This window comes from Rhizobium altiplani, assembly GCF_001542405.1.
In the GTDB taxonomy this organism is placed as follows: Bacteria; Pseudomonadota; Alphaproteobacteria; order Rhizobiales; family Rhizobiaceae; genus Rhizobium; species Rhizobium altiplani.
The window spans coordinates 57,672-113,979 of the sequence record NZ_LNCD01000082.1 but is presented as its reverse complement, the minus strand read 5'-3'; the positions used below and the strand labels follow the sequence as shown (position 1 = coordinate 113,979).

Genomic DNA, 56,308 nt, shown 5'->3' with positions numbered 1-56,308 from the left:
AGGACACCCGATGTGTCCCTGTCCAAGCGATGTACCAGGCGCGGCTTCTCGCCTTTCGGACTGGTCCAGGCTTCGAGCATCTTGTCGATATGGCGTGTCACGCCTGAGCCGCCCTGCACCGCAAGGCCCGCGGGCTTGTTAAGGACGATGACCTTGTCGTCTTCGTGCAGCACCATCCGCGACAACAGTTCGAAATCGCCGGAGTGCTTGAGATCGCGGCCAGCGATCGGTCCGGTTTTCGCCTTGGCATCGACATCAAGCGGTGGCACGCGCACCATCTGTCCGGGCTGCACACGCGTGTCGCTTTTCACTCGCCCACCGTCGACGCGAACCTGTCCGGAGCGAAGCAGCTTCTGGAGCGGGCCGAAACCGAGGCCCGGGAAGTGCACCTTGAACCAGCGGTCGAGCCGCATGCCCGCCTCATCCGGCTCCACCTTTTTGTGTTCAATACCCGCCATACGTCATCTTTCGGAAAATGGTTTCCGCGCACGGCGCGGCCTTTGCGGCTGGCTTTAGAGCATTTTTGCCGAAAACGGAAACCGTAATCTCACAAGATCGCGCGCATGAGTGCCAGTCCGCCGATCACGGCGGCCAAGGAGAGGCCGACGCTGGCAGCGATATAGATCGCGCTGGCGACAGTTGCGCCACGCTCGCAGAGCGAAATTGCATCGAGCGAGAACGAGGAGAAGGTTGTAAGACCGCCGAGGAAGCCGGTGATCAGTAGCAGGCGCAATTCCGGCGAGGCATCGAAGCGCCGGACGATCATCTCCGCGAATACGCCGATGATGAAGCAGCCAACAACGTTGACGGTCAGTGTCCCCCACGGAAATGCCGGCCCTGCAATCCTGAGAGCCAACTGGCCGACATAGTATCTAAGCACGGAACCGATCGCACCGCCGACGGCGACAAGGAAGGCCTGAATCATGGATCTACTCTGTTTTGACGCGCGGGACATTCCAATCATCTGCGGGGAAGATCAAGATGCATAAAATGCTAGCGGTTGATTTAGCCAGTTAAGAACCCCCGCGCCTTATCGTGTCACCATGACAGTCTTGGTTGGCAGCATATCCGCAAGCACCGCCGCCGCAGCGTTTGAAACGCTTCGGATTCCACAGCGTGTGTCCGCAAGCACCTCTGCCAAAGAGTCTCGCCGCGCCGCCGATCGTCAAACCAAGGCAGCCAGCGGCCAGGACGTCGAAGAGCCCGCCAATATCATTCAATCGACGGAAGTTGCGCTGGATCTCATGACAATGGGGCAAAGGCAGCCGCAGGCCGGGTTGAAACAGGCCCTGGAATTCTACAGCGAGAGCTGAGCGTCGCCGGATTTTCTCACCCGCAGCGACCTATCATTAGGAGCGCGCGACAAAAATTTGTTCGGCGGCGACATTCCCCCTTGCCAACTACAGCCCTGGCCAGATAATTGCCCTCGACCTTGTTGGGAGAAGCTGGTCGTCTACGACCGGTGCCGAAGGAGCAACCGCCCCGGAAACTCTCAGGCCAAAGGACCAGCAAGGGGCAGACGGAACTCTGGAGAGAAGCGTTCTCGAAACGCTCGCCGAAGGGATAACAATCTCAGGCACAGGGACAGAGGGGGCTCGAAGTACAAGGCGCAACTGCGTCTGAAGATTTGAGCCCGCGCATGGAATTCCAGGCGCAAACCCCGGAGGCGTCGTTGGACGATACTGCTGCCCTCAAGAAAACCCCGCTGCATCAGCTGCATTTGTCACTTGGCGCCCGTATGGTGCCGTTTGCGGGCTATGACATGCCGGTGCAATATCCGGCCGGTGTGATGAAGGAGCACATCCAGACCCGCACGTCCGCCGGTGTTTTCGACGTGTCCCATATGGGCCAGGTCGTCATCAAGGCAAAGTCCGGAAAGTATGAGGACGCCGCGCTGGCGCTGGAAAGCCTCGTTCCGGTCGATATCCTCGGCCTCGCGGAAGGTCGCCAACGCTACGGTTTCTTCACCGATGAGAACGGCGGAATTCTCGACGACCTTATGATCACCCATCTCGACGATCACTTGTTCGTCGTCGTCAATGCGGCCTGCAAGGATGACGACCTTGCCCATCTCCAGAAGCATATCGGCGATAGCTGCGACATCACGCTCCTTGATCGCGCGCTGATCACCCTCCAGGGACCGCGCTCCGTCGAGGTGCTCGCGGAACTGTGGGCAGATGTCGCCGCGATGAAATTCATGGACGTGCGCCACTGCCGGCTGCACGACGTTTCCTGTCTGGTCTCCCGCTCCGGCTACAGCGGCGAGGACGGCTTCGAAATCTCCATTCCCAAAGACAAGGCGGAGGATGTCGCCAAGCGGTTGCTTGAACATCCGGACGTCGCGCCGATCGGGCTTGGCGCTCGTGACAGCCTGCGCCTTGAGGCCGGCCTCTGCCTGTATGGCAACGACATCGACACGACCACCACGCCCGTGGAAGCCGCGCTTGAATGGGGAATGCAGAGGGCCCGCAAGTCCGGCGGCACTCGCGCCGGCGGTTTCCCCGGCGCTGATCGCATTCTGCGCGAGTTGGAAAGCGGCGCGACCCGCCGGCGTGTCGGCCTGAAGCCCGAGGGCAAGGCCCCGGTTCGCGGCCACGCCAAGCTCTTTGCGGATTCCGAAGGCAAGACGGAAATCGGCGAAGTGACCTCGGGTGGCTTCGGCCCCTCGGTCGAGGGGCCCGTTGCGATGGGTTATGTGCAGCTTCCCCACGCAGCCGTTGGAACGCAAGTTTACGCCGAAGTGCGCGGCAAATACCTGCCTGTCACGGTCAGCGCCCTTCCCTTCATCACACCGACCTACAAACGCTGAAACATTTTCCGGAGAGAACAATCATGCTGAAATTTACCGAAGAACACGAGTGGTTGAAAATCGAAGGCGCTGTCGCAACGGTCGGTATTACCAATTATGCCGTCGATCAGCTTGGCGACCTCGTTTTCGTCGAACTGCCTGAAGTTGGCGCCACCTTCTCCAAGAACGACAACGCGGCCACCGTCGAGTCCGTCAAGGCTGCTTCCGACGTCTATTGTCCGCTCGATGGTGAGATCACCGAAGTCAATCCTGCGATCGTCGCCGATCCGTCGCTGGTCAATTCCGATCCCCAGGGCGCCGGCTGGTTCTTCAAGCTGAAGCTGGCAAACGCCACCGATGCCGATGGCCTGCTCGATGAAGCGGCCTACAAGGAGCTCACCGCCTAATGACGACGCCGACCGAATTCCAGTTTACAGACTACCAGCCGTATGACTTCGCCAACCGTCGCCATATTGGCCCCTCGCCGGCTGAAATGGCTGACATGCTTGGTGTCATCGGCTACAGCAGCCTCGACGGGCTGATCGACGCCACCGTGCCGCCCTCCATCCGTCAGAAGGCGCCGCTTGTCTGGGGCGCGCCGATGACGGAACGCGAGGCGCTCGACAAGCTGCGCGAGACGGCCAACATGAACAAGGTGCTCGTCTCGCTGATTGGCCAAGGCTATTACGGCACGATCACGCCGCCGGTTATCCAGCGCACCATCCTGGAAAACCCCGCCTGGTATACGGCCTATACGCCCTACCAGCCGGAAATCAGTCAGGGCCGCCTCGAGGCGCTGCTCAATTACCAGACCATGATCTGCGACCTCACCGGTCTCGATGTCGCCAACGCCTCGCTGCTCGATGAAGCGACTGCTGCTGCCGAGGGCATGGCAATGGCGGAGCGCGTCTCCAAGTCGAAGGCGAAGGCCTTCTTCGTAGATGCCGCCTGCCATCCGCAGACGATCGAGCTGATCAAGACCCGCGCAGAACCGCTCGGCTGGAGCGTCATCGTCGGCAATCCGTTCACCGATCTGGACCCGGTCGACGTCTTCGGCGCCATCTTTCAGTATCCGGGCACGCATGGCCATGTTCATGATTTCACCGGCCTGATTTCGCGCCTGCATCAGACCGGTGCCATCGCGATCGTCGCAGCCGACATCCTGGCTCTGACGCTTCTGAAGTCACCCGGGGAAATGGGCGCCGACATCGCCATCGGCAATTCTCAGCGCTTCGGCGTTCCTGTTGGATATGGCGGCCCGCATGCGGCCTACATGTCGGTCAAGGACGCACACAAGCGCTCCATGCCCGGCCGTCTCGTCGGTGTTTCCGTCGATGCTCGCGGTAACCGCGCCTATCGCCTGTCGCTGCAGACCCGCGAACAGCATATTCGTCGCGAAAAGGCGACGTCGAACATTTGCACAGCGCAGGTGCTGCTTGCCGTCATGGCCTCGATGTACGCCGTCTTCCATGGCCCGAAGGGCATCAAGGCGATCGCACAGCAGGTTCATCAGAAGGCCGTGCTGATGGCCAAAGGCCTGGAAAAGCTCGGCTACACCATCGAGCCCGAAACTTTCTTCGACACCATTACCGTCGATGTCGGCCATATGCAGGGCCTCATCATGCGGGCAGCCGTCGCCGAAGGTGTGAACCTGCGCAAGGTCGGCGCGACGAAGATCGGCATGAGCCTTGACGAGCGTACGCGCCCGGCAACGCTGGAAGCCGTCTGGCGCGCCTTCGGCGGCAATTTTGCTGTCGGCGACTTCGAGCCGAGCTATCGCCTGCCGAAGGGCCTCGCCCGCACCAGCGAGTACCTGACGCATCCGATCTTCCACATGAACCGCGCCGAAAGCGAGATGACCCGTTACATCCGCCGGCTGTCGGACCGCGATCTGGCGCTCGATCGCGCGATGATCCCGCTCGGCTCCTGCACGATGAAGCTGAACGCTACAGCGGAAATGCTGCCGATCACCTGGCCTGAGTTCTCGGATATTCATCCGTATGTTCCAGCCGATCAGGCGCGCGGTTATCGCGAGATGATCGACGATCTGACGGAAAAGCTCTGCGCCGTAACCGGCTATGATGCCTTCTCCATGCAGCCGAACTCCGGCGCGCAGGGCGAATATGCTGGGCTGCTGACGATCCGCAACTACCATATCGCCAACGGCAACGGCCATCGCGACGTTTGCCTCATCCCGACGTCGGCGCACGGCACCAATCCTGCCTCGGCACAGATGGTCGGCATGAAGGTCGTGGTCGTCAAGGTTCGTGAGAACGGCGACATCGACATGGATGATTTCCGCGCCAAGGCGGAGCAGTATTCGGTGAACCTCTCCTGCTGCATGATCACCTACCCGTCGACACACGGCGTCTTCGAGGAAACCGTCAAGGAAATCTGCGACCTCGTGCACACGCATGGTGGCCAGGTTTATCTCGACGGTGCCAACATGAACGCCATGGTCGGCTTGTCCCGCCCTGGTGACATCGGTTCCGACGTCAGCCACCTCAACTTGCACAAGACGTTCTGTATCCCGCATGGCGGCGGCGGCCCGGGCATGGGTCCGATCGGCGTCAAGGCGCATCTGGCACCCTACCTTCCGGGTCATCTGGAAACCGACGGTCGTAAGGGCGCGGTATCGGCTGCGGCTTTCGGCTCGGCATCGATCCTGCCGATCTCCTGGAGCTACTGCCTGATGATGGGCGGCGAAGGCCTGACGCAGGCAACGAAGGTGGCGATCCTCAACGCCAACTACATCGCCGCACGGCTGAAGGGCGCCTACGACGTGCTCTACAAGTCCGAGGCCGGGCGCGTGGCGCATGAGTGCATCATTGACACGCGCCCGCTGGTCGATAGCGCCGGCGTGACGGTCGACGACGTCGCAAAGCGCCTGATCGACTGCGGCTTCCACGCCCCGACCATGAGCTGGCCGGTCGCCGGCACGCTCATGATCGAGCCAACGGAGTCGGAAACCAAAGCCGAACTCGACCGCTTTTGCGAGGCGATGCTGGCGATCCGCCAGGAGGCCCGCGACATCGAGGAAGGTCGCTCGGACAAGGTCAATAACCCGCTGAAGAACGCCCCGCACACAGTCGAGGATCTCGTCGGCGAATGGGATCGTCCTTATTCGCGCGAACAGGCCTGCTTCCCACCCGGCGCCTTCCGCGTCGACAAGTACTGGTCACCGGTCAACCGCGTCGACAACGTCTTCGGCGACCGCAACCTGATTTGTACCTGCCCGCCGGTTGAGAGCTACGCGGAAGCTGCTGAGTAACATCCGAACGGCCTTCCCTTTTCAGGGAGGGCCGTTCCGCACTTACACTGGAAATGAAGGTCCGCGCGGAATGCCAAAAGACGACAGCGATTCTCTGACGCAGGCTCCCTGGCCAAAGCCGGTCCTGCTTGCCCTTGAAGAGCCGGGCAACTACGTGACGATCGCAACGACGCAGGCGGCCTCCTGGACGATGATCGAGGATTGGCCGACCGAAGACGGTCCGGCGCTCGACCGCGCCTTGTTGATCTGCGCCGACGTCGTCAAGGGCAAGCGCACGAACGAGGATGCACGACGTGCCTTCATAGAAGCTGCCGTCGAAGCGGGCATCGACATCAAGAGCTGACAACCGGTCCAACCTCCCTTGGACCAAGCCTTCGTTCGGTACCGGCTTGCGCGCTGCATGCGCACACACGCGATCTGTTCTTTGGCCCCAATCCACCATATTGATTGCCGCGCGTCAGCGATCGTTTGACGATTGTCGCGTAAGCTCAGGAATATGATGACGTATTCTTCCACCCTCAACCCGCTTCGCCTCTACAGCACGCGACGGGTTGCACCCTATTTCAGGCGCGAGTTCAAACGGGTCGGCGCCAAGCCGCCAAAGGTACGCATTGGTTACACCGATGCCGGGAATCCGCCTCGAGATGTTCGGATCGAGCGGCATGGGCAGCAGTTCATCCTCGTTCTCGAGAGCGCCGCGACACGGTGGTTTTCCGGATACATGCGGTACAAGGTCTGCAGCTATGCCTATTGGCTGAGCCTGTGTCCGCCAGAGGTGAGGTACATCACCGTGAACGCCTCGGATGGAGAGGCGGTCTCCAACGCACGATTTGCGGCGTCCGTGCGGTTGCCTCAGCATGTGGGGCTGCCAGATCCGCACTTCTTCCAGAACGACGGCTTTGCCGCCGAGTTGGAGCGCGGCCAGACAGCGCCGCGCTGGGAGGAGCGCTCGAACGACATCGTCTGGCGCGGCGGCATGAATGGCTGCGGCTGGGCGAGCTTTTCGCCGGAAGACATCAACAATCCCGCCGTCCTTCAGAGGATCCGGATGGTCTTGAAACTCAGGGACATGGCGGGACTGGACGTCAAGTTCGTCGATCTCCATCCGACTGCGGACGACTACGGCACGCTGGCGGACCGGCAAAAGCTTCTGGGGCAGCCGATTGCGGCCCAAAGTTGGCTCGGGCGCAAGTTCGCGATTGATATCGATGGCTATACCAACACCTGGTCGAACCTCCTGGTGCGCATGCTCTACGGATGCTGCGTGCTGAAGGTCGAGTCACAATTCGGCTTTCGCCAGTGGTATTATGACGAACTCAAGCCGTTCGAACACTATGTACCGGTCGCTGCCGACATGTCGGACTTTCGCGAGAAGATCGATTGGGTGCGCAGCCACCAAATCGAAGCCAAGGCCATTGCGGAACGTGGTCAGGCGCTGGCACGTAAGCTTACTTTCGCAACCCAGGCGCGGCGCGCCGCCAACCTCATCGAAGAACACTGGGATCGGGACTAACTGGCTTAAACGGCTGCCAGTACCGGTGCCTCACGAACGGTCTTGAAGTAGGCAATGGTGCGCGTCAGGCCGTCGCGGAGCGGAACGCTCGGCGTCCAGTCCAAAAGCCGCCTCGCCTTTTCGATATCCGGCAACCTCTGACGCGGATCGTCTACGGGTAGAGGGCGATGGACGATGCGTGAATTGGAGTTGGTCAATTCGAGGATGAGGTCCGCCAACTGTCGGATCGTAAACTCTTCCGGATTGCCAAGATTGATCGGACCCGTAACATCCGGACGACCGCTCATCATGGCCATCAGACCCGCGACCAGGTCATCCACGTAGCAAAACGACCGCGTCTGTGTTCCGTCGCCATAGACGGTGATGTCGTCGCCCGATAGCGCCTGCTTGATGAAATTTGCGACAACCCTTCCATCGGCGGGATGCATGTGCGGCCCGTAGGTGTTGAAGATGCGCACGACCTTGATCGGTAGTCCGAACTGGCGGCGATAGTCGAAAAACAATGTCTCGGCGCTCCGCTTCCCCTCGTCGTAGCAAGCACGCGGGCCAATCGGATTGACGTTGCCCCAGTAGTTTTCCGATTGCGGATGGACATGGGGATCGCCATAAACCTCCGATGTCGATGCCTGCAATACCGGAATACTCCTGTCTCGAGCCAGCTCGAGCATGTTGAGCGCGCCGACGACACTCGTCTTCAACGTGGCGATCGGGTCGGCCTGATAATGGACCGGTGAGGCTGGGCATGCGAGGTTATAGATCTCGTCAACCTCGAGGTTCACGGCCTCGTTCACGTCCTGAGTAAGCAAGCTGAAGGCGGGGTTATTGAGCAATTCCGCGACATTGTGCATGGAGCCCGTCGAGAAATTATCCATGCAGACAACCCGATGCCCTCCGTCGAGCAGCCTTCTGCAAAGATGTGTGCCGACGAAGCCGGCGCCGCCGGTAACAAGAATGCGTTTATTCATAGTGGCTTGCGCTTGTTTGTGACGTCGCAGGCCTATCGCGGATTCTGCCTGCCTTCAAGGGAGCCGGCCTGAAACTAGAGGAGCGAGTAGGCTGCTGAGGCGAGCGCTGCGAGGCCGAAGAGTATCAGCAGATAGCTTGTTCCGCGCACGACCTTTGCTGTGAAATTCATTGGCAATTTGCCCCTGGCGACACTGACCGTACCGCTCAGAAGAAACCACCAAGCAAGCGATCCGCTGAAGACGCCGCCCACGATCACGGCCGAGCTGAAACGCCGCGTTTCCTCCGTCAACCCGAAACCGGCGAACAGCGCGCCAAAGGAGAGAATGGTGGCCGGGTTGGAGATTGTCAGAAAAAACGTTGCAGCTGTTGTGCCCAGGAGGCCCGCCGCCCTGACATTTGCAGCCCTGACCGGATCGTGCGTCAGCCCTCGATAGCCCAGCGCCAGGAGCAATAAGCCTCCGCCAATCGCCAGAGGCAGCGTTGCTACCGACATGGCCTGCTCGAAGACCGCGATTCCGGTTACTGCGACCAGGGCATAACCGGCATCACCGAGTGCCGTTCCGAGGCCACAGGAGAAGCCAGCAGTAAAGCCGCGCTCCAATGTACGATTGATACACAGCATTCCAATCGGCCCCAGCGGGGCCGTGATGATGACGCCCAGCAGGGCGCCCTTCGCAAACAGCAATAGCATTGGTCAGTCGCTTCCCCTCCACAGGAGACAATCCCGCGGACTTTCGAAAGAGAGCCTTTAAGGCGCTATTGCGAAGAGGTAAAATCAAAAAGGCCGCCGAACCGGCGGCCTCATCGAGAATTCGAATGATTGTGACAATCAGTGCGCAGGCACGACAGCATTGCCCTGGGCAGCAAGCGCCGCAAGGTCTGCAGGCTTCAGTTCCACGGATTCGCCGCAGCCGCACGCAGACGTCTGGTTTGGATTGGTAAAGGTAAAACCGGAGCGCAACGTCGTGCTCTCGAAGCCCATTTCGGTGCCGAGGAGATAGAGCACTGCTGATGGTTCGACCCAGACCTTGGCGCCATCCCGCTCGATCAAATCGTCCTTGGCGTTCGGATCGGTCACGAGGTCGATGGTATACTCCATCCCTGCACAGCCGCCCTTCTTGATCCCGACGCGAATGCCTTTGGCCTCTGGTCCGGAGTTCTCGACGATCGCCTTCACGCGGTTCGCAGCGGTCTCCGTCATGCTCATGATTGCAAAGCCCATGGGCCTTTTCTCCTTCCGCGCACGGATTCAAGGTCCGGCGTTTCATGATTCAAATGTAGTGCCAGTAGCTTAACCGATCAATACCAGCCGACGGCGACCTGCGCCTCTTCCGACATTCTGTCCGGCGTCCACGGCGGATCGAAGGTCATCTCGACCTCGACGCCGGATACGCCCTCAACCGCGCCGACCGCGTTCTCCACCCAACCCGGCATCTCACCGGCAACGGGGCAGCCCGGCGCAGTCAGCGTCATCATGATCTTCACCATGCGATCGTCTTCGATGTCGATCTTGTAGACCAGCCCAAGCTCGAAAATGTCAGCCGGAATTTCAGGGTCATAGACCGTCTTGAGCGCCGAAATTACGTCGTCGCTCAGCCGCGCCAGTTCGTCGGCCGGAATGCTGGAATGCACGATGCCTTCGCGCACGTCGATCTTCTGTTCGCTTTCGTCCAAGCTCATATGGACACTCCTTAGGCAAAGAACTTGCGCGCATAATCAAGCGCATCTGCCAAGGCATCGACCTCGGCCCGTGTATTGTACATCCCGAAGGACGCGCGGCATGTGGAGGTGACGCCGAAGCGTTTCAAGAGCGGCATGGCGCAATGCGTGCCCGCGCGGACGGCAACACCCTGACGGTCGATTACCATCGACACGTCATGTGCATGCAGACCGGCAAGCTCGAAGGAGAAGATACCACCTTTGCCCGGCGCCGTGCCGAACACCCGCAACGAATTGACCGCCTGCAGCCGCTCCGCGGCGTAGGCCGCGAGATCAGCCTCATGGCGCGCGATCGCCTCGCGGCCAACCTTTTCCATGTAGTCGAGCGCATAGCCGAGCCCGATCGCCTGGACGATTGGCGGCGTGCCAGCTTCGAAGCGATGTGGCGGATCGTTGTAGGTCACGGCATCCTCTGTCACCTCGAAGATCATCTCGCCGCCGCCCTGGAAGGGCCGCATCTCGCGGAGCCGCTCCTTCTTGCCATACAGCACGCCGATGCCCGACGGCCCGTAAAGCTTATGGCCGGTCATCACGTACCAGTCGCAATCGATATCCTGCACGTCGACAGGCATATGGACGGCGCCCTGCGAACCATCGACCAGTACAGGAATGCCGCGCTCATGCGCGATCCGGCAGATTTCCTTGACCGGAACCACCGTGCCGAGCGCATTCGACATATGCGTGATCGCGACGAGCTTGGTCCGCTCCGTCAGGCTCTTTTCGAAATCCTCGACGTGGAAAGCACCCTCGTCGTCGACGGGTACCCAGACCAGCTTGGCACCCTGCCGCTCACGGATGAAATGCCACGGTACGATGTTGGAGTGATGCTCCATGATCGAGATGACGATCTCGTCGCCCTCGCCGAGCTTGGGCATGCCCCAGCCATAGGCGACGGTGTTGATCGCTTCCGTTGAAGACTTCGTGAACACGATGTCGTTGATATCAGGCGCGTTCAGGAAGCGCCGGATCTTCTCGCGAGCGCCCTCATAGGCGTCCGTAGCCGCATTCGACAGGAAATGCAGACCACGATGAACGTTCGCATACTCGTTCGAATAGGCGTGGGAAATCGCGTCGATGACGGCCTGCGGCTTCTGGGCGGAGGCGCCGTTGTCGAGATAGACCAGCGGCTTGCCATAGACTTCCTTCGCAAGGATCGGGAAATCCTTGCGAATGGCTTCGACGTCGTATGCGGTTGCCGGAACTATCTTGTCCATGACGCTATCCGATCAGGCGTGCTTTTCGAGCCAGGCCGAGATGACGCCTTCCAGCGCCTCGACCAGAGCTTCGTCTTCCAGTTCCTCGACGATTTCGGCAACGAAGGCATTGACGAGCATGGCGCGCGCCTTGTTCTCCGGAATGCCGCGCGCCATCATGTAGTAGAGATGGTTGTAGTCGATGTCGGCAACGGTTGCACCGTGACCGCACTGAACGTCGTCAGCGAAGATCTCGAGCTCCGGCTTCACCGAGAACTCGGCGTCGTCAGATATCAATAGCGTGTTGCACGCCATCTTCGCGTCGGTCTTCTGCGCATCGGGCGCAACGCGGATCATACCCTGGAATACACCCTTGGCGCGGTCGAAGACGACGTTACGGATTACTTCCGTGGAACCTGTATGCGGGACGTTATGGCCGAGAACCATGGTAACGTCCGTATGCGTTTCAGCGCCCAGCAGGTTGATCCCGCGAAGCGTCAGATCGGCGCCCTCGCCAGTCACCTTGATGTGCAGTTCCTGGCGAACCAGCTTGCCGCCGGCATTGATGACGAACAGCTTCAGCTTGGCATCGGCGCCGAGATCGACACGGATCTGGCCGAGGTGCGTATCATCAGCGCCCTGTTGCTGGGTGATGATCCAGGTGAGCTCGGTACCCTCGCCAACCGTGATGTCACTGATGTGGGACACGAAAGCCGAATCCGAAGTCACTGCAAGGTGACGTTCGATGACCGTCGCCTTTACGTTCGCGCCGAAGGTGACCGGCAGGCGCGTATGCGTCTGGCCGCCAGCGTGAACAAACTGGATCTCAAGCGGTTCGTCAAACGTCGTTTCCGAGGCAACGTCAATGACGTAGCCATCGCGAACGAAGCTGCCGTTGATCCGGCCGATCGCGTCGTCATTGCCGAGCGCGCCGAGGCTGGTGGCAGCCGTGCCGTTGGAGAGCTGAGCCGCATAGCCTGATATGTCCAGACCATCGACCGAAGCCTTAAGATCTGGAACACCCTGAATAACCGACAAAACGGAGGACTCTTCGACCAGCGGGTCGCGAGCTTCGGAGCCGGCGTCGCCAGCCTGATCCGGAATGGCGCGCAGCAGGGTCTTGAGGTCGGTATAGTGCCAGGCCTCGATGCGGCGCGTCGGCAAACCGGCCTTCTTCAGGTCGTCAAGCAGCCTGTCCCGGATGGCGATGACCGAACCGTCGCCCGGCAGTTCGCCGATCTGGTTGTTGAAAGCCTCGATGAGCGCCGCTTCCGCGGCGGTCTGGCGGCTCGTCGTCTGCATGTTCATGAGACTCGTCCTTTCCGCCTCAATCAGGCTGCCGCACCGATGATGTCGGCGTAGCCATTGGCTTCCAGCTCGTGTGCCAGCGTCTTGTCGCCCGACTTGATCACTTGCCCCTTGTAGAGAACGTGAACGGTATCAGGGACGATGTAGTCGAGCAGGCGCTGGTAGTGCGTGATGACGACGACAGCGCGATCCGGCGAACGCAGCGCGTTGACGCCGTCGGCAACGATTTTCAGCGCGTCGATGTCGAGACCGGAGTCGGTTTCGTCGAGAACGCAAAGCTGTGGCTGCAGGAGGGCCATCTGCAGGATTTCGGCGCGCTTCTTCTCACCGCCGGAGAAACCGACGTTCAGCGGGCGCTTCAGCATTTCAGTGTTGATCTGCAGCTTGCCGGCTGCGTCCTTGACGAGGCGCATGAAGTCCGGCGTCTTCAGCTCTTCTTCGCCGCGCGCCTTGCGCTGCTCGTTCATCGCAACCTTGAGAAACTGCATGGTGGCAACGCCCGGAATTTCGACCGGGTACTGGAAGGCCAGGAAGATGCCCTTGGCGGCACGCTCGGCAGCGTCGAGCTCCAGAATGCTCTCGCCGTTGTAGAGGATGTCGCCTTCGGTGACTTCGTAGTCTTCGCGGCCGGACAGGATGTAGGAGAGCGTCGACTTGCCGGAGCCGTTCGGGCCCATGATGGCGGCCACTTCGCCGGCCTTCACGGTGAGATTCAAGCCGCGGATGATCTCGGTGCCATCTTCGGCGATGCGGGCGTGCAGGTTCTTAATTTCAAGCATGGTGTTTTCCCATAAAAAGCAATCGGAGAAAGGCGCGATCCACGCGCCCTCGCGCATTCATGTCGTGTCGCGTCAGCCGACGCTGCCTTCAAGCGAGATGCTGATGAGCTTCTGCGCTTCGACAGCAAATTCCATCGGCAGTTCCTGCAGGACTTCCTTGACGAAGCCGTTGACGATCAGGGCGATCGCCGCTTCCTCCGGAATGCCGCGCTGCAGGCAATAGAAGAGCTGGTCTTCCGAGATCTTCGAGGTGGTCGCCTCGTGCTCGAACTGCGCCGTGGAGTTCTTCGCCTCGATATAGGGAACCGTGTGGGCGCCGCACTTGTCGCCAATCAGCAGCGAGTCGCACTGCGTGAAGTTGCGGGCGTTGGATGCCTTGCGGTGCGCCGAGACCTGGCCGCGATAGGTGTTCTGCGACACGCCCGCAGCGATGCCCTTGGAGATGATACGGCTCGACGTGTTCTTGCCGAGATGGATCATCTTCGTGCCGCTATCGACCTGCTGGTGGCCGTTGGAGACGGCGATCGAGTAGAACTCGCCTCTGGAGTCATCGCCGCGCAGGATGCAGGATGGGTACTTCCAGGTGATAGCCGAACCGGTCTCGACCTGCGTCCACGAAATCTTCGAGCGGTCGCCACGGCAATCGCCGCGCTTGGTGACGAAGTTGTAGATGCCGCCCTTGCCCTGCGCATCGCCCGGATACCAGTTCTGGACCGTCGAGTACTTGATCTCGGCATCATCGAGCGCAACGAGCTCAACGACAGCGGCATGCAGCTGGTTTTCGTCGCGCTGCGGCGCGGTGCAGCCTTCGAGGTATGAGACATATGCGCCTTCCTCGGCGATGATCAGCGTGCGTTCGAACTGGCCCGTATTCTTTTCGTTGATGCGGAAATAGGTGGACAGCTCCATCGGGCAGCGAACGCCCTTCGGAACGAACACGAACGAACCATCGGTGAAGACGGCCGAGTTCAGGGTCGCGTAGTAATTGTCGGAGGTCGGAACGACGGAGCCGAGGTACTTCTGCACCAGTTCCGGATGCTCGCGAATGGCTTCCGAGATCGACATGAAGATCACGCCGGCCTTCTTCAGCTCTTCCTTGAAGGTCGTGACAACGGAGACAGAGTCGAAGACGGCATCGACGGCGATCTTCGGCTTCTCGACGCCAGCCAGGATTTCCTGCTCCTTGAGCGGAATGCCAAGCTTTTCGTAGACCTTGAGGATTTCAGGATCGACTTCGTCAAGCGACTTCGGGCCGGGCGTGCTTTTCGGCGCGGCGTAGTAATAGATGTCGTTGAAATCGATCTTCGGATAATCGACGCGAGCCCAGGTGGGCTCCTCCAAGGTCAGCCAGCGCTTGTAGGCTTCCAGACGCCATTCGAGCATCCACTCCGGCTCCTGCTTCTTGGCGGAGATGAAACGGATGATGTCTTCGGACAAGCCCTTGGGCGCCTTGTCCATTTCGATAATGGTCTCGAAACCGTATTTGTATTGATCGACGTCAATCTGACGAACGCGATCAACCGTTTCCTGGACGGCGGGCATGTCATTCTCCAATCTTGCCGGAGAAAAGGTCCGGCAGCTTGTCGTTCGGGCAGTATCGTTTGCCCCGTATGTAGGTGGCCAAAAGGGACTTTTCAGCCCGAATGGCAAGCGGAAAATTGCGTTTCCGCAAATTTATGAAGCGGTCAAGCCGCCTCCCCGGCCGGCTTGCGCCGAGCGGCTATTTTCGCGAAGACCGAAATCGCCTTGTCGATCTCCTCTTCGGTGGTGGCAAAGCCCAACGAAATGCGCAAAGCGCCGAGCTTTGGGTCTCGCCCCATGGCAACCAGGACATGGCTCTCGCCGACCTTGCCGGACGAGCAGGCAGACCCGGCAGAAAGCGCCACACCTTCGAGATCGAAGGCGATCTGGCCCGTTTCGGCCTTCAGCCCCGGAAGGGTGAAGAAAGTCGTGTTCGAAACGCGCTGGCCCTCGGAGCCGTAGATGACGACATCAGGTGCCGCGCCTCGCATTCCGGTTTCCAGTCGGTCACGGAGCACCGAGATCGCTTCGTTGCGTGCCTCAAATTCCATCGCAGCTTCGGCGGCAGCACCAAACCCGATCACCGCAAGCGAGTTCTCAGTCCCCGAGCGGTGACCCTTCTCCTGGCCGCCGCCATGGATCAGCGGTCGCGGCATCAGCACTTCACCGCGCGTGACAAGCGCACCGGCGCCTTTCGGGCCGCCGATCTTGTGCGATGAGACGATTAGGAAATCGGCGCCGAGCGCGTTGATATCCAGCTTCAAGCGACCGGCTGCCTGTACGGCATCGACAACAAGAAGGCAGCCATGCGCCTGCACCAGCTTCGCAACCTCGGCAATCGGTTGGACGATGCCGGTCTCGTTGTTAACGAGCATGACCGCGACCATCGGCAACCCGGCCGACTTGTCATGAGCGGCAAGCGAAGCACCAAGCGCATCGAGATCGACGACGCCGGCCTCCGTCACCGGAATTTCCGCCGTCTGTTCCTTCGGGAAGCGACCGCCTTCCCGCACCGCAGGATGCTCGACGGCAGAATAGTAAAGCTGGCTGACTTTAAGCGGCGTGCGCCCCATCCTGAACTCGGGCGTCAGCACCATATTGGCTGCCTCTGTCGCGCCGCTCGTAAAGATTACATGGGCCGGATCAGCCCCTGCAAGTGCCGCCACCTGGCGTCGTGCATGCTCGATCGCAGCACGAACGGCTCGGCCTTCGCCGTGGACCGAGTTTGGATTGCCGAACAGGTCCAACGCGCGCAGGGCCGCGTCGCGCGCATTCGGATGCAGCGGCGAAGTCGCGTTCCAATCGAGATAAAGGCGTGGCGGCGCCATGATCTTTTGTCCTGCGCTAAATCCTTGCGAGGCGGCTCGGCTCATTTTCCTTGAAATTTCGGCCGGGCTTGCCTTATGACACATCCCACAATGCGTGGATCGTCATGCAAGTTTCGAATTGTTCTAAACTGCGTTTTAAAAAAGCTGACAACATTCGTCAAGTCTTACGCAGGGCCGAACGCGAAAAATAAAAGCCGGAGTACCGATGCCCGAAGTCATTTTCAACGGCCCTGCCGGCCGTCTTGAAGGCCGCTACCAGCCCTCCAAGGAAAAAAGCGCACCGATTGCCCTCATTCTGCACCCGCACCCCCAGTTCGGCGGCACGATGAACAACCAGATCGTCTACCAGCTCTTCTACATGTTCCAGAAGCGCGGGTTCACGACGTTGCGTTTCAATTTCCGGGGAATCGGTCGCAGCCAGGGTGAATTCGACCACGGCGCTGGCGAGCTTTCGGACGCCGCGTCCGCGCTCGACTGGGTACAGAGCTTGCATCCTGATTCGAAGACCTGCTGGGTCGCCGGTTATTCCTTCGGCTCCTGGATCGGCATGCAGCTTCTAATGCGCCGCCCCGAAATCGAAGGTTTCATGTCGATCGCGCCGCAACCGAACACGTATGATTTTTCGTTCCTCGCGCCCTGCCCGTCTTCCGGCCTCATCATCAACGGCGAAGCCGATAAGGTTGCGCCCGAGAAGGACGTAAACGGCCTCGTTGAGAAGCTGAAGACGCAGAAGGGTATCCTGATCACGCACCGCACGGTGCCTGGCGCCAACCACTTCTTCAACGGCCAGGTCGAGACGCTGATGAGCGAATGCGAGGATTACCTCGATCGCCGCCTGAACGGCGAACTCGTGCCGGAACCGGCTGCCAAGCGGATCCGCTAAGCGGTCCGCATCCCGGCGGTCAGTTCGAACGTCGGACAGGTCAATCCGTCAATGATCATCGGCATGCGGCTTCGCATGCCGATTTTCGTTAGGACATGCTGAGATGCGGCATTGTCCGGATGCGTGAATGCGATGAACTGCTGCGCGAAGTTCCGTTCGAAGAACCATTCCGCCAACTCGCCGGCAATCTCCGTCGCATAACCCTTGCCCCATTCCTGGAACCGAAGCGAATAGCCGAGTTCGAAATCCCGCCGCTCACCGTCAAGCAGGGAAAAGCCCGCGCGGCCAATGAAGCGGCCGTCGTCACGACTGAGGATCTTGTACTTGGTGGCTCCATCCCGCTCCTGCTCGCCGAACCAATTGCGCAGCCGTTCCTCGGCCTTCTCACGCGACCACGGCGCAGTGCCCGAAAGATACCGTGTCGTCTCAATCGTGGAGTGAAGCTCATGGATCAGGCCCGCGTCGTCAGGTCCCCACATGACCGCGACTAGGCGCGGCGTCTCCAGAATCGCCCGTTGCATCACGGCTTCACCACGACGCCGCCGCTGACCGGCGCACGCACGCCGGTCGTGCCGGGAAATGTCAATGGTAAGCGGTCCAACGACCTTACCGCGAGATAGCCCCAGGCTTCAGCCTCCATGGAATCGCCATTGAACCCCGCCTGCTCCGCCTTTATCACCTCGGCGCCCTTGCGATGGGCGATATCTTTCAAATCTTGCATCAGCACGCGATTGAGCCGACCACCACCGCTGATGACATAGAGGGTCGGAGTGACCGGCAAGTGACCGGCGGACTTGATGATCGAGGCGGCCGCGACATAGGCAAGTGTGCGGGCGCCGTCTACAAGCTCCGCATCTGCACCCGACGGCGGCGGAAAGTCGTTGCGGTCGAGCGAGCGCCGCTTCTCTGCGGTGAAGAACGGGCTATTCAAATAGCGATCGGCCAGTTCCCCCACGATCCGTCCCTCGGAGGCTATCATGCCGCCCTGATCGAACGGCACGCCCGCATGGGTTTCGACCCACTGGTCGATCAGCGTATTGCCCGGGCCACTGTCAAAACCGACTATGACGCCCTCCGCGCCAATATAAGTCAGGTTTGAGATCCCGCCGATATTGACGAAGCAGACCGGCAATGTGGCATGAGGGACGTTGGCGGCGAGCGCCGCATGATAGACCGGAACCAATGGCGCGCCCTGGCCGCCATGCATCATGTCGTTGGCACGAAGATCGTAGACAACAGGAATGCCGGTTTCCCGTGCCAAAAGCGCCCCATCCCCGATCTGGACCGTCAGCGCTTCGTCCGGGCGATGTAACACTGTTTGGCCGTGAAAGCCGATGACGTCGATCGACGAGGCATCGAGCGCATTCGTAGCCAGAAATTCCCTCACGGCAATTACATGACGTAACGTCAGTTCACGCTCGACAGACGCCAGATCGCCCGGCCGCTGCTCACGTTGCGCAATAGACTTCGCCTGCTCCAGCGCCAGCTTCAATCGGTCGCGGAAGGCTGGCTCATACGGAACACCGAGGAACGGCCCGCGCTCGACGAAGGCTCGGCCGTCGGTCCGCAGCAGCGCCACATCGATGCCGTCCATTGATGTTCCGCTCATCAAGCCGATCGCGGTCCTGATCTTCTCCATGACCCCTCGCTGGAAGATTCTCGCCAAATGGTGACTGTTCGGCAAAACAGTGCTAAACGCGCCGCGTCACTTCAACAATAGCCAATCCGAAAATCCGCACCCGAGAGCAAAAGGTCATGTCCGAGTTCAAATCCGATTTCCTCCGTACGCTGAAAGAGCGCGGCTTCATTCATCAGATTTCCGATGAAACGGGCCTCGACGAACTCTTCGCCAAGGAACCGGTAACGGCCTATATCGGCTTTGACCCCACCGCTCCCAGCCTGCATGCCGGCTCGCTGATCCAGATCATGATGCTGCACTGGATGCAGGCGACCGGCCATCGCGCCATTTCGCTGATGGGCGGCGGCACCGGCATGGTCGGTGATCCCTCCTTTAAGGAGGAAGCGCGGCAGCTGATGACCGTCGATACGATCGAGAGCAACATCGCTTCGATTAAGCGCGTCTTCTCGAACTACCTCTCCTACGGCGAAGGCCCGAAGGATGCGTTGATGATCAACAACGCAGAGTGGCTGAGATCGCTCAACTACCTCGAATTCCTACGCGATGTCGGCCGGCACTTCTCGGTCAATCGCATGCTGGCTTTCGACAGCGTCAAGACGCGCCTTGACCGCGAACAGTCGCTGTCGTTCCTCGAATTCAACTACATGATCCTGCAGGCCTACGACTTCGTCGAATTGGCCAAGCGCTACGACTGCCGTCTGCAGATGGGGGGGTCGGATCAGTGGGGCAACATCGTCAACGGCATCGACCTCGGTCACCGCATGGGGACGCAGCAGCTCTACGCCCTCACCTCGCCGCTGCTGACGACCGCTTCCGGCGCCAAGATGGGCAAGTCTGCGACCGGCGCTGTCTGGCTCAACGCGGACATGCTGTCGGCCTATGACTTCTGGCAATACTGGCGCAACACAGAGGACGATGACGTCTCGCGCTTCCTGAAGCTCTACACAACGCTGCCGATGGACGAAATCGCACGCCTCTCAGCGCTTGCCGGTTCCGAGATCAACGAGGTCAAGAAGATCCTGGCGACTGAGGTCACCGCGATCCTGCATGGTCGTGTTGCCGCCGAGCAGGCTGCCGAAACCGCCCGCAAGACATTCGAGGAAGGCGGCCTTGCCGAGAACCTTCCGGCTGTCGACGTCCCGGCTGCCGAACTCGACGGTGGCATCGGCCTTCTGTCGCTGATCGTCCGCGCCGGCCTTGCAGCCTCGAACGGCGAGGCCCGCCGCCACGTTCAGGGCGGTGCGGTGCGCATCAACGACCAGGCCGTCAGCGACGAGCGCAAGATCATCGGCAGCGAAGAGATCACCGCTGATGGCGTGATCAAGCTATCGCTCGGCAAGAAGAAGCACATCCTGATCCGCCGCGCTGCCTAGGCGCGGTCAACGTCTCAAACAGAAAGCCGGCCTCGCGCCGGCTTTTTTGTGCCTACTGGAATTCGAAGATGTTGCGGAAAACGCCCGGCGCGATGATCGACAACGGATTGATGATCAGATCCGGCGATTCCAACTTTCCTGTGAGCTTGAAGGTAATGCCGATCAGGCCGCGATCCGTGCCGTTCCCAAGGATGATGCCGATCAACGGCAATTCGGCAAACAGCCGGTTGAGGCCATATGCAGGCATGAAGGTACCCGTCATGTCCATCCTCCCGCGCTGGTCACGAACCATTCCCTGAAACACCGCGCCGACCTGGTCACCACGCACCACGCCGTTCTCGATACTGACGACGCCGTTCTGAGAAACAATGCGCGCAAAGCCGCGCTGGAAACGCTGCGCCGATGTATCGATGTTCCGTTTTACCGCTGAATTCAGGCTTCGTTGCTCCTCGCCGACCGGCGTCGAAACGATCGAGTGCAAGCGCTGTTCGTTGACAAGCGAGAAGCGCCTGATGTCGATGGAGCCATCCCAATTGTCGCCAGCCCCTAGGCGGATCTGCATATTGAGCAAGCCGCCCATCATGTGCTGATAGAGGTCGGCGAAGCGCGAAACAGAGCCGGCATCGCCGCTCGTGACATTGATAACGCCATTTCCCTTCGTCTGGGCTACGAACGCCTCGCCGCTGTCGGTGACGCCGGTGAAATTCAGTGTCTGCAGCCTCCCGCCTGACGACACATAGGTCATCTCGGCATTGCGCAACTTCTCGTCGTTGAAACCGACGACGCGGCCGAGCTTGGCTCGAACGGATATGCTGCCGCTGTGGTCGGAGTCACCGCCGCTGCTGGACTTCAATCTCGCGATGATCGGACGTGCATCTGCACTCTCGCCTGACACGGAGACATCAAACCCTCCCTTGCCGCGCTTCACAGAAACGGAGAAGTCGTCCAGCGACGACAGTTTGACACTGTCGAAATCCGCCTTCACGAGATTGCCCTTGCCGATAACAAGCGAGCCATTTGCCCCGAATCCGTCCCCCTTGAGGACGAAGTTCTTCAACTCGGTGTTGTCTGCAGGGCCGGAGGCCTCGAATGTGGCCGTCGCGCCGATCCCCCCGCCCTTGGACCAGCCGATCCATGGGAGAGACAGCCGCGCCCTTCCAAGGTCGACAGTGACCGCCTGTCGGTCCTGATCGATGCGATTGAGTTCCACGTCGACGCTACCATCGACGATGTCGTTGAGACCGGGCAGCACCTTTTCCCGCTGATCATTGTTCAAGGTGGCAGTAATGGTCTGCTGCGGCTGGACATTGGACGACTTGTCCGTCGGCTCGACAAGCTTGATCCCGGCGGGAATGCCATCGATCAGCCCTTTTCCGTCGAGGCTGACCTGCTTTGGATCCGCGTTCAACACGCCGTCGAGACCAGTGATCTTGCGGCCCGAAAACGGTTTGGCGACATCGAGATCCTGTAGCTGCAGGACCGCTTTCCATTCAGCAGGAGGAGGATTCTGCGACGAGATCAGCCCGATGCGAGCCTGCACTTTCGCCGACACCTTGCCCCTCAGGTCCTCGGGCACGAAGCCCGCGCGCTGTAACACCTGGATCGGCTTATAGGTGAGCAATTCGCCGACCGCGTCAGCCGCGCCGGAAATGGGAAGATTGAGTTCGGCCATGAGCGGCTTGTCGTAGGTCGATGGCAGGACAAACGTGCCCTCGCCGACGTTCACCGATCGTCCGGACGGAAAGAATGCCGTCCCGCTCTTGATCGAGATTGTCGCCCGCGGACCGCTCAGATCAAAGTGGGCATTCATATCGCGGATTGGCGGGATGTCGCCGGCCACGTTCATTCGGGTATCTGCGATGTCGAAAGCAATCCGGATCTGGTTCTTGTCGAGTTTCAGCCCTTTGCCGACCGCCTCGTCAAGGCGTCCGAACGGAATGAAGACGGAGATCGATGCGTCGGTGACGGTGCCCCCGAAGAGGTTGCGCTGAACCCATTCGCGGCCCTTCGACGCCATCCAGAATGGCCACAATTGCTTGACGGCCGTTGTCTGCAACTGCTGTGACTGCCCGGCAAAGCTGATCTCCGGCGACACGTCGCCCAGACGAACATGCAGCGAGCCAAAAAGACCGCCAGCAGGACTCGAAACCCGCATGTTCGGGAATTCGAGTTCGCGGTCTGTAACGAGGTAGCGACCGGTCGCCTGGATATCGAAGGCGAGCGGTTGCTCGCCTGACGCGGTGGGGGCCGCGGTGCCGCCACTGACCAGCAGATCTATCCCGAAGCCCTTTCCTGCAGCGGCATCGATCTTGTCCAGATCGATAAGAGCGCCGGTAAGCGGTACGGATGTCGCGCCGAACTGAACACGCGATTTCGCGATCTCAAGCTTCTGCTTGTCAAAGTCGTAGGCGAGGTTGATGCGCCCTCCGCTCAACTCCTGCTGGTCGCCATCCATATAGAACTGCCCAGGCTCCAGGTCGACTGAGGCGCCGAGCGCCGGCTCGGCTTGATCGCCGGTGCGAACTGCCGAGATCGTCACATCACCAGAGCCGTCGATGCCCTGCCGGATTTGACCCTGGACATTCCGCTTGAGTGTGAACGGTCCCAGGTCGACGCCCGCCAGTTGTCCCGTCAACTTCGAGGTACGTTCGCCGGTTCTTTCGGTGATGACGCTGAGCGTCGCTGCCTTGCCGTTGATCGCGACCTCACCATCCAGCGCCAGCGCGCCTTGGCGTGTCCTTGTGAAGTCCAGGCTATTGATGACGATCGACAGTGGACCATTCGCCGTATCGGCCAGCTTGATATCTATGCCCGAGAGTTTCACTGAGCGCGTCCCACCCCGCTCGACGAAACTGTCGATCATGTCGAGTTGAGCGAACGCAGCTTCCATCGCCGCCGGAATCTCGTCGATGCGAACGTCATCGAGCTTGAGCGGCTTTCCAGACGGCAGCAGCGCTGTGTCGAGTGCTATATCTTCCGCCTCGATCTGCGCAATCGCAATCCGACCGCGAAAGAGTTGTAGCGGGTCGAGCGCCATACGCATCGCATGTGTGGTCGACAGGTGCTGGCCGCTCTTCTCGTCAATCATGTTGACGTTGCGCGCTTCGAGCGCAAGGCGCAGGTTCGAGGTAAAGCGGATAGCAGTGGAGCCGACCTCCGCCCTATAGCGAGGCCCGATGGCCGAATTGAGTGCAGCCTGCGCCTGCCGCGTCAGCGGCCCGTCGAATATGCCGCTTTCTACCGTGAAGACAATTGCAGCGAGCACGAAGAGAATAACGGCGATGCAGCCACCCGTGGCGCCGGCGGTCTTGCGCATGCGCGAACGCGACGGCGGGCAACTGACGATCATGGGATCTTCGGCCTGCGCCGAAGGGAGCTCATGCAGTGCGACGATGTCTTTCTTGCGGAATGTAATTTTCTCGCCGCGGATCGCCGACATGCGTCTCGCCTAACTCCCTAATTTGCGGTTTGGACCAGACTGGCTGGACGACTGCCCGTCCAATATATATCTGGCAAATCACCTGTTATCCATAAACTCGGCAAAAGAAAGGTCTCTCCATGACGGATGTCAGCATCGGCACGACGGCGCCTGACTTCAATCTCCCGCGCGATGGCGGAGGCCGCGTCGCGCTTGCCGATTTCCGTGGTAAGCCGCTGGTGTTGTTCTTCTATCCCAAGGACGACACGACAGGATGCACGGCCGAATCGTTGGCTTTCACGGCGCTTGCAGACCAGTTCGAAAAGGCCGGTGCTGCCGTCATCGGCATGTCTCCCGATTCCGCAAAATGCCATGATCGCTTCATCAAGAAACATAGTCTTTCGGTTGTCCTGGCGTCCGATGAAGAGAAGACGACGCTGGCGGCCTACGGCGTGTGGAAACAAAAGAGCATGTATGGACGCAATTTCATGGGCGTGGAGCGCACAACCTTCCTCATTCGTGAGGATGGGACCATCGGAACGATCTGGCAGAAGGTGAAGGTGCCCGGCCACGCAGAAATCGTTCTTGCCGCCGTGCAGAACCTGTCGCGATGACCTCTCGCTCCAGCATCACGTCCCTGCGCGGCGGAGCGATCGACGCTATCCGAGCAACTGATCTCGATAAGAAGACGACGCTCGCCCAGGAAACTGCGACGCGTTGGTTTGCTCGCACACTGTCCCTGCGTTCGCCACTTGACGCGCCGCTGCCTGAGAGGCCGGGCCGTCCGGATAAGCCGGAGTTGATACCGCCGACGCAGGTGGAGAGGCGGTCCTTGCATACCGTCAAGGGGCGCATCGCGCTGCTGCATGCCATCGCCCACATCGAACTCAACGCCGTCGATCTGGCGCTTGATATCGTTGCGCGATTCGCGACCGAACCCGTCCCGAACTCCTTCTTCGACGGGTGGATGCAGGTTGCCTTCGAAGAAGCGAAACATTTCCGCATGGTGCGCGCCCGCCTGAATGACCTCGACGCCGACTACGGTGACCTCCCCGCCCATGACGGCCTTTGGCAGGCCGCGCACGCGACGAGGAATGACCTGACGGCGCGCCTCGCCGTTGTCCCGCTTATTCTCGAGGCTCGCGGGTTGGACGTCACACCGTCGCTGCAGGCCAAGATGCGCGAAACCGGGGATTTGGAGAGCGCTGCCGTGCTCGATGTCATCTACAACGACGAGAAAGGTCACGTTGCGATAGGCGCCAAATGGTTCCGCTTCCTTTGCGTCAGAGAAAAGCGGGATCCGGCACGGACATTCCACGAGTTGGTACGCGCCAATTTCCGCGGACCGTTGAAGCCTCCCTTCAACGACATCGCCCGGGCCGAAGCAGGACTGACGCCATCCTTCTACCGATCGCTGACATCGACGAGCAACGCCTGATCCGATCACGACAGCCATACTGACCTAAGTAAATATTAACCATAATCGTGCGTAATTGCGGCAATTGAGGCATCAGCCTTCGATCGGGAGATTCTCCGTGACGCATGCACAGCATAGCCGCGTATTCGGTCAGCGAAAACAAGAGCATATCCTGATCCTTGCGAGCGGTGACCGGGTCCGTCACCTCACCGTCAAGCCGTGGATGGCGGCGCTTGTCTTATGTTTTGTCGGGGTCTTTGCGATCGGCTATCTGTTGGCCACATCCTATCTCGTGCTGCGTGACGACCTGATCGGCGCGGCAATGGCCAGACAGGCGCGCATGCAGCACGACTATGAGGACCGGATCGCCGCTCTGCGAGCTCAGGTCGATCGCGTTACCTCCCGCCAGTTGCTCGATCAGCAGGTCGTCGAAGACAAGGTCGACAAATTGATGGAGCAACAACTGGCGCTCACCTCACGCCACGGCAAGTTGGGCTCCCTTCTTGACCGGGCCGAAAGTTCCGGGCTCGGAAACAAGGCGGCAACACCACTCCAGTCCTACGCGCCCGACGCAAACGAGAAGCATGCCTCGCTCTCCGGCGCAGTTCAGGCTATCGAGAATCAGCTTGCCGGCGCTGTAGAACCTGCTGAGGCGACGCCTGATAACGCGACGCTGGCTGATGTGCCGGCAAAGGAAACCGTCGGCGACCGAGCTGACCGGGTTTTTTCCAAGGTAACGCTGTCTCTGAAGGATATTGAGCAGAAGCAACGCACCCGCATCGCGCAACTGACGAGCGATGCCGGCGGCGCCGCCAATGCCATATCGAAGGTCTTGACGCGGTTCAGGATTTCGGTCCCGGCCGAGCGCTTGAAGCAGGATGACACCGCAGTCGGCGGCCCTTACGTAGAGCCTGAGAGGAACGATGATTTCGATACGTCGCTTGCGCAGTTGGACGATGCCCTCACCCGCCTGGAGACTGTACGGAGCATGGCCGAATCGCTGCCATTCCAGAATCCGGCCGCCGGCAAGGAGATCACCAGCTCGTTTGGGAACCGGCGTGATCCGTTCCTCGGCCGCCTCGCACTCCACTCGGGCATCGATTTCCGTTTTGCGCCTGGCGAAAAGGTTCGCCCGACGGCACCCGGCAAGGTCATAGCGGCCGGCTGGACTGGCGGCTACGGCAACATGGTCGAGGTGGATCACGGCAAGGGCATTTCCACGCGTTACGGCCACATGTCGGAAATTCTCGTGAAAATTGGCGACAAAGTCGACCGCACGGACGTGATTGGCCTTGCCGGCAGCACCGGCCGGTCCACCGGTACGCATTTACACTATGAAGTCCGTCAGGATGGTCGTGCCATTGATCCCATTTACTTCATGAATGCGGGCTTGAAGCTTGCGAGTTACATACAGTAACTACGCGCGCTAACCACGTCTTTACCTCTGCACTGGCTGCAAGGCCTGTATTCCTTGACTTAAGGACAGTTTCGGCTTATGTCGCGCTGCATTGCGCCACGCAATCACGCCGACTCAACCAGAGTACGGCCGAACCGGAACGGAAACAGTTTTCCCTTTGACGACATTTGCTGATCTTGGCTTGAGCCAAAAAGTGCTTTCCGCCGTGACCGACGCGGGTTACACGACGCCAACCCCAATTCAGGCTGGTGCCATCCCCTTTGCGCTTGAGCGCCGCGATATTTGCGGGATTGCGCAGACGGGAACGGGCAAGACTGCGTCTTTCGTTCTGCCGATGCTGTCGCTGCTGGAAAAGGGCCGTGCCCGTGCCCGCATGCCCCGGACTCTGATCCTCGAGCCGACCCGCGAACTAGCCGCCCAGGTTGCGGAGAACTTCGAAAAGTACGGCAAGAACCACCGCTTGAATGTCGCGTTGCTGATCGGCGGCGTTTCGTTTGAAGATCAGGATCGCAAGCTCGAGCGTGGCGCGGATGTTCTGATCTGCACGCCGGGCCGCCTGCTCGACCATTTCGAACGCGGCAAGCTCCTGATGAGTGCTGTCGAAATCTTCGTCATCGACGAAGCCGACCGCATGCTCGACATGGGCTTCATCCCGGATATCGAGCGCATCGCAAAGCTTATCCCGTTCACCCGTCAGACGCTTTTCTTCTCGGCAACCATGCCGCCCGAGATCCAGAAGCTTGCGGATCGCTTCCTGCAGAATCCGGAGCGGATCGAAGTTGCCAAGCCGGCATCCACCGCAAAGACGGTAACGCAGCGCTTCGTTGCCTCGCATGGCAAGGATTATGAGAAGCGTGCTGTTCTGCGCGATCTTATCAAGGCTCAAACCGATCTAAAGAACGCAATCATCTTCTGCAACCGCAAGAAGGACGTGTCCGATCTCTTCCGTTCGCTCGACCGCCACGGCTTTTCCGCCGGCGCTTTGCACGGCGACATGGATCAGCGTTCGCGCATGGCCATGCTGCAGAACTTCAAGGACGGTAATCTCCAGCTTCTCGTGGCTTCCGATGTCGCCGCTCGCGGTCTCGATATTCCCGACGTCAGCCATGTCTTCAACTTCGATGTTCCGATCCATTCCGAGGATTATGTGCATCGTATCGGCCGTACCGGCCGCGCAGGCCGTTCCGGCGCTGCATTCACCATCGTCACCCGCCACGACCAGAAACATGCCGACGCGATCGAAAAGTTGATCGGCGAGAAGGTCGAGTGGTTGAACGGCGACCTCTCCGCCTTGCCTCCGCCCGAACCCAGCCGCGACGACGATCGCTCGCGTCGCAAGGGCCGGGACAAGGACACCGGCCGCGGCAAGAGCCGTCGAGGTCATAAATCTGAAATCGCCGTCGCAGATAATGACGTCGAGACGATGGAAACAGCAGCACCAGCAAAGGTCGAAAGCGTGAAGCAAGAGCGCAAAGCAGAACAAAACAAGCCGCATCAGAGCTCGCGCGCCGCTCGTCCTTACCCGGCAAACGACGACAATCGCGACCGCCGCCGCTATCGCGACCACGACGACGGTCCGACGCCGGTTGGCTTCGGTGATGAAATTCCCGCCTTCATGCTAATCACGGCCAACGCCAAGATCTGACGAATATGGGCACGCCTGGCATCGATTTCCCGGGCCTTGGCGTTGGCCTGGTGATTTTGCGCGACCGCAAGATCCTGCTCTACAGGCGCATGCGCGCTCCTGAAGCCGGCCACTGGAGCATTGTGGGCGGCAAGGTCGATCATATGGAGCCGTCCGAGCAGGCGGCTCGACGCGAGGCGGAAGAAGAAACCGGCCTATCGATCGGCCGCGTCAACCTTCTCGGCGCCACGGAACTGATCAGCGACGCGGATGCCCAGCACTGGATTTCCTTGCTCTATGTAGCGTCCGAGTGCGATGGAGAACCGCAGCTCACGGAGCCGGATAAGCTGTCGGACTTCGGTTGGTTCAGCCGCGCCGATCTCCCGCAGCCGCTTTCCGCATTTGCGGCGGCCGCAATCGAAAAGCTCAAGTCGGGCGAACTCCTCTAAGGTTCATTCCGCTCGGACAGCCGCTTCGTAGGCAAGCCGAACCCATCGCGCCATGACATCGGGGTCGTCATAGGCATCGTCGGGGATGGACCAATACGGCATCTTCACCGGGCTTCCCTTCTTGCCTTCATAGGCCCATTGCGACGCTCCCGCCGCCTCGAATTCCGATGCGCTTTGCTCGTCGGCCTTCAACAGCATCTCGCCGCGCACTTCGACAGCAACAATCCGCCCCATATGGTAGATGCCCTTGCCGCCGAACATGCGCCTGATGGTGACGGGTCCAAGCCCCTGAAACATTTCTTCAATTGCCGCCGTGTCCATCCCTTAGCCCTTTAAAACCCCTCCTGCGCCAATGACCGCTTCCGGCGTATCCACATCCAGATGCGCCGCATCGCCAATATCGATGTCCACGACAGGCACGCCCGATGTTTCGATGATGTACCGCGCCCCGACATCACCCTCCAGCCGCAGCACTGCATCAAATAGAGATTTAGGCAATATCACGGGATTGCCACGCTTGCCGCGCGACACCGCGCGGGTGATCGACTGGCCGCCAGATTGCCGGAAAGCTGCCATTAGCTTATCGAGATCATCACTGGACACACCCGGCATATCGGCAAGCATAACGAGAATTCCATCCGCGTCACGGGCGTGCTCGACCGAGAATCCCGTTGCGAGCGACGAAGCCATGCCCGACGCGTAATCCGGATTGTGAGCAATTGTCACGTCAAGTCCGGACAGTGCTGATTCAATCTCGCTTTTACGATGTCCCGTCACGACGATTACCGACGCCGAGCGGCTGCCGATGGCGGTCATCACCGATCGCCGGATAAGCGGCACACCGCCAAACTCCGCCAGCAGCTTGTGCGGGCCGCCCTCTCCCATCCGTCTGGCCTGGCCTGCGGCAAGAATGACTGTAACAAGCTTGCCGGCGGGGCTAGTGCGCGCCTCGGCTTCGCGTAGGCTGGGCCGCGCCTGGATTTCCATCAGAAGACCTCCCACACCCATGCCGCTGATGTCGACTGCGCTCGGCTGTTCGCCAGCCAGAATGCGGTCGAGTACCCAATCGAAGCCATTCTCCTTCGGGCTGCGTGCACATCCCGGTGCGCCGATGACGGGAATATCACCGATCCGACCGAGGACAAGCAGGTTCCCTGGATCGACAGGCATGCCAACCTGCACGACTTCGCCGCCGGCCCTTCTTATGGCTTCGGGAATCACATCCTCCGCGTCGATCACGGCGGACGCGCCGAAAAGGATGACCAACTTCGGGGCGCTGTCGGGTAGCCGCAATGCGTCGAGAAGCGCCTGCGCTACCGGTTCGACGTGATGAGCAACCCGCGTCTCCCTCACGAGATGACTGCCTGATGCGACGAGCCGCCGGGAAAGCACGCGTGCCGTCTTGTCCATGACCGATGGCTTCAGCGACGGCAGTTCCGTCGCGATCAACGAGACCGAGCGGCCGGCAAAGGGCTTCACCTCGAAGGCGGATGTCGACCGCAGCACCTCGCACGCAAGGTCGAGTTTGGCGCCGGACACGGCGAGCGGGATGATCTTGAATGTCGCAACCATGTCGCCATTGCGAACGGGCACATGATCGTTGAGACAGGCAAGCGTGATAGCAGGGTCGATGCTGTTCAGCCGGTCGACGGCGCTGCGGCTTGCGACGAACAGGCCGTCAACAGTCGAATAGACGTTCACGCGTCCCGTGGAAGCCTCAGAGAGGCGCAAATGGTCGGGCGCGATTGCCTGCGCAAGTCGTCTCGCCGCCTCGTCCTCCCCGACGTCGCCCTCCTCCATTAGTGCAGCAATGACCTGCCCTATAGCCTCACCGCGCAGCCTTTCGATGTCGCCGGCACCGATCCTGTGTCCTTTGGACAGGCTGCCGCCGGCAAGCTTCACGGCATGGGCGAGGACCACGCCCTCGGCTGCCTCGATGGAGAATGATCCGAACTTCATTTGCTGTCACCAACCGGAGATAAGGTCCGCGTCCGCAGCGTTTGGACGATCTCCGCGAGAATGGCGACCGCGATTTCGGCTGGGCTCGACGCACCGATATTAAGCCCGATCGGCGCGCTGATTTTGGCAAGCGCGGCCTCGTCCGCACCGTCTGCGCGCAACCGTTCTAGCCGAGTCGCATGCGTCTTCCGGCTGCCGAGCGCTCCGACATAGAAACAGCCGGTCCGCAACGCCTCGGTAATGGGATAGTCGTCGATCTTCGGGTCATGCGTCACGGCGACGAGCGCCGTATAGGCGTCCAGCGGACGATCCTTGAGGACATCCACCGGCCAATCCGCCGTCAGATCGGTCCCGAGGAACCGTTCCGGCGTGGCGAAAGCCGTGCGCGGATCGATGATTCGCACATCGAAGCCAGCAAGCGATGCCATCTGCGCCAGGACCTGACTGATGTGAACGGCGCCGATAATCACGATATGGGCCGGCGGCAGATGCACGTTAAGAAAGTATCGACGCCCATCGACCTCGATTGCCGTCGATTTCCCTGAGCGAAAGGCAGCCTCGATATCCGCTCGCAAGGAGGGTTCCACTGGCTCCCCCTCAAGGACAACGGCATCTCCTCCCTTTTCGAGATCAGTCAGCAGCATGGCGGCGCGGCGCGCCCGGCGCGCGTCATTCAGCCGCGCAAGATTTGCCGCATCCATCAACTGAGCCTTTCGACATAGACACGAATCCGGCCGCCGCAAGAAAGGCCGACGCGCCACGCCGTTTCATCCGCAACACCAAACTCGAGCATCTTCCCCTTACCGTCGGCGATCACATCAAGCGCCTCGGCGATAACGGCGCCCTCGACGCAGCCCCCCGATACGGAGCCTTCGAAATTGCCGTCTCGGTCGATCACGAGATGGCTTCCGGCCGGTCGTGGCGACGATCCCCACGTCTCGATGACCGTGGCAATCGCCACGTCTCGCCCGCTTTTTCTCCAGGCTTCCGCCGTCATTAACGGATCAAGGTCAAAAGATGTACCTGTCATGCGATGCCTTTCAATCTTTCGAGGTACCGGCGCGGGTCACATTCCGTCGATCGCGTTGCGCCGAGTGCTTCCGCGAGGTCGCTCAAGGATGATAGATTGTGTACCGGTCGGAATTCGTCAACATACGGCAGCATTGCGCGCACGCCACGCGCGCGCGGCTCGAAGCCGTCGAAGCGCAGCAGCGGATTGAGCCAGATCAGTCGCCGACACGAGCGATGCAACCTGTCCATTTCTGCCGCGAGCAGATCCGTTCCCTCGCGCTCCAGCCCGTCGGTGATCAACAGCACGACCGCGCCCTGCCCCAGCACACGGCGAGCCCACAGGCGATTGAACTCCCTCAGCGTCTCACCGATCCGCGTCCCACCGGACCAATCCCTTACCGCTGCCGCGCATTCATCCATCGCTTCGTCGGGATCCTTGTGCCGCATCTGGCGAGTGACATTCGTGAGGCGCGTTCCGAACAGGAAGGTATGAACCCTCCGGCGCTTCTCCGTTAGCACATGGAGAAAGTGCAGAAAGATGCGCGTGTACTGGCTCATCGAGCCGGAGATATCGGCGAGAACGACCAAGGGTGGCTGAACCTCGCGGATCTCGCGGTATCGCGGAAGAATGAGGCCGGCCCCGCTGCGCAATGCAGCCCGCATCGTCGCGCGCGCATCCACATGCGCGTGAGCATGCGATGGGCGGAAGCGCCGGGTCCGCACCTTGTCCAGAGGCAGCTGCAGTTTCGCAAGTGCCTTCTTGGCCGCGGCAATCTCCAACGCAGACATTTGGGCGAAGTCCATCCGCCGGAAGACTTCGTTGCCCGACATCGTAAAGCGCGCATCGATCTCGATATCAGGCTCGTCGCGCGGCGGCTTGTTGTCCCTTCGGTCGCCGAGCAAGGCGTCCGCGGCGCGGCTTTCGCCGGGCTTTGCCTTCTCCTTCTGGAGGGTTTCCGACGCCCTTGGCGACAGCATTGCGATCATCTTCTCGACAAGGTCCCGCGAGCGCCAAAAAAGGCGAAACGCCTCGTCGAAGACCGGCTTGTCTTCGTGCCGTTTGACGAAGACGGATGAGAGCGCGGCGTGAAATTCCTCACGCGACCCGATACCGATCGTCTCGACCGCCTCGATCGCATCAACGATCGCGGCCGGCCCGATCTTCATGCCGGCCTTCCGCAGTACCCTGGCAAAGAAGACGATATTATCGGCAAAACGACCGTCACCGACCGGAAGAGGCGGAAAGACAATCCCATCCTGTCGGCTTGTCGGTTCCATCCGTTATCCTGCCGCCTGCAGCTCGCCCCTGATATCCTCCAGGACTTTCGCACCGTCGCTACCCTGGATACGCGCGATGTCGTCCTGGTATTTCAGCAGTGTTCCGATCGTATCGGAAATCGTTTCCGGATCGAGCGCCAGGCGATCGAGTTCGGTCAGCGCTGTCGCCCAATCAATCGTCTCGGCTACGCCCGGGTTCTTGAAAAGATCCAGTGCCCGAAGCTTCTGTACATAGGCGACGATCTGCGCGGACAGAGCCGCATTACAGCCCGGCACCTTGCGGCGAATAATCTCCAGCTCCTGCGCGGCATCGGGATAATCGACCCAATGGTATAGGCAACGCCGCTTCAGCGCGTCGTGAACCTCACGCGTCCGGTTCGTGGTTATAATGACGATCGGTGGCTCGGCTGCACGGATAGTGCCGAGCTCGGGGATCGTCACCTGAAAATCAGAGAGAACCTCCAACAGAAAGGCCTCGAACGCTTCATCGGTGCGGTCGAGCTCGTCGATGAGGAAGACGGGCGCCCGCCCATCTGCGCTCGACAGAGCCTGCAACACCGGCCGGCGGATGAGGTATCGTTCGGAGAAGATGTCCGACTCTATCCTGTTCCTGTCGGCCAGCCCCGACGCTTCGGCCAGGCGGATTTCGAGCATCTGTGCCGGATAGTTCCATTCGTAGACAGCCGAAGCGATATCCAGTCCTTCGTAGCATTGCAGGCGGATCAGCGGCCGGCCGAGAGCTTTCGAGAGCACCTTTGCGATCTCGGTCTTGCCGACACCCGCCTCGCCTTCCAGAAAGAGAGGACGCTTCATCTTCAGGGCCAGGAAAAGCACTGTTCCAAGCGCCCGCCCCGCGAGATAATCCTGATCGCCCAGCATCGCGATCGTCTCATCGATCGACGATGGCAGCGGCGGATGAGTTTGATCCGGCATGTCTCCTCCCTTTTCAGGAGTTATAGCGTGTGGTAATCCCGGTTCATATAGACAAGCGCAGGCTTCGCCTCGTTGTACCTGACTGCCACGACCTCGCCGAAAATGATGTGGTGCGTCGACATTTCCTTGATTTCGCTCACGCGGCAATCGAAGGAGGCAAGCGCGTCGCGAAGGATAGGCGCGCCCGTTACCAGCTTGTCGAACACACCCGTCGCGAAGCGTTCGTCGTTGGTGAGCAGCGCGCGCCCCGAAAAAGCATCCGCAAGCGCTTGATGATGCGCGGCCAAGGTATTCAATGCAAAGATGCCGCTCCGAAAGAAGATGTCGTTCTTCGGATTACTGTTGTTCAGGCATACCAGTACGGTCGCAGGGCTATCGGATACCGAGCAAGCGGCAGTGATCGTCACGCCTCGGCGCTCCTCGCCGATCGCCGTCGTTACGAGCTGCACATGGCCGCCAAAGCGGCTCATCGCATCCCGGTAGAGGCGCGGGTCGATCGGTTGCTTGTTCAACAAAGGCATTCTCCATCCGGCGTTACCGGTTTTGCTGTTTTCTATAATATGAAGGTGATCGGTTACCTTTTCTACAAAAGCCAGGCGAAAAGCTTCCCAACCGTGCGTTTTTCTTTGACGATCGATGCCGGACGGATAAAAGAGCAGGACAAACGACACGGACCTGCGGCTTTTATGAATACTTTGCGTGGCCTAGCACTTCTGCCGATCCTGCTCCTTGCGGCCGGAGAATGCCATGCCGCCGGCCTCACGATTGGCGTTGTTGCGCCACAGACTGGCAACCTCGCGCCAATCGGAGCCCAGATCATTGCCGGTGCCACTGCCAGGATCCAGCAGGATGGCAACACGATCGTCACGGTCGCGGAGACTTGCGAGGAAAACAGCGGCGCGGCGATCGCTGACGCGTTGATCAATGCCAAGGTCCAGGTAGCCGTAGGCTTTCTCTGCAGCGAGACGCTCGAGGGCGCACTGCCAAAGCTGAAGGATGCCAATATCCCGGCGATTACCATCTCGGTGCGCTCACGCATCCTCATGGAAGACGCGCTAAAAAATGCCTGGCCGCTCTATCGAATGGCGCCGGCCGATGGCGCGGAAGCGGAGAAGATTATCGAGGTGATCGTACGGGAGTGGGCGGCCTCGCCGATCGCACTGGTCGAAGACGGCACTATCCATGGCCGGGAGCTTACGGAAGCGATCCGAAACGCGCTCGAGGAAAAAGGCCTCAAGCCGGTATTCACCGACACCTATCGACCGGGCCAGGAGCAGCAGGTTGCTCTTGTACGCCGCCTGAAGAAGGCCGGGGCGACAAAGGTATTTGTCGGCGGGGATCGCAGCGACGTTGCAGTGATCGCACGTGACGCAACGGCGGAAAAGATTCAACTCGATATCCTCGGTGGCGACGCCATGCGGGCTGCCAACCAACCGCTCGCGCTTGCCGATGGCGTTTACGCCGTTGCCCTGCCGGACTATGCGGCGCGGCCGGAAGCGAAGTCGGTTGTCGATGCGTTACGCGCCGGCGGCGTCGAGCCGGAGGGCTATGTACTGCCTGCTTATGCAGCTGTGGAAATCGCGACGAAGGCTGTCCAGGATGCCGGCGCTGATGATAGGCCGATCGCGCAGCATATCGGTGGCACCTCCTTCGAGACGATTATCGGAAAGATTGCTTTCAACGCCGGCCATGAATTGGCCGATAACCCCTACCGCCTGCTGCTATGGCACGCCGGTTCGTTCGTACTGCCAAGCGCTCCGATCGAATAGGCTTTGCCGCCGCTGCACGAGTTTTACGGAGAGACGTCAATGACCACGCCCATTCGCATCGCGCCATCCATCCTTGCCGCCGATTTTGCCAAACTGGGCCAGGAAGTCCGTGACGTGACCGCGGCTGGAGCCGATTGGATTCACCTCGACGTCATGGACGGTCACTTCGTCCCAAACATTTCCTTCGGCCCTGATGTGATCAAATCGCTGCGTTCCTATACGGACGCCGTTTTTGATTGCCATCTGATGATTGCACCTGCCGATCCTTACCTGGAGGCCTTCGCCAAGGCGGGCTGCGACCGCATTACCGTCCATGCAGAAGCCGGGCCGCATCTCCACCGGTCGCTTCAAACTGTGCGCAGCCTGGGCAAAAAGGCCGGCGTCACCCTCAATCCGGCCACGCCGCTTTCGGCACTAGAAAATGTCCTCGACGACGTCGACCTCATCCTTATCATGTCGGTAAACCCCGGATTTGGCGGACAGAAATTCATTCCCGCGATGGCGGACAAGATTGCCGCCGCGCGGTCACTCATCGGTGATAGGCCGATCGATCTCGAAGTCGATGGTGGAGTAACAGTCGAAACGGCGCCGATCGTCGGCAAAGCTGGCGCCAATGTTCTCGTCGCAGGTTCGGCGATCTTCAAGGGCGGCTCGGTCGAGGCCTACAAGGCGGCCATCAGCGCCTTGCGCAGTGCCGCCGAAGGTCAGTCCAAGTCGTGATGAAAGCAGGCCGTCCTTGATCTCCGAGCGGCTCAAGGCGGCGCGCCCGCCTCTCCCCGATCTATTCGCAGGCGCAGTGCTCTGGGGCACGCAGATGCTCGCGTCCGCGATGGCCGCGCTCTGTTTCAGAAACGGAATGGAGACGGCACATCTCCGCGACCTCGCGCTACTCTATTTCACAGGCGGATTGCTGGCTTGGCCATTCATGTTGCCATTGGGTCGATTCCTTGCGCACCGACGCTCGCCGGAGACGCGTTTTGCAGCCTTCTTCCTGACACTTGCTGCCGGGACGATCCTGATGACCGCCTTTCTATTCGCCATGGACTACCGGGTCTTCTACTCGGCGTGGCACGCTTCTTTTGGATCCCTGACGTGGGTGTTTCAATTCGTCTTCACCGGTGCCAGTGCAGTCTATCAGTTCGCCGTCCTTGGAATTCGCCTGTTTCTTCCGCTCGGCCTTCTCTGCCTTTTCGGCACTAGTGTTGCGCTTGCTAAACGCATGCGTTGAGATTGCCGCCTGTCTTTGATACAGGGGCGCCAGCATTTCCTTATGAACGAAAGCAGGAAGCCATGATCCCGCGCTATTCCCGGCCAGAGATGGTCGCCATCTGGTCGCCCGAAACCAAATTCCGCATCTGGTTCGAGATCGAGGCTCACGCCTGCGATGCGCTCGCCGAACTGGGTGTCATCCCGAAATCGGCTGCGAAGACGATCTGGGAACGAGGCGGCGCCGCCACGTTCGACGTTGCGCGGATCGATGAAATCGAGGCCGTCACCAAGCACGATGTCATTGCCTTCCTGACGCACCTTTCAGAGATCGTCGGTCCCGATGCGCGTTTCGTCCACCAGGGCATGACGTCTTCTGACGTTCTCGACACCACATTCAACATCCAACTCGTCCGCGCAGCCGACATCCTGCTCGCCGACATGGATCGTCTGCTCGCCGCTCTCAAGGCACGCGCCTTCGAACACAAGGACACCGTCCGCATCGGTCGCAGCCACGGCATTCATGCCGAGCCGACTACGATGGGCCTGACGCTCGCGCGCTTCTACGCCGAGATGAGCCGCAACCGCGCCCGCCTGCTGGCCGCGCGTGCCGAAATCGCCACCGGTGCGGTCTCCGGCGCTGTCGGCACTTTCGCCAATATCGACCCGCGCGTCGAGGAACATGTCTGCGCCAAGCTCGGCCTGGTGCCGGAGCCGGTTTCGACGCAGGTCATTCCGCGCGACCGGCATGCGATGTTCTTCGCCATCCTCGGCGTCATTGCCTCTTCGATCGAAAACGTCGCGATCGAGATTCGCCATATGCAGCGCACGGAAGTCCTGGAAGCTGAGGAATACTTCTCGCCCGGCCAGAAGGGCTCTTCGGCCATGCCGCACAAGCGTAACCCGGTCCTGACTGAAAACCTGACCGGTCTGGCGCGCCTGGTGCGCATGTCGGTCGTTCCCGCCATGGAGAACGTCGCCCTGTGGCATGAGCGCGATATCAGCCATTCGAGCGTCGAGCGCGGCATCGGGCCCGACACGACGATCACGCTCGACTTTGCCCTCAACCGTTTGGCCGGCGTCATCGAGAAGCTCGTGGTCTATCCCGACAACATGATGAAGAACCTCGACAAGTTCCGTGGCCTCGTGCATTCGCAGCGCGTGCTTCTGGCGCTGACACAGGCAGGCGTTTCCCGCGAGGATGCCTACCGGCTCGTCCAGCGAAACGCCATGAAGGTGTGGGAACAGGGCAAGGATTTCCTGGAGGAGCTGCTTGCCGACTCCGAGGTCCGTGCCGCGCTCTCCGAAGAGGAAATCCGCGAGAAATTCGACCTTGGCTATCATACCAAGCACGTTGATACGATCTTCCGGCGCGTCTTCGGCGCTGCCTAAGCTGGATTACCGAGACGGCGCCTTCACGGGCGCCGTTTTACGCTTCGTCTTCTTGAGCCTTGCCGACGCGCTCGCCTCGCCTCCACCATTTTGACCGTTGGACGCTTTTGACGACCGTTGATTGCGAACGCCTTTCGCCGCCTTGGCAACGAGGCGATCGAGATGTTGGAGGTCCTCGTCGTCAAGATGCTCGATGCCGATGAAGCGGTTTTCCGCGTGGCTGGTGAGTATGATTTCGTTGAGTTTGGCCTGCACCGCCCGAGCATCCCGCGTCTGCGCGTTCTGAAGCACGAACACCATCAGGAAGGTAATGATGGTCGTTCCGGTGTTGATGACCAGTTGCCAAGTCTCGGAGAAATCGAAGACCGGGCCTGTCCCTGCCCATACCGCGACGAGTACGACCGCCAGCACGAACGTGGCGGGCCTGCCTGCCCATTCAGAAGTCCTGCTGGCAAAGCGGGTAAACAGATGCTGCGGCGTTGCCATGTATAACCTCCCTCGGTATTCGCCTCAGCGAAACTCCCAGGGAGGTGTTGCAGTTCCCGGCGCCCTGACTGTCAGACCACTGGCGGTGCCACAAGCTTCCTATACAGGTGCCAACTGGCATGCCCCAGGATCGGCATCACCAACGCCAACCCGACAAAGAGCGGGATGGTGCCGACGATGAGAGAAACGGCAATGATCAGCCCCCAGCAGAAGACGGGGATCGGGTTGGCGACGGTCGCTCTGACCGATGTCTCCATCGCGCAGACGAGACCGACATCCCGATCCAGCAACAACGGGAAGGTGACGACGGTCGTGGCCAACACGATAATAGCAAAGCCCAGACCAAGCACGTGTCCCCAAATGATCAACTGCAACCCTGCAGCCGTGCCGAAGATCTCTGAGAGGAAGAGCGAGATCGATCGCGGGAAAACGTCGCCGAACACGTTGGCATAGAGCGTCTGCGCAGCGACAAGCCAGACGACGAAGAAGCCAAACAGCAACAATCCGCCAGCAATGATCGATGGAAACGCTGGCGATCCTGTTACCTCGAGCGCGTGCCTCCACGAGGTATCCATGCCAGCTTCGCGCCTGCGACTGATCTCATAGAGCCCGATCGCGGCGATAGGGCCGATCAGTGCAAAGCCCGATACCAGCGGAAAAATCATCGGCAGGAGGTTAGCACTTGACGTCGCGACAGCGAGAAAAATGCCGGCAATCGGATACATCAGGCACAAAAATACATAGTGGGATGGTTTTTCACGAAAATCGTCGAGGCCGCGCCGTAGCGCATCAAAGACATCCGAAACGCTGATCTTGTTGACGACCGGGCGTGTGTAGACATCGCTTGCACCCGACATAACATGGAATGCCGTCATGGCTTTCTCCTCCTCAGCCAAGATAGCCGGCAGCGAAAGGATCGGCGACAACGCCGATACGAGACGCAACCGGCACTGCCAAAAACATAACAAATTTCAGAGGCCTTGTCCCACCCTCCCTTGACATCGCCGTCAAGCTTTCTCACATCCGCGCCATCATGAAAGCTTCAGACGCCGAAATCCTCATCATTCCCGGTTATACGAATTCCGGCCCCGATCATTGGCAAAGCCGCTGGGAGGCCAAGCTCAGCACGGCTCGTCGTGTCGAACAGGCAGAATGGTCGAAGCCGGTCCGCGACGATTGGGTTCAGCGGATCGCCGAGGAGGTGAACGCTGCCACGCGACCGGTGGTGCTGGTTGCGCATTCGCTTGGCATTCCATCGGCGATCCATGCAATTCCCCATTTTCGCAACAAGATAGCCGGGGCATTCTTCGTTGCACCGCCCGATGTCGCCAATCCGGCAATACGGCCGAAGCACCTGATGACATTCGGCCCGTACCCGCGGGATCCACTTCCCTTCCCGACAATCACGATCGCCAGCCGCAACGATCCCTTCGGCAGCTACGAGCACGCCGATGACATCGCTGCAAGCTGGGGATCCCTCCTCATTGACGCTGGTGAGGCCGGCCATATCAACACCGAGTCCGGCCACGGGCCTTGGCCGGAAGGAACAATGGTGTTTGCCCAATTCCTTGGCCGTTTGAAGCCGTAATACCGGACGCTTTGGCAGAACCGCAATTCACAGTCGGGCATTGCATCGCCGCGCCCAGCACGGGAACGCTCGGGCGGTTTTAGCTGAGCAATCGGCTAGTCACCCTCTCCGCGAATGAAGAGAACGCCCGCCAGGCCCACAAGAACGATGCATTGCAGTATGAACATCGGCCATTCTGGAGACATCGCATTCCCTCCGCCAATTGGGGCGATATAGGGCACCACTGCACAAGTGAATGGGCATTGTCGAACCTTGTCTGCGCCCCTCAGGCTACGCAGGGCGGAACGCACAACCAAGTAATTGTTTTTACGTGGATATTATTTTTATGGCATTAAGGGCTGTTTAATTCAATGCATCCAAAATATACACGCGCCAGGAGAGCGAGTACGCAGATTGAAACGATCGACACCCGGCAACCGGGGCAAACCGAAGACCAAGCTTCATGCGACCGGGCTCGACGACCACGCGCCCCCAATAAATAGCGCCGAACTCTCGGAGCGCGAGAGTCGCTGGAACTACGCTCTTGTCGGGTCCGGCCTCGGCGTCTGGGACCACGATCTTCGTCTTGGCAAGCGTTACTATTCCGATACCTGGAAGACCATGCGTGGCATGGCGCCCGATGAGGATGCCGACGGGGATTATGACACTTGGATTGAACTCATCCACCCCGATGATCGGGAATTCGTCGTAAGGGCGATCGATCGTCAGAATGCAGGCGATCCGGACTATCAGATTTTCGTGTATCGCGAGCGCCACAGGGACGGCCACTGGATCTGGATCGAATGCCGTGGTGCTTGTGTCGAATGGGACGAAAATGGCGCCCCTGCCCGCCTCGTCGGCACCGATACCGACATCACCGAGCGCAAGGAGGCGGAGGAGCGGCTGGCGCACGTGTCGCGACGCCTCGATCTCGCGCTTGATATCTCCAATATCGGCGTCTTCGAGGCCGACATCGAGAATGGCACTGTCGATTGGGACGACCGTCTTCTGGCGATCTACGGCATTACTGGGACGTCGCCAGCCACCACGGGCGATGCCTGGGAGGCTTCGCTGCATCCCAATGACAGGGAACGTGTGCTAGCGACCATCAACGAGAGCATCGCTGACAACACCGATTTTGAGCACGAATTCCGCATCATCCGGCAGGACGGCATCGAGCGCGTCATCCGCGCAAAGGCGGCATTTTTTCTCGACAGCGACGGACGCCGCAAGCTGATCGGTGCGAATTGGGATGTCACTGCCGAAGTCCGGCTCAATAACGAGTTGCAGCGCGCCAAGGATCTCGCCGAAGCCCGCAATAGGGAGCTCGAAAGCGCCAAGGAAAACATCGAGCACCTGGCGCTGCATGATTACCTCACCAACTTACCCAATCGCCGATACCTGGATCGCATGCTGGACGAGCGTTCCGCCGAATGTCGCCGGACCGGCCTGACGCTCGCGATCCTCCATATCGATCTCGATCGCTTCAAGCAGATCAACGATACGCTCGGCCACCGTGCCGGCGACGCGATGCTGAAGCACGTTGCGCAGGTCCTGAAAAGGAACGTCCGTTCCACTGATTTCGTCGCTCGTATTGGTGGCGACGAGTTCGTGGTCCTGTGTACCCTCGACGTCACACCAAGGAAGATCTCTAATCTGGCCGAACGCATCATCCGCGAGCTCTGCAAGCCTATTCGCTACGAGGGCCATGATTGCCGTTTCGGCGCAAGTATAGGAATCGCCACGGGGGACGGTCCGGCGCTGGATGCCAAGCAACTTCTGCTAAATGCCGATATCGCGCTCTACCGTGCAAAGAGCGGCGGACGCAATCGCCACGAATTCTTCTCGACCGATGAGCGCCGCCGCATCATCGCCAGCAAGCGACTGGCCGACGAAATCCTGCTGGGCCTGGAACGCGGCGAGTTTATTCCGTTCTACCAGTTGCAGTTCCAGGCGCGAACGCTCGAGGTTGCCGGCGTCGAGACGCTGGCGCGTTGGCAGCACCGCGAACACGGTTTGCTGGCCCCCGATCGCTTCCTCGCGATTGCCGAAGATCTGGATGTTGTCTCGACGATCGACGGTCTTATCCTCGAGCAGGCACTGGCGGATCGCCAGCGATGGGAGGATGAAGGGCTTCGCATCCCGAAGATCGCAGTCAACGTCTCGTCTCGTCGCCTCGCCGATCCGAACCTTGCGAAGAAGCTTCGCGGACTGAAGATCGAGCCTCGCACGATCTCCTTCGAACTGCTTGAATCGATCTCGCTGGACGATTGCGATGATGCCGTGACCGCCAATCTCCGGCAGCTACGCCGCCTCGGCATCGATATCGAGATCGATGACTTCGGCACGGGCCACGCGTCGATTGTTAGCCTTTTGAAGCTGAGCCCGAAGACCTTGAAAATCGACCGCGAGCTGATCCGCATGCTGCCCCACTCGGCAGAGCAGCGGAAGCTCGTCCGTTCGATCATCGACATCGGTCGTTCGCTGAACATTCTCGTCACGGCTGAGGGGGTGGAGACGATGGACCACGTCCGAATCCTCTGCGACCTCGGTTGCGACATGCTCCAGGGCTACGCGCTGGCCCGCCCGATGCCCGCACTGCAGATAGCGCCCTTTGTACGCGCTGCGTCCTGGCGGGGCGTGGAAGGCCCTGCCCGCGGCCTGCAACAGGACCTGCGCAAGTCGATCAACAGCTCCCGCCAAAGATAAAGGCCTGCATGACTCCGCCGAGACGGACGGCTCACATTCCGTTGATCGCAAAAAACCTGTAAACTGCTTCGCAGAAAGTCTTCGATTCTCTTAGCGGCACTCCGGCAATCCCGGATTCCGGGGAAGGAGTGACAGGCGGATTGTGAAACCCTCGCTTTTCCTTTAAGGGGACGCCACGAGATCGATCCACTCGCGCTATCCCAAGAGCGCCAACGATAGAGAACAATTGCAATGAACCGTCGCCGCCGTATTTACGAGGGCAAGGCCAAGATTCTGTATGAGGGCCCGGAACCGGGCACGCTGATCCAGTTCTTCAAAGACGATGCCACCGCCTTCAACAAGAAAAAGCACGAAGTCATCGATGGCAAGGGCGTTCTGAACAACCGCATTTCGGAATACATTTTCAGCCATCTGAACAAGATCGGAATTCCGACGCATTTTATTCGTCGCCTCAACATGCGCGAGCAGTTGATCCGCGAAGTCGAAATGATCCCGCTTGAGATCGTTGTACGCAACGTTGCCGCCGGCTCGCTGTCCAAGCGCCTTGGCATCGAGGAAGGCGTGGTGCTGCCACGCTCGATCATCGAGTTCTATTATAAGTCCGACGCGCTCGACGATCCGATGGTTTCCGAGGAGCACATCACGGCATTTGGCTGGGCGAACCCCGCCGAACTCGATGATATCATGGCGCTTGCCATTCGCGTCAACGACTTCATGACCGGTCTTTTCCTCGGCGTCGGCATCCAGCTTGTCGACTTCAAGATCGAATGCGGTCGCCTGTACGAAGGCGACATGATGCGCATCATCCTGGCCGATGAGATTTCGCCGGACTCCTGCCGTCTCTGGGATATCGATACCCGTGAAAAGATGGACAAGGACCGCTTCCGCCGTGACATGGGTGGACTTCTCGAAGCCTACTCAGAAGTTGCGCGCCGCCTCGGCATCATCAACGAGAACGAGCCTGTGCGCGGCACCGGCCCAGTGCTCGTAAAGTAAGACTATCAGGCAAAGCAAGACAGGGAAGATAAAGTGATCAAGGCTCGTGTAACCGTCACGCTGAAGAACGGCGTTCTCGATCCGCAGGGCAAGGCGATCGAGGGCGCTCTCGGTGCTCTCGGCTTCGATGGAGTCGGCCATGTCCGGCAGGGCAAGGTTTTCGACGTCGAACTCGAAGGCGCTGACAAGGCGAAAGCGGAGAGCGATCTCAAGGCAATGTGTGAGAAACTCCTCGCAAATACGGTGATCGAGAACTATAATATTTTCGTCGACTAATCTTGGTCGTGGAGCGCACTCGATGGCTGAATTGACGCAAGAGCTCATGCTTGAGTTGTTGACGAAGATGAACGAGCACATCGATACGCTGGATGCGTCGCTTGACGAGATCCGAAGCGAAATGCATTGCATGCGCGACACGATGACCACGATGGAGCAGGAAATACACAGTATTTACGGTGTCCTCGGTCGGCACGAAGGCCGGCTGGAGCGTATTGAAAAGCGTCTCGTACTCAGAGAACTTGCAGAAGCACAAACAAGGTTTTAGCCGCACTCATGAAATCAGCCGTCGTTCAACTTCCGGGTCTCAATCGCGATCGAGACATGATCGCAGCACTGACGAAAATCTCCGGTCACGCGCCGGTGACCATCTGGCAAACGGAGACGGATATTCCGGACGTCGACCTGATCGTCATCCCCGGCGGCTTTTCCTATGGCGACTACCTCCGGTGCGGCGCTATCGCAGCGCGCATGCCGGTCATGCAGGCAATCATCGAAAAGGCAAACAAGGGCGTCAAGGTTCTCGGCGTTTGTAACGGGTTCCAGATCCTGCTCGAGGCAGGTCTGCTTCCTGGCGCGCTGATGCGCAATGCCTCGCTCAAATTCGTCTGCCGCGAGATCAAGCTCGAAGTCGTCAACGCCGACACCGATTTCACCCGCGCCTATTCCAAGGGTCAGATCATTCGCAGCCCAGTCGCCCATCACGACGGCAACTACTTCGCCGACGCCGAGACCCTGGCAAAGATCGAAGGCAGCGGCCAGGTCGTATTCCGCTATGCGGAAGGCACCAACCCGAACGGCTCGATCAACGATATTGCCGCGGTCATGAACGATAAGGGCAACGTCCTCGGCATGATGCCGCATCCCGAAAACCTCATCGAAGCAGCGCATGGCGGTTCCGACGGCCGCGGTCTGTTCGCATCCGCCCTCGAGGTAATCGCAGCTTAACCTTCGGCACGTAAGAGGCCATTCATCCGGTCCATTGGAGCAAGTTGATGCGTCCTCGCCTTTCGACGACACGTGTTCTCGCGATTGCCGCAACGGCGGCGCTGGTCGCGTCCTGCCAATCGAACACGCCCGCGAAGGGTCCTGACCGCAGCGCGCTGTCCACCATGGAGCGCGTTGCTCTCGGTGCGAACGCCTGCTGGTTCAAGTCGGGCGACGCGGCCTTTGCCGCATACAGGTTGGCGCCGGAGTTGAATTCCTTCTCCGGTCGTCCGCGCATTCTCGTCGTGCACAAGGGAAGCCCCGAAAGCCGCCCATTGCTCGTTGTTCAGGCAGAGGGCAATCCCTCCAAGCTCGATGCCTTCGGTCCGATGATGCAAGGCGCCACCGGACCGCGGATCGCCAAGGATGTCACCCGCTGGGCCTCCGGCGGCAAGGCTTGCGGCTGATCAGTCCCAAAAGAACGACTTGCTGGCCTCCTTATTCGCCTCGGCGCGCGTGACGCCAATGTCCAGCAGTTCGGCGTCCGTCAGATCACGCAACACCCTGCGGCTCTCTCGCTTCTGATGCCACGATGTTAGTCGTTGCAATGCGGACACCAGCAAAGTGCGCGGCACACGGCGAGAGTCTTGCTGAATGCGGCATTGTATCGATTGCACCTTAGCAGGAAGCGGTGCAATCCGGAGCTCGTTCTCTGGAACGGCGGACATTTCATTCTCCACGTGGATTGTGTCTGTAATTCAGATAATCTTGACGGACGAAGGGTGACAATATAGAGAATTGTCATCATGACAAATTGGCTCCCAGACGTTTCGCGCGGTTTCGGCCCGGTTTACCTCCGAATTGCGGACAGCATTGAATCAGCCATTGCCGCAGGTACATTGCCCGCTGGCAGCAAGTTGCCGCCGCAGCGAAACCTTGCCTACGACATAGGCGTGACAATCGGGACAATCGGCCGGGCCTATGCGCTGGTGCACGAACGCGGCCTCGTCGCGGGAGAAGTCGGCCGCGGCACATATGTCCTGGATCGCGCCGAGACGGCACCCGGCAATCAGCCGGACCCACTGACCATCGCGCTCGGCGGCACGCGTCCGATCGATGCGCCGGCCGGCAAGATACGCTTTGACACCACCGCGGCTCCGGACCTCGGCCAGGGCAAGATCATCGGCAGCGTGCTCGCCGGAATCGGCGAGGAGCAGCTTTCCGAGATTTCGTCCTATTCCCGTGTTTTCCCGCAAAATTGGTACGAGGCAGGGCGGCGCTGGCTCGCCAGGAACGATTGGACGCCCGACACCGAAAACATCGTCCCTACCCTCGGCGCGCACGCGGCGGCGGTCTCGGTGATTTCGGCCGTGTCGTCGCCCGGTGACAAGATCGTATTTGAAGATTTGAGCTATACGCAGGTCAGCCGCAGCGCCCGCATTCTTGGTCGCCGTACGATCACCGTCGACTCCGACGAGAACGGCGTAATCCCCGATGACTTCGAGCGCTTGTGTCTTCAGCAGCATCCCAAGCTCGCGTTCCTCATGCCGACCGCGCACAATCCCACCCTGGCTACGATGCCTTACGAGCGGCGGGTACGGATCGCGGAGATTGCACGCAGGCATGGCGTCTGGCTGATAGAGGACGATCTCTACGGTGGCATGACTGGCGACGAAAATCCCCTGCAGGCGTCGCTCGCGCCCGATCGCACCTTCCTGATCAGTGGCCTTTCAAAGTCCGTGGCTGCCGGAGTGCGCGGCGGCTGGGTCGCCTGCCCGCCGCATTTTGCGCAGCGGATCAAGGTAACGCACAAGATGATTACGGGCGGGCTGCCTTTCATTCTGGCCGAGGCTTGCGCGCGTCTCGTTCAGAGCGGCCAAGCACACGAAATCCGCAAGGCAAGCACGGCCGAACTGGCCATCCGCGAGCGCCTCGCACGGCAACAACTACAGGGATACGATTTTGTGTCCCATCCGCATGTTCCCTTCCTCTGGCTGAAGCTGCCCGATCCCTGGCTCTCGGGAACCTTCAAGAACGCCGCCTATAGAGATGGCGTGCTGATCGATGACGAGGACGAGTTCAAGGCCGCTCGCGCCGAGAAAGTTTATCACCGCGTGCGGATAGGCTTCTCGTCCCCCAGAAACCGTGACGATCTGGTTGCAGGATTGATGACTTTGAGACGCCTACTAGAAAGCGGCGGCGCCGGCTATGATGGTGAGATTTGAAGCGACGGCAGATCGGCCGCAGACCAGCGACAAAGCAACGTCGGTCGGCAAAAATGCTTTACCCCCAATGATCGATGGTGCGTAATTCGGATTACGCGCGCCGGCATCCAGGTCGGCTACAAGTTTTGAGCTGGCACGATAGTCGCCTTTTGGTGCCTGCTGTCTGTTAACAGCGGGCATTTTCCTATCGCGCGTTTCATTCACTTAGGCTAAAGACACCGCAATCGCGCAACGGCAGGGACTTCCGAGAGCTCATGACCATTTCCAATACCCGCCCGATCACCCCCGAACTGATTGCCGCCCACGGCCTGAAGCCAGACGAGTATCAGCGGATCTTGAGCCTGATCGGACGCGAACCGACTTTCACCGAGCTCGGCATCTTTTCGGCCATGTGGAACGAGCACTGCTCTTACAAATCCTCCAAGAAGTGGCTGCGTACGCTGCCGACCAAAGGCCCGCGCGTCATTCAGGGCCCCGGTGAAAATGCCGGTGTTGTCGATATCGATGACGGCGACTGCGTAGTCTTCAAGATGGAGAGCCACAACCACCCGTCCTACATCGAGCCATATCAGGGCGCGGCCACAGGCGTCGGGGGCATTCTGCGCGACGTCTTCACCATGGGTGCACGCCCGATCGCAGCAATGAATGCGCTGCGTTTCGGCGAGCCGGACCATCCGAAGACCCGTCACCTAGTCTCCGGTGTCGTCTCGGGCGTCGGCGGTTATGGAAACTCCTTCGGCGTTCCGACGGTAGGCGGCGAAGTCGAGTTCGACGCCCGTTATAACGGCAATATCCTGGTCAACGCCTTCGCGGCTGGCCTGGCCAAGTCGAATGCCATATTCCTCTCGGAAGCCAAGGGCGTCGGCTTGCCGGTCGTCTATCTCGGCGCAAAGACGGGCCGCGACGGCGTCGGCGGTGCGACCATGGCCTCGGCCGAATTCGATGAGTCCATCGAGGAAAAGCGTCCGACCGTCCAGGTCGGCGACCCCTTCACCGAAAAGTGCCTGCTGGAAGCCTGCCTCGAGCTGATGCAGACCGGCGCCGTCATCGCCATCCAAGACATGGGTGCTGCCGGCCTCACCTGCTCGGCCGTCGAAATGGGTGCAAAGGGCGATCTCGGCATTCTGCTCGATCTCGATACCGTGCCGGTGCGCGAAGAGCAGATGACCGCCTACGAAATGATGCTGTCCGAAAGCCAGGAGCGCATGCTCATGGTTCTGGAGCCGGAAAAGGAAGCCGTGGCGAAGGCGATCTTCATCAAGTGGGGCCTGGATTTTGCGATCGTCGGCAAGACCACCGACGACCTGCGCTTCCGCGTTATCCATCAGGGCGAAGAAGTCGCCAACCTGCCGATCAAGGATCTCGGCGACCAGGCGCCGGAATATGATCGTCCGTGGCGAGAATCGGACAAGCGTGCGCCGCTGCCCGCGAACCTCGTTGCCGCACCGGCAGACTACGGCCAGGCGCTGTTGCAGCTCGTTGGCTCTCCCAATCAATCGAGCCGCCGTTGGGTTTACGAACAGTACGATACCCTGATCCAGGGCAACTCACTCCAGCTTCCGGGAGGTGATGCAGGCGTCGTTCGCGTCGAGAACCATCCGACCAAGGCTCTTGCATTCTCGTCCGATGTGACGCCGCGCTATGTCGAGGCCGATCCGTTCGAGGGCGGCAAGCAGGCAGTCGCAGAATGCTGGCGCAACATCACGGCGACCGGCGCAGAGCCGCTGGCGGCGACCGACAACCTGAACTTCGGCAACCCTGAAAAGCCGGAAATCATGGGCCAGTTCGTTCAGGCCGTGAAAGGCATCGGCGAAGCCTGCCGCGTCCTCGACTTCCCCATCGTGTCGGGGAACGTCTCACTCTACAATGAAACCAACGGCGTTGCGATCCTGCCGACACCGACGATCGCTGGCGTCGGCCTTCTGCCCGACTGGAAGAAGATGGCGCGCATCGGCAGCGCCTCGAATGGCGATAAGGTAATCATGATCGGTACGGACGGCAGCCATCTCGGTTCGTCGGCCTATCTGCGCGATGTCGTCGGCAGCACTGAAGGCCCCGCTCCCGAGGTCGATCTCCTCGCGGAGCGCCGTAACGGCAACTTCGTCCGCTCGGTCATCCGAAACGGCCAGGCAACGAGCTGCCACGATATCTCTTCCGGCGGCCTCGTTCTGGCTCTCGCCGAAATGGCGATGGCGTCAGGCAAGGGCCTTAACATCGATCTTCATGAAAGCAAAGGCGCACCGCACGCGCTCCTATTCGGCGAAGATCAGGCCCGCTACGTGCTGACGGTGCCAGCGGATGTTGCCAATTTCGTCTGCGCCAACGCCGAAGGTGCGGGTGTACCTTTCCGCCGCCTCGGCACTGTCGAAGGTGAAAGCCTCGTGATTGACGATCTGCTGTCGCTGCCGATTCAGCAATTGCGCGACGCCCATGAATCATGGTTCCCTGATTACATGGAAGGCCATGGCACACTGGCTGCCACGGAATAATGCGCAAGGAGTAACGATCATGCCTATGAAACCCGGTGATATCGAAGACATGATCAGGGCCGGCATCCCCGGCGCCAAGGTGACCATCCGCGATCTTGCCGGCGACGGCGATCATTATGCGGCTGAGGTGGTAGCGGAAGCTTTTCGCGGCAAGAGCCGCGTGCAGCAGCATCAGATGGTCTACGAAGCCCTGAAGGGCAACATGGGTGGCATACTGCATGCCCTGGCGCTGCAGACATCGGCACCTGAGTGATATCGAACGCAAATGCCCGGTTAGAAGCCGGGCATTGCGTTATAGGCGTCTGCAGCAAAGACCATGTCCGAGCGTGGGCCGGCGGTTAGCAGCGTGAAGTCGAAGGGCGCCCGCAGGTCTGGCCCCAGGACATACTGCCGATGCACGCGCAGGAAATCCTTCTTGATCTTCTTATAGTGCTCGATAGTCAGCATATGCTTCACGCGAATGAAGATCATCTTCGCAGGCCGTGCATCTCCATGTCCACAAACCGCCACGACCGGCACCTTGTAGAAATGAATGGCGTCGGTCAGACAGTGCACATCAAGCCAGTTGACGCTGTCGCATCGCGCGATCAGGCCGACCCGTGACCGCAACACGTGCGCGGGTCGCAACAATGCGCATTGCAGGATTGCCGAGCCGAGCGTTGCAAAGATCACCTTCTTGCCGGCAAAAACATCAGGATCCCGTTCGAGCAGGAGGCCAACGACGTGGGCGGCGACGCTGGATCCCATACTGTGAGATGAGATCACATACTCCTGCGCAGGTTCCGACAGGGCGGTCTGCGCGGCCGTGGCACAGCGATCTAGCCACTGGTTGAATGCCGCATCGCTCGTCCGGGCAAGAGCGACCGCCATCCGCCAGTCAGCGAAGAGATGCAGCGTGTAGAAGCGCTCCGCGAAAGGCAGAAACACGAAGACGAAGAAACACAATGCCAACGCCGTGCTCCACAGGAGATGAAAAGCGGGCAACTCCATTTCGAGTGGTATCACGGCGATGATGGCGCTAAGCGAAAAGCCGAGTATCATCATCAGGAACGGAAAGACGAAGAACAGCCCGAATCGCCAAGCGTGCCTGAAGTAGCCGGCCATCCCGCCATGGAGGATGACCTGCAGAGCACTACGAAAGCCCGCCAGAATTTGCGCAGGTATGCTGCGTGATCGAAGCTGCTCCACCAAAGCATTGTGGTCGAAGATATGGATGTGGCTGTTGGTTTCCCATCCGTCAATACCCGCCTTCACCCTGAACGCCGTCGACGCCGGTCCGTCGTCCGGCTCGCCTGTCAGCACGGAGAAATTCCAGGTCGCTGCACTTTGTTTTGCGGATCGTTCATAGCGCGCCCTGTGAGCACGCCCATCAAGTGGCTCGAACCCCGGAAAATGGAGAACGACCCGTTTCGAAATCAATGTCATTATTTTCTTTCTGGCCGCGCACGGCAGGAAATTGCTGCGCCGCAATCGGCGAGAATTGTGGCAAAATCCGGGTGAATTCCTTGCCATAACCGGCAATGCGCGCGCGAGACTAAGCCGCTCCTGAACCAGGCGTAACGCAAGCGCAACAATGCGCCGTCCGCAAACCGATAGGGCGCTCTTTTTTTGGCTCGGCCTGCTGGAATTCCGCGGATCACATGCTATCTAAGCTTAACGATTGAAACGGCGGGCCTTTAACTCGCCTGTGGAAAGGATTAGTCCCTATGAGCGGTATCAACGAATTCATCGACAACGAAATCAAGAGCAACGACGTCGTCCTCTTCATGAAGGGCACGCCGCAGTTTCCGCAGTGTGGATTCTCCGGCCAGGTCGTGCAGATTCTCGATTACATCGGCGTCGACTACAAGGGCATCAACGTGCTCGCTGACTCTGAGATCCGCCAGGGCATCAAGGATTACTCCAACTGGCCGACGATCCCGCAGCTCTACGTGAAGGGCGAGTTCATCGGCGGTTGCGACATCGTCCGGGAAATGTTCCAGGCCGGCGAGTTGCAGCAGCACCTGCAGGAACATGGCGTGACCGTTCGCGGCGCCGCCTGACCTGTTCGGTCACCGGGCGTCCGCCCGGTTTCCATATCTTGCATTTTGAGTCCGAGGCGCTGTGCTGAACAGCGCCTTGGCCCGTTTATGGGAATTTCATTGTGACAGATTCATCACAAACCGTGCACGCGGGCCAATTGCCCATGGGCAAAGGGGAATTCATTGCGCTCGCCGCCTTCTTGATGGCGGTCAATTCGCTCGCGATCGACATCATGTTGCCGGCACTGCAGCAGATCGGCGCAAGCCTTGGCGTCGAAAGCGAAAATCACCGTCAGTTCGTCGTTTCCGCCTATCTGCTGGGCTTCGGCTCGGCTCAGCTCTTCTACGGCCCTCTCTCCGACCGCTTCGGCCGCCGTCTGCCGCTGTTGATCGGCCTTGTCATCTATATCTGTTCTGCGCTGGGGATCGCACTGGTACCGTCCTTTGCGGGCCTTCTCGCACTTCGCTTCATTCAGGGCATTGGTTCCGCAGCGACGCGCGTCATCACCATCTCCATCGTCCGTGATATCTACGGCGGCCGGCAGATGGCAGAGGTCATGTCCCTGATCATGATGGTCTTCATGATCGTTCCCGTCATCGCGCCGGGCAGCGGCCAGATCATCATGTTCTTCGGCAGCTGGCATCTGATCTTCGTGTTCATCGCCGTCCTGGCCGCTTTGATCTCGGTTTGGGCCTATATCCGCCTTCCCGAAACCTTGCGTCCCGCGAATGTCCGCCCGTTCACCGCACGCTCGGTGATCGGTGGCTTCAAGCTGGTTCTCACGAACCGCATCGCCCTCTGCTACACGATTGCCACCACCTTCATCTTCGGTTCGCTTTTCGGCTTCATCAATTCCGCGCAGCAGATATACGTCGGCATCTACGAGCTGGGGGTCTACTTCCCCTTCGCCTTTGCCGGCGTCGCTGTCTTCATGTCGCTTTCGTCATTCCTCAACGCGCGGCTTGTTGGCAGGTTCGGGATGCGGCGGTTGTCGCATGGCGCGTTGGTCGGCTTTATCACCGTCAACACCATCTGGCTCGCAGCCCTCGTTCTTGGGCCGCAACCGATGCCCTTTGCGTTTTTCATCTGCTTCTTCGGTGTGGCCATGTTCCAGTTCGGCTGGATCGGCTCCAACTTCAACTCGCTTGCCATGGAGCCGCTCGGCCACGTCGCGGGAACGGCTTCGTCCGTCCTCGGCTTCATGAGCACGGTCGGCGGCGCGCTGATCGGCGCCGGCATCGGCCAGGCATTCAACGGCACAGCATTGCCAATGGTCGCAGGCTATTTCACCGTCTCGATCATCGGTCTGGTCTTCGTTTTGATCGCAGAGAAGGGACGTCTCTTCCAGCCGCACAATCCTGCGGTCTGATCGGCTCTCTCCGCCCCTATTTCAGGATTTCGATTATGACGCCACCACATAAACCCCATGTTGAGAATCAGGGCTCCCGCCGCATAGGCATGGGCTTCGTCGAATTTGTCATTACCATCGCCATCATGACCGCCAGTGTCGCGATGGCGATCGACAGCATGCTGCCATCCCTGCCCGCGATCGGCCATTCGCTCGGTGTCACGAACGCCAACGATACGCAGCTCGTGATCGGCGTCTTCTTCCTCGGATTCGGCGTGTCGCAGATCATTTTCGGTAGCCTGTCTGATACCTTCGGCCGCCGAAACATCCTGCTTGGCGGCCTCGCCGTTTATGTCCTCGCTATGTTCGCCGCTGCCGCAACCGGCAGCTTCGAAATGCTGCTGATCATGCGCTTTGTCCAAGGCCTCGGCGGCGCAGCCGTCCGCATCACGACCATGGCGATTGTTCGCGACTGCTTCGGCGGCCGTGAGATGGCGCGGGTCATGTCCTACGTGATGATCGTCTTCATGATCGTTCCGATCGTGGCGCCTTCCGTCGGTCAGTTGATCATCACCTACGCCAACTGGCACTGGATTTTTATCCTGCTCGGCCTTGTCGGAGGGGTCCTGTTCATCTGGGCACTCGCGCGTCTGAAAGAATCTCTGCCGAAAGGAGAGCGCATCCCGTTATCGGTCGGCTCCGTCGTCGACGGTTTCAAGACCGTCCTGACGAACAAGATCACCTGTGGCTACATGATCGGGCTGACGATGTTCACGGGCGTCATCAGCGCCTACGTTATTTCGGTCCAGCAGGTGTTCGGCGAGGTCTACGGCCTTGGCGATTGGTTACCGATCGCCTTTGCGGCAACGGCCGGCGGCATCGCTGTCGCGAACTTCGCCAACGGGTTTTTTGTGCGCAAATTCGGGATGCGCCGCATCTCGCACGTTGCGATGATCCTGTTCACGATCGTGTCTGCAATCGGTTTCGTCAAAGCTCTCGGTGGCCGGCCCGATTTCGCCTTTGCCTATACCCTGTTCACGATCCTGCTGATGATGTTTGCGGTTATTGCCACCAATTTTACGGCAATCAGCCTGGAACCCATGGGCAACCTCGCCGGCACCGCGACAGCCATCACCGGCTTCGTATCGACGACCTTCGGCGCGATCCTCGGCGGCACGGTCGGACAGCTATTCAACGGGACTGTGCAGCCGCTCTTCGGCGGCTTCGCGGTGTTCGGGGCGATCAGCATCGCGGCAACGCTGTGGGCCGAAGGCGGCAAGCTGTTCACACATCCGGGTGACAGCCCGCACATCGATCCAGGCGCCGGGCATTTCTAGTAGACGGCCTTGCAACGCATAACGTTCCTTGTCGCCCGCAACACACCGTTGCGGGCGAAACTCTTTCGGGAGCTAGCGCCATACAAGGGCGACCGAAAGAGCCAGAGCCAACGCCATCGCGATATTGAAGAACCGCGCCGAACGTGGGGTGCGTAGAAACTGTGCCACGAGAGCGCCGAGGACAAGCCATACGAACCCGGCGGGAAACGCGGCGGCTGCGAACAGCGCCCCCATCCACAAGGCGCCACGTGCATCAGCGTGCTGTGAAGACACAAGGAAGGTGCTGCCTGCGCTCAGCGCAACCAGCCAACCTTTCGGGTTTAGCCACTGGAATAGAAAAGCCTGCCGAAATCCAACCACGCCCCTCTGGCCATCCGCTTCAACAGTACCGGCATTGGCGATCTTCCAGGCAAGCCACAACAGAAACAGAGATCCTGCCAACTTCATCGCTATTACGATCGCCGGCGCCGCGGCGACAATTTCTCCGACACCGAAGGCGCTTAGAACAATCATTGCGCCCATGCCAAGCGATGCACCGAGCGGACAGCCGATGCCTCTCAAAGTGCCGACAGCAGCACCTGTGGACAGGACCAGAGTGTTACTGGGTCCCGGTGTAACCGCCGCGATAAACGCAAACAGCAAAAACGCCAGTGTCTGCCCTGTATCCATCATACTCTCCTCGTCATTTCGAAAGCGGGAGAAAATTTACGACTGGCGTGCCTGCTCGTATTGTACGTCTGTGCGCATGGCGTTTTCCTGGGAGCGCGAAATCTGGGCGCCCCAGGAAACGCTACCGCAACCCGCAGGAGGTCGCGGCTCCGATATCAGATCGTGAAAACTTCAATCCGCAGAATGTCCCAGCTGTCCTTGTCGGGCGCAATCAGCAAGCCACCACTGGTGTGATGCGGCAGGTAAGGCGAACCGTCAAAACGGGCCGCATGCGCGCCAGCCTCGATGCTGATCAGGGTGCCCGCGAGATGGTCCCAGGGCATGAGCTTATTATACATCAGATAGTGGACGTGACCGCCCGCAAAGGCGCGGTACTCATGGGCAGCACAGCGATAGTTGGCAAGGAACCGAACCTTGGCCAGATTGGCAAGGATCTCGCTGCGCTTCGGCTTCGGCAGGAAGCCCGTCGATGCCATGCCGACCATCTCCTCCAGCGCGACGGGCGCTGCAACGGCGAGCCGCTCCGCCTCCCCGCCAGGACGCCGAAGCCACGCGCCACCGCCCTTCTCCGCCATTACCCAGTCATCGCCCATCGGGTCGTAGATGATGCCGGCAACTGTTTCGCCCTTGGACACGACGGACGCCATCACGCCGAAGGCCGGAATGCCGGATGCAAAATTGAAGGTCCCATCAACGGGATCGACCACGATGGCAAGGTCCGCTCCCTCGAGCTTGCCGAGCAGATCAGGATCCGCCGCGACCGACTCCTCTCCGATGAACACGGCATCCGGCCAGAGTGCAGCGGCTTCAGCTTTAATCATCCGCTCCGCCTGCAGGTCCGCCTCCGTCACCAGATCGGTCGCTTCGCTCTTGGCGCGCACGTCATCGCTTCCAAGTCGACGGAAGCGCGGCAATATCTCTGCCTTCGCCGCCCGCCTCAGGAGATCGGCAAGCGTCGTTACATCTATCGTGGAACACATGGACTTTCCTTCTTTGCCGTGGGCGCCGACTATTCACTCTTCGGCGCGGTCTCTCCGGCCATCAGGCCAGCGAAATCGAAAAGCTTGGGATCGAGCAGATGCGACGGGTTCACATGCGCAAGC

Annotated in this window: 58 protein-coding genes and 1 riboswitch (2 of these 59 only partly in view); of the genes, 30 read left to right on the top strand and 28 right to left on the bottom strand. The window is 59.9% G+C overall.

Annotated elements, in window-relative coordinates; all coding sequences use genetic code 11:
• Together AS026_RS18130 and crcB are read right to left on the bottom strand one after the other, a co-directional pair.
• On the bottom strand, window positions 1-458 hold the beginning of the coding sequence (locus tag AS026_RS18130; RefSeq protein ID WP_018854923.1) for an RluA family pseudouridine synthase. 538 nt of this gene lie to the left of the window's left edge; 458 of the gene's 996 nt are visible here — the first part of the coding sequence; it begins with the start codon at window positions 456-458; its stop codon lies off the left edge, out of view.
• 89 nt (window positions 459-547) lie between these two features.
• Window positions 548-925, bottom strand: a complete 378-nt coding sequence (crcB, locus tag AS026_RS18125; protein WP_025661163.1) for a fluoride efflux transporter CrcB — start codon at window positions 923-925, stop codon at window positions 548-550.
• Window positions 926-1,043: 118 nt separating this feature from the next.
• Here crcB and AS026_RS18120 point away from each other — a divergent pair, with 118 nt between their 5' ends.
• From AS026_RS18120 to AS026_RS18095, 6 genes are all read left to right on the top strand, one after another.
• Window positions 1,044-1,313 carry a hypothetical protein gene (locus AS026_RS18120; protein WP_018854921.1) on the top strand — a complete coding sequence of 90 codons (270 nt, stop codon included), beginning with the start codon at window positions 1,044-1,046 and terminating at the stop codon, window positions 1,311-1,313.
• A 113-nt stretch (window positions 1,314-1,426) separates the two neighbouring features.
• Window positions 1,427-1,518: riboswitch (glycine riboswitch) on the top strand.
• Between the two features lie 154 nt (window positions 1,519-1,672).
• Window positions 1,673-2,809, top strand: a complete 1,137-nt coding sequence (gene gcvT, locus AS026_RS18115; protein ID WP_062371013.1) for a glycine cleavage system aminomethyltransferase GcvT — start codon at window positions 1,673-1,675, stop codon at window positions 2,807-2,809.
• A 23-nt stretch (window positions 2,810-2,832) separates the two neighbouring features.
• Window positions 2,833-3,195: a glycine cleavage system protein GcvH gene (gcvH, locus tag AS026_RS18110; protein ID WP_018854919.1), complete on the top strand. Its 363-nt coding sequence runs from the start codon at window positions 2,833-2,835 to the stop codon at window positions 3,193-3,195.
• Window positions 3,195-6,059, top strand: a complete 2,865-nt coding sequence (gene gcvP, locus AS026_RS18105) for an aminomethyl-transferring glycine dehydrogenase (protein WP_062370852.1) — start codon at window positions 3,195-3,197, stop codon at window positions 6,057-6,059. Before gcvH ends, gcvP begins: the two co-directional genes overlap by 1 nt.
• 70 nt (window positions 6,060-6,129) lie before the next feature.
• Complete coding sequence (locus AS026_RS18100) at window positions 6,130-6,402, top strand: DUF982 domain-containing protein (RefSeq protein ID WP_051420074.1); 273 nt, start codon at window positions 6,130-6,132, stop codon at window positions 6,400-6,402.
• Between the two features lie 153 nt (window positions 6,403-6,555).
• Entirely contained in the window at window positions 6,556-7,572 is a 1,017-nt protein-coding gene (locus AS026_RS18095; protein WP_062370850.1) for a glycosyl transferase family 90, read from the top strand.
• Between the two features lie 5 nt (window positions 7,573-7,577).
• Here the strand turns inward: AS026_RS18095 and AS026_RS18090 are convergent, their stop codons facing one another.
• From AS026_RS18090 to AS026_RS18050, 9 genes are all read right to left on the bottom strand, one after another.
• A complete protein-coding gene (locus AS026_RS18090) occupies window positions 7,578-8,537 on the bottom strand; it encodes a UDP-glucuronic acid decarboxylase family protein (protein ID WP_062370848.1) in 960 nt (319 codons plus the stop codon).
• 74 nt (window positions 8,538-8,611) lie between these two features.
• A complete protein-coding gene (locus tag AS026_RS18085) occupies window positions 8,612-9,229 on the bottom strand; it encodes a LysE family transporter (RefSeq protein ID WP_025661169.1) in 618 nt (205 codons plus the stop codon).
• A gap of 138 nt (window positions 9,230-9,367) precedes the next feature.
• Complete coding sequence (sufA, locus tag AS026_RS18080; protein ID WP_025661170.1) at window positions 9,368-9,760, bottom strand: Fe-S cluster assembly scaffold SufA; 393 nt, start codon at window positions 9,758-9,760, stop codon at window positions 9,368-9,370.
• A 77-nt stretch (window positions 9,761-9,837) separates the two neighbouring features.
• A complete protein-coding gene (locus AS026_RS18075) occupies window positions 9,838-10,218 on the bottom strand; it encodes an SUF system Fe-S cluster assembly protein (protein ID WP_018854912.1) in 381 nt (126 codons plus the stop codon).
• Between the two features lie 11 nt (window positions 10,219-10,229).
• Window positions 10,230-11,471, bottom strand: a complete 1,242-nt coding sequence (locus AS026_RS18070) for a cysteine desulfurase (protein ID WP_025661171.1) — start codon at window positions 11,469-11,471, stop codon at window positions 10,230-10,232.
• Between the two features lie 12 nt (window positions 11,472-11,483).
• On the bottom strand, window positions 11,484-12,758 hold the full coding sequence (gene sufD / locus AS026_RS18065; RefSeq protein WP_025661172.1) for a Fe-S cluster assembly protein SufD: 1,275 nt from the start codon (window positions 12,756-12,758) through the stop codon (window positions 11,484-11,486).
• A 23-nt stretch (window positions 12,759-12,781) separates the two neighbouring features.
• Complete coding sequence (gene sufC / locus AS026_RS18060) at window positions 12,782-13,537, bottom strand: Fe-S cluster assembly ATPase SufC (protein ID WP_018854909.1); 756 nt, start codon at window positions 13,535-13,537, stop codon at window positions 12,782-12,784.
• 72 nt (window positions 13,538-13,609) lie between these two features.
• A complete protein-coding gene (gene sufB, locus AS026_RS18055) occupies window positions 13,610-15,079 on the bottom strand; it encodes a Fe-S cluster assembly protein SufB (protein ID WP_018854908.1) in 1,470 nt (489 codons plus the stop codon).
• A gap of 143 nt (window positions 15,080-15,222) precedes the next feature.
• Window positions 15,223-16,386 (bottom strand): cysteine desulfurase family protein, encoded by a 1,164-nt coding sequence (locus tag AS026_RS18050; protein ID WP_062370846.1) that lies wholly within the window; start codon window positions 16,384-16,386, stop codon window positions 15,223-15,225.
• A 205-nt stretch (window positions 16,387-16,591) separates the two neighbouring features.
• On the opposite strand from AS026_RS18050, the gene AS026_RS18045 reads away from it, so the two are divergent.
• On the top strand, window positions 16,592-17,269 hold the full coding sequence (locus tag AS026_RS18045; RefSeq protein WP_007789602.1) for an alpha/beta hydrolase: 678 nt from the start codon (window positions 16,592-16,594) through the stop codon (window positions 17,267-17,269).
• On the opposite strand, the gene AS026_RS18040 is transcribed toward AS026_RS18045, so the two are convergent.
• On the bottom strand, window positions 17,266-17,790 hold the full coding sequence (locus AS026_RS18040) for a GNAT family N-acetyltransferase (protein WP_062370844.1): 525 nt from the start codon (window positions 17,788-17,790) through the stop codon (window positions 17,266-17,268). The two genes, AS026_RS18045 and AS026_RS18040, sit on opposite strands and share 4 nt — an antisense overlap.
• Entirely contained in the window at window positions 17,790-18,908 is a 1,119-nt protein-coding gene (locus AS026_RS18035; RefSeq protein WP_062370842.1) for an anhydro-N-acetylmuramic acid kinase, read from the bottom strand. Before AS026_RS18035 ends, AS026_RS18040 begins: the two co-directional genes overlap by 1 nt.
• Window positions 18,909-19,024: 116 nt before the next feature.
• Between AS026_RS18035 and tyrS the strand changes: the two genes are divergently transcribed.
• Window positions 19,025-20,281: a tyrosine--tRNA ligase gene (tyrS, locus tag AS026_RS18030; RefSeq protein ID WP_025661176.1), complete on the top strand. Its 1,257-nt coding sequence runs from the start codon at window positions 19,025-19,027 to the stop codon at window positions 20,279-20,281.
• Between the two features lie 52 nt (window positions 20,282-20,333).
• Here the strand turns inward: tyrS and AS026_RS18025 are convergent, their stop codons facing one another.
• Window positions 20,334-23,720 (bottom strand): YhdP family protein, encoded by a 3,387-nt coding sequence (locus AS026_RS18025; protein WP_062370839.1) that lies wholly within the window; start codon window positions 23,718-23,720, stop codon window positions 20,334-20,336.
• 119 nt (window positions 23,721-23,839) lie between these two features.
• Here AS026_RS18025 and AS026_RS18020 point away from each other — a divergent pair, with 119 nt between their 5' ends.
• The 5 genes from AS026_RS18020 (at window position 23,840) to AS026_RS18000 (ending at window position 28,606) form a co-directional block, all read left to right on the top strand.
• Complete coding sequence (locus AS026_RS18020) at window positions 23,840-24,313, top strand: peroxiredoxin (protein ID WP_018854901.1); 474 nt, start codon at window positions 23,840-23,842, stop codon at window positions 24,311-24,313.
• Window positions 24,310-25,137: a ferritin-like domain-containing protein gene (locus tag AS026_RS18015; protein WP_025661178.1), complete on the top strand. Its 828-nt coding sequence runs from the start codon at window positions 24,310-24,312 to the stop codon at window positions 25,135-25,137. The genes AS026_RS18020 and AS026_RS18015 overlap by 4 nt, the downstream gene beginning before the upstream one ends.
• A gap of 97 nt (window positions 25,138-25,234) precedes the next feature.
• A complete protein-coding gene (locus tag AS026_RS18010) occupies window positions 25,235-26,533 on the top strand; it encodes a M23 family metallopeptidase (protein ID WP_062370838.1) in 1,299 nt (432 codons plus the stop codon).
• A gap of 157 nt (window positions 26,534-26,690) precedes the next feature.
• Window positions 26,691-28,178, top strand: coding sequence for a DEAD/DEAH box helicase (locus AS026_RS18005; RefSeq protein WP_062370836.1), 1,488 nt, complete (start codon window positions 26,691-26,693; stop codon window positions 28,176-28,178).
• A gap of 5 nt (window positions 28,179-28,183) precedes the next feature.
• Complete coding sequence (locus AS026_RS18000; protein WP_025661180.1) at window positions 28,184-28,606, top strand: NUDIX domain-containing protein; 423 nt, start codon at window positions 28,184-28,186, stop codon at window positions 28,604-28,606.
• 3 nt (window positions 28,607-28,609) lie between these two features.
• Here AS026_RS18000 and AS026_RS17995 read toward each other — a convergent pair whose 3' ends face one another.
• From AS026_RS17995 to AS026_RS17965, 7 genes are read right to left on the bottom strand one after another with little or no spacing between them, the layout of a single operon-like run.
• Complete coding sequence (locus AS026_RS17995) at window positions 28,610-28,927, bottom strand: TfoX/Sxy family protein (RefSeq protein WP_018854896.1); 318 nt, start codon at window positions 28,925-28,927, stop codon at window positions 28,610-28,612.
• Window positions 28,928-28,930: 3 nt separating this feature from the next.
• Entirely contained in the window at window positions 28,931-30,565 is a 1,635-nt protein-coding gene (locus tag AS026_RS17990; protein WP_062370834.1) for an NTP transferase domain-containing protein, read from the bottom strand.
• Window positions 30,562-31,266 (bottom strand): XdhC family protein, encoded by a 705-nt coding sequence (locus AS026_RS17985; protein ID WP_062370832.1) that lies wholly within the window; start codon window positions 31,264-31,266, stop codon window positions 30,562-30,564. The genes AS026_RS17990 and AS026_RS17985 overlap by 4 nt, the downstream gene beginning before the upstream one ends.
• On the bottom strand, window positions 31,266-31,595 hold the full coding sequence (locus AS026_RS17980) for an XdhC family protein (protein ID WP_062370830.1): 330 nt from the start codon (window positions 31,593-31,595) through the stop codon (window positions 31,266-31,268). The genes AS026_RS17985 and AS026_RS17980 overlap by 1 nt, the downstream gene beginning before the upstream one ends.
• The gene (locus AS026_RS17975) at window positions 31,592-32,854 is read right to left on the bottom strand and encodes a vWA domain-containing protein (RefSeq protein ID WP_062370828.1); all 1,263 of its coding nucleotides are present in this window, start codon (window positions 32,852-32,854) and stop codon (window positions 31,592-31,594) included. The genes AS026_RS17980 and AS026_RS17975 overlap by 4 nt, the downstream gene beginning before the upstream one ends.
• Window positions 32,855-32,857: 3 nt before the next feature.
• Window positions 32,858-33,787 (bottom strand): AAA family ATPase, encoded by a 930-nt coding sequence (locus tag AS026_RS17970; RefSeq protein ID WP_025661185.1) that lies wholly within the window; start codon window positions 33,785-33,787, stop codon window positions 32,858-32,860.
• Between the two features lie 20 nt (window positions 33,788-33,807).
• A complete protein-coding gene (locus AS026_RS17965) occupies window positions 33,808-34,302 on the bottom strand; it encodes a flavin reductase (RefSeq protein WP_018854890.1) in 495 nt (164 codons plus the stop codon).
• A 171-nt stretch (window positions 34,303-34,473) separates the two neighbouring features.
• Here AS026_RS17965 and AS026_RS17960 point away from each other — a divergent pair, with 171 nt between their 5' ends.
• The 4 genes from AS026_RS17960 to purB all read left to right on the top strand — a co-directional run bounded on the left by AS026_RS17960 (window position 34,474) and on the right by purB (window position 38,154).
• A complete protein-coding gene (locus tag AS026_RS17960; RefSeq protein ID WP_062371011.1) occupies window positions 34,474-35,556 on the top strand; it encodes a branched-chain amino acid ABC transporter substrate-binding protein in 1,083 nt (360 codons plus the stop codon).
• Window positions 35,557-35,595: 39 nt separating this feature from the next.
• Complete coding sequence (gene rpe / locus AS026_RS17955; RefSeq protein WP_025661187.1) at window positions 35,596-36,276, top strand: ribulose-phosphate 3-epimerase; 681 nt, start codon at window positions 35,596-35,598, stop codon at window positions 36,274-36,276.
• 16 nt (window positions 36,277-36,292) lie between these two features.
• Window positions 36,293-36,784 carry a hypothetical protein gene (locus AS026_RS17950; RefSeq protein WP_018854887.1) on the top strand — a complete coding sequence of 164 codons (492 nt, stop codon included), beginning with the start codon at window positions 36,293-36,295 and terminating at the stop codon, window positions 36,782-36,784.
• A gap of 62 nt (window positions 36,785-36,846) precedes the next feature.
• The gene (gene purB / locus AS026_RS17945) at window positions 36,847-38,154 is read left to right on the top strand and encodes an adenylosuccinate lyase (protein WP_062370826.1); all 1,308 of its coding nucleotides are present in this window, start codon (window positions 36,847-36,849) and stop codon (window positions 38,152-38,154) included.
• Between the two features lie 6 nt (window positions 38,155-38,160).
• Here the strand turns inward: purB and AS026_RS17940 are convergent, their stop codons facing one another.
• Both AS026_RS17940 and AS026_RS17935 read right to left on the bottom strand, forming a co-directional pair.
• Entirely contained in the window at window positions 38,161-38,640 is a 480-nt protein-coding gene (locus AS026_RS17940) for a low affinity iron permease family protein (protein ID WP_025661189.1), read from the bottom strand.
• 71 nt (window positions 38,641-38,711) lie between these two features.
• On the bottom strand, window positions 38,712-39,515 hold the full coding sequence (locus tag AS026_RS17935; RefSeq protein WP_018854884.1) for a DUF2189 domain-containing protein: 804 nt from the start codon (window positions 39,513-39,515) through the stop codon (window positions 38,712-38,714).
• 158 nt (window positions 39,516-39,673) lie between these two features.
• Here AS026_RS17935 and AS026_RS17930 point away from each other — a divergent pair, with 158 nt between their 5' ends.
• From AS026_RS17930 to AS026_RS17900, 7 genes are all read left to right on the top strand, one after another.
• Window positions 39,674-40,228, top strand: coding sequence for an RBBP9/YdeN family alpha/beta hydrolase (locus AS026_RS17930; protein WP_018854883.1), 555 nt, complete (start codon window positions 39,674-39,676; stop codon window positions 40,226-40,228).
• A gap of 474 nt (window positions 40,229-40,702) precedes the next feature.
• Window positions 40,703-42,916 carry a putative bifunctional diguanylate cyclase/phosphodiesterase gene (locus AS026_RS17925; protein WP_245307541.1) on the top strand — a complete coding sequence of 738 codons (2,214 nt, stop codon included), beginning with the start codon at window positions 40,703-40,705 and terminating at the stop codon, window positions 42,914-42,916.
• A 231-nt stretch (window positions 42,917-43,147) separates the two neighbouring features.
• Window positions 43,148-43,912 carry a phosphoribosylaminoimidazolesuccinocarboxamide synthase gene (purC, locus tag AS026_RS17920; protein ID WP_007532892.1) on the top strand — a complete coding sequence of 255 codons (765 nt, stop codon included), beginning with the start codon at window positions 43,148-43,150 and terminating at the stop codon, window positions 43,910-43,912.
• A gap of 33 nt (window positions 43,913-43,945) precedes the next feature.
• Window positions 43,946-44,188 (top strand): phosphoribosylformylglycinamidine synthase subunit PurS, encoded by a 243-nt coding sequence (gene purS / locus AS026_RS17915; RefSeq protein WP_025661191.1) that lies wholly within the window; start codon window positions 43,946-43,948, stop codon window positions 44,186-44,188.
• A gap of 22 nt (window positions 44,189-44,210) precedes the next feature.
• A complete protein-coding gene (locus AS026_RS17910) occupies window positions 44,211-44,456 on the top strand; it encodes a hypothetical protein (RefSeq protein WP_025661192.1) in 246 nt (81 codons plus the stop codon).
• 8 nt (window positions 44,457-44,464) lie between these two features.
• Window positions 44,465-45,136 (top strand): phosphoribosylformylglycinamidine synthase subunit PurQ, encoded by a 672-nt coding sequence (purQ, locus tag AS026_RS17905; protein WP_018854879.1) that lies wholly within the window; start codon window positions 44,465-44,467, stop codon window positions 45,134-45,136.
• Between the two features lie 47 nt (window positions 45,137-45,183).
• Window positions 45,184-45,582 (top strand): hypothetical protein, encoded by a 399-nt coding sequence (locus AS026_RS17900; RefSeq protein ID WP_025661193.1) that lies wholly within the window; start codon window positions 45,184-45,186, stop codon window positions 45,580-45,582.
• On the opposite strand, the gene AS026_RS17895 is transcribed toward AS026_RS17900, so the two are convergent.
• Window positions 45,583-45,843 (bottom strand): DUF1127 domain-containing protein, encoded by a 261-nt coding sequence (locus AS026_RS17895; RefSeq protein WP_062370822.1) that lies wholly within the window; start codon window positions 45,841-45,843, stop codon window positions 45,583-45,585. It lies immediately after the preceding gene.
• 78 nt (window positions 45,844-45,921) lie between these two features.
• On the opposite strand from AS026_RS17895, the gene AS026_RS17890 reads away from it, so the two are divergent.
• The 3 genes from AS026_RS17890 (at window position 45,922) to AS026_RS17880 (ending at window position 50,082) form a co-directional block, all read left to right on the top strand.
• Window positions 45,922-47,340 (top strand): aminotransferase-like domain-containing protein, encoded by a 1,419-nt coding sequence (locus AS026_RS17890; protein ID WP_062370820.1) that lies wholly within the window; start codon window positions 45,922-45,924, stop codon window positions 47,338-47,340.
• A gap of 254 nt (window positions 47,341-47,594) precedes the next feature.
• Window positions 47,595-49,829, top strand: coding sequence for a phosphoribosylformylglycinamidine synthase subunit PurL (purL, locus tag AS026_RS17885; RefSeq protein WP_062370818.1), 2,235 nt, complete (start codon window positions 47,595-47,597; stop codon window positions 49,827-49,829).
• Between the two features lie 19 nt (window positions 49,830-49,848).
• Entirely contained in the window at window positions 49,849-50,082 is a 234-nt protein-coding gene (locus tag AS026_RS17880; protein ID WP_025661197.1) for a BolA/IbaG family iron-sulfur metabolism protein, read from the top strand.
• 20 nt (window positions 50,083-50,102) lie between these two features.
• Here AS026_RS17880 and AS026_RS17875 read toward each other — a convergent pair whose 3' ends face one another.
• Window positions 50,103-51,254, bottom strand: a complete 1,152-nt coding sequence (locus AS026_RS17875) for a hypothetical protein (protein WP_062370815.1) — start codon at window positions 51,252-51,254, stop codon at window positions 50,103-50,105.
• 281 nt (window positions 51,255-51,535) lie between these two features.
• On the opposite strand from AS026_RS17875, the gene grxD reads away from it, so the two are divergent.
• The 3 genes from grxD (at window position 51,536) to AS026_RS17860 (ending at window position 54,536) form a co-directional block, all read left to right on the top strand.
• Entirely contained in the window at window positions 51,536-51,871 is a 336-nt protein-coding gene (gene grxD, locus AS026_RS17870) for a Grx4 family monothiol glutaredoxin (protein WP_007532908.1), read from the top strand.
• 143 nt (window positions 51,872-52,014) lie between these two features.
• Complete coding sequence (locus tag AS026_RS17865) at window positions 52,015-53,220, top strand: multidrug effflux MFS transporter (RefSeq protein WP_018854872.1); 1,206 nt, start codon at window positions 52,015-52,017, stop codon at window positions 53,218-53,220.
• A 35-nt stretch (window positions 53,221-53,255) separates the two neighbouring features.
• On the top strand, window positions 53,256-54,536 hold the full coding sequence (locus AS026_RS17860) for a multidrug effflux MFS transporter (protein ID WP_025661199.1): 1,281 nt from the start codon (window positions 53,256-53,258) through the stop codon (window positions 54,534-54,536).
• Window positions 54,537-54,608: 72 nt separating this feature from the next.
• On the opposite strand, the gene AS026_RS17855 is transcribed toward AS026_RS17860, so the two are convergent.
• The 3 genes from AS026_RS17855 to ttcA all read right to left on the bottom strand — a co-directional run.
• Entirely contained in the window at window positions 54,609-55,205 is a 597-nt protein-coding gene (locus AS026_RS17855) for a LysE family translocator (protein WP_062370813.1), read from the bottom strand.
• A 155-nt stretch (window positions 55,206-55,360) separates the two neighbouring features.
• On the bottom strand, window positions 55,361-56,185 hold the full coding sequence (locus tag AS026_RS17850; protein WP_025661702.1) for an inositol monophosphatase family protein: 825 nt from the start codon (window positions 56,183-56,185) through the stop codon (window positions 55,361-55,363).
• A gap of 29 nt (window positions 56,186-56,214) precedes the next feature.
• Window positions 56,215-56,308, bottom strand: partial view of a tRNA 2-thiocytidine(32) synthetase TtcA gene (ttcA, locus tag AS026_RS17845; RefSeq protein WP_025661701.1) — the 3' portion only. 791 nt of this gene lie beyond the right edge of the window; the window shows 94 of its 885 coding nt (coding positions 792-885); the start codon falls outside the window, past its right edge — the gene reads right to left on this strand; it ends in the stop codon at window positions 56,215-56,217.

Coding starts and splice junctions, on each gene's coding strand:
- sufC (WP_018854909.1), bottom strand. CDS start 13,537: ATGCTTGAAATTAAGAACCTGCACGCCCGCATCGCCGAAGATGGCACC.
- AS026_RS17980 (WP_062370830.1), bottom strand. CDS start 31,595: ATGACAGGTACATCTTTTGACCTTGATCCGTTAATGACGGCGGAAGCC.
- AS026_RS17855 (WP_062370813.1), bottom strand. CDS start 55,205: ATGGATACAGGGCAGACACTGGCGTTTTTGCTGTTTGCGTTTATCGCG.
- AS026_RS17970 (WP_025661185.1), bottom strand. CDS start 33,787: ATGCCGGATCAAACTCATCCGCCGCTGCCATCGTCGATCGATGAGACG.
- AS026_RS18045 (WP_007789602.1), top strand. CDS start 16,592: ATGCCCGAAGTCATTTTCAACGGCCCTGCCGGCCGTCTTGAAGGCCGC.
- AS026_RS18000 (WP_025661180.1), top strand. CDS start 28,184: ATGGGCACGCCTGGCATCGATTTCCCGGGCCTTGGCGTTGGCCTGGTG.
- AS026_RS18085 (WP_025661169.1), bottom strand. CDS start 9,229: ATGCTATTGCTGTTTGCGAAGGGCGCCCTGCTGGGCGTCATCATCACG.
- AS026_RS17960 (WP_062371011.1), top strand. CDS start 34,474: ATGAATACTTTGCGTGGCCTAGCACTTCTGCCGATCCTGCTCCTTGCG.
- purL (WP_062370818.1), top strand. CDS start 47,595: ATGACCATTTCCAATACCCGCCCGATCACCCCCGAACTGATTGCCGCC.
- purB (WP_062370826.1), top strand. CDS start 36,847: ATGATCCCGCGCTATTCCCGGCCAGAGATGGTCGCCATCTGGTCGCCC.
- AS026_RS17995 (WP_018854896.1), bottom strand. CDS start 28,927: ATGGACACGGCGGCAATTGAAGAAATGTTTCAGGGGCTTGGACCCGTC.
- AS026_RS17880 (WP_025661197.1), top strand. CDS start 49,849: ATGCCTATGAAACCCGGTGATATCGAAGACATGATCAGGGCCGGCATC.
- AS026_RS17865 (WP_018854872.1), top strand. CDS start 52,015: ATGGGCAAAGGGGAATTCATTGCGCTCGCCGCCTTCTTGATGGCGGTC.
- purC (WP_007532892.1), top strand. CDS start 43,148: ATGAACCGTCGCCGCCGTATTTACGAGGGCAAGGCCAAGATTCTGTAT.
- rpe (WP_025661187.1), top strand. CDS start 35,596: ATGACCACGCCCATTCGCATCGCGCCATCCATCCTTGCCGCCGATTTT.
- AS026_RS17985 (WP_062370832.1), bottom strand. CDS start 31,266: ATGGATGCGGCAAATCTTGCGCGGCTGAATGACGCGCGCCGGGCGCGC.
- AS026_RS18040 (WP_062370844.1), bottom strand. CDS start 17,790: ATGCAACGGGCGATTCTGGAGACGCCGCGCCTAGTCGCGGTCATGTGG.
- AS026_RS17895 (WP_062370822.1), bottom strand. CDS start 45,843: ATGTCCGCCGTTCCAGAGAACGAGCTCCGGATTGCACCGCTTCCTGCT.
- AS026_RS18070 (WP_025661171.1), bottom strand. CDS start 11,471: ATGGACAAGATAGTTCCGGCAACCGCATACGACGTCGAAGCCATTCGC.
- sufA (WP_025661170.1), bottom strand. CDS start 9,760: ATGGGCTTTGCAATCATGAGCATGACGGAGACCGCTGCGAACCGCGTG.
- AS026_RS18020 (WP_018854901.1), top strand. CDS start 23,840: ATGACGGATGTCAGCATCGGCACGACGGCGCCTGACTTCAATCTCCCG.
- AS026_RS17900 (WP_025661193.1), top strand. CDS start 45,184: ATGCGTCCTCGCCTTTCGACGACACGTGTTCTCGCGATTGCCGCAACG.
- AS026_RS17975 (WP_062370828.1), bottom strand. CDS start 32,854: ATGGAACCGACAAGCCGACAGGATGGGATTGTCTTTCCGCCTCTTCCG.
- AS026_RS17940 (WP_025661189.1), bottom strand. CDS start 38,640: ATGGCAACGCCGCAGCATCTGTTTACCCGCTTTGCCAGCAGGACTTCT.
- gcvP (WP_062370852.1), top strand. CDS start 3,195: ATGACGACGCCGACCGAATTCCAGTTTACAGACTACCAGCCGTATGAC.
- AS026_RS18120 (WP_018854921.1), top strand. CDS start 1,044: ATGACAGTCTTGGTTGGCAGCATATCCGCAAGCACCGCCGCCGCAGCG.
- crcB (WP_025661163.1), bottom strand. CDS start 925: ATGATTCAGGCCTTCCTTGTCGCCGTCGGCGGTGCGATCGGTTCCGTG.
- sufD (WP_025661172.1), bottom strand. CDS start 12,758: ATGAACATGCAGACGACGAGCCGCCAGACCGCCGCGGAAGCGGCGCTC.
- purQ (WP_018854879.1), top strand. CDS start 44,465: ATGAAATCAGCCGTCGTTCAACTTCCGGGTCTCAATCGCGATCGAGAC.
- grxD (WP_007532908.1), top strand. CDS start 51,536: ATGAGCGGTATCAACGAATTCATCGACAACGAAATCAAGAGCAACGAC.
- AS026_RS17875 (WP_062370815.1), bottom strand. CDS start 51,254: ATGACATTGATTTCGAAACGGGTCGTTCTCCATTTTCCGGGGTTCGAG.
- AS026_RS17890 (WP_062370820.1), top strand. CDS start 45,922: ATGACAAATTGGCTCCCAGACGTTTCGCGCGGTTTCGGCCCGGTTTAC.
- AS026_RS18025 (WP_062370839.1), bottom strand. CDS start 23,720: ATGTCGGCGATCCGCGGCGAGAAAATTACATTCCGCAAGAAAGACATC.
- AS026_RS17935 (WP_018854884.1), bottom strand. CDS start 39,515: ATGACGGCATTCCATGTTATGTCGGGTGCAAGCGATGTCTACACACGC.
- AS026_RS18100 (WP_051420074.1), top strand. CDS start 6,130: ATGCCAAAAGACGACAGCGATTCTCTGACGCAGGCTCCCTGGCCAAAG.
- tyrS (WP_025661176.1), top strand. CDS start 19,025: ATGTCCGAGTTCAAATCCGATTTCCTCCGTACGCTGAAAGAGCGCGGC.
- AS026_RS18075 (WP_018854912.1), bottom strand. CDS start 10,218: ATGAGCTTGGACGAAAGCGAACAGAAGATCGACGTGCGCGAAGGCATC.
- AS026_RS18090 (WP_062370848.1), bottom strand. CDS start 8,537: ATGAATAAACGCATTCTTGTTACCGGCGGCGCCGGCTTCGTCGGCACA.
- gcvH (WP_018854919.1), top strand. CDS start 2,833: ATGCTGAAATTTACCGAAGAACACGAGTGGTTGAAAATCGAAGGCGCT.
- AS026_RS17930 (WP_018854883.1), top strand. CDS start 39,674: ATGAAAGCTTCAGACGCCGAAATCCTCATCATTCCCGGTTATACGAAT.
- AS026_RS17910 (WP_025661192.1), top strand. CDS start 44,211: ATGGCTGAATTGACGCAAGAGCTCATGCTTGAGTTGTTGACGAAGATG.
- AS026_RS17990 (WP_062370834.1), bottom strand. CDS start 30,565: ATGAAGTTCGGATCATTCTCCATCGAGGCAGCCGAGGGCGTGGTCCTC.
- AS026_RS18015 (WP_025661178.1), top strand. CDS start 24,310: ATGACCTCTCGCTCCAGCATCACGTCCCTGCGCGGCGGAGCGATCGAC.
- AS026_RS17860 (WP_025661199.1), top strand. CDS start 53,256: ATGACGCCACCACATAAACCCCATGTTGAGAATCAGGGCTCCCGCCGC.
- AS026_RS17850 (WP_025661702.1), bottom strand. CDS start 56,185: ATGTGTTCCACGATAGATGTAACGACGCTTGCCGATCTCCTGAGGCGG.
- AS026_RS18050 (WP_062370846.1), bottom strand. CDS start 16,386: ATGGCGCCGCCACGCCTTTATCTCGATTGGAACGCGACTTCGCCGCTG.
- AS026_RS18095 (WP_062370850.1), top strand. CDS start 6,556: ATGATGACGTATTCTTCCACCCTCAACCCGCTTCGCCTCTACAGCACG.
- sufB (WP_018854908.1), bottom strand. CDS start 15,079: ATGCCCGCCGTCCAGGAAACGGTTGATCGCGTTCGTCAGATTGACGTC.
- AS026_RS18035 (WP_062370842.1), bottom strand. CDS start 18,908: ATGGAGAAGATCAGGACCGCGATCGGCTTGATGAGCGGAACATCAATG.